We start from the raw sequence: 57671 nt of genomic DNA, 5'->3' as shown, positions 1-57671 counted from the left end.
CAATGCTCGGGATAGTACTAGCCCAGACGATTACGCGACCAATAGCTGATATGCGAAGACAGGCGATGGCAATGGCGAAAGGTAATTTCTCCAGGAAAGTAAAAGTATATGGAAATGATGAAATTGGTCAATTAGCATATAGCTTTAATCACATGACTAAAAAGCTTCAAGAAGCTCAAGCAACAACGGAAGGGGAACGGCGTAAATTAGACTCAATCCTTGCACATATGACAGATGGTGTCATTGCTACGGATCGAAAAGGGAAAATCATTCTGATTAATAATCCCGCTGCTGAAATGCTAGATGTTTCACGTGAAACAGTCCTCTCTCAAGAGCTAGTATCATTATTGAATATTGAGGATTTACACCAATTTGAAGATTTATTAAAAGAACAAGATTCGATTATCTTAGACTTTAGTACAAAAGAAGAACCGTATATTTTAAGAGCAAGTTTTTCAATTATACAAAGTGAAACAGGTTTTGTTAGTGGATTAATTACGGTGCTTCATGATGTTACCGAGCAGGAAAAAATCGATATGGAAAGAAGAGAATTCGTATCAAATGTTTCACATGAATTAAGAACTCCACTGACTACAATGCGAAGTTATTTAGAGGCATTAGCTGAGGGAGCAATAGATGATAAGGAAATTGCACCGAGGTTCCTAACCGTCACACAAAATGAAACGGAACGTATGATACGTCTTGTGAATGATTTGCTGAAGCTTTCAAAAATGGATAGTCGGGATTACCAATTGAACAAAGAATGGGTCAACATTATCGAATATTTCCATCATGTGATTGATCGCTTCGAAATGGCAAAAGATCAAAATGTTACGTTTAAACGTAAATTACCAAATGCGGGTGTATTTGTAGAGGTTGACTTAGATAAATTAACTCAAGTTCTCGATAATATTATTTCAAATGCATTAAAATATTCTCCTGAGGGAGGACAAATTACTTTTCGGGCGCGAGAACTAGAGGAAATGGTTGAACTTAGTATTTCCGATCAAGGAATGGGAATACCTAAGGATAATCTTAAGAAAATTTTTGAGCGTTTTTATCGGGTTGATAAAGCACGAACAAGAAAAATGGGCGGTTCTGGTTTAGGACTTGCTATTGCAAAAGAAATGGTAGAAGCACATGGTGGTGAAATATGGGCCAGAAGTGAGGAAGGAAAGGGCACAACGATTTATTTAACCCTCCCATATGATCGCACGCAAGAGGATGATTGGTCATGAAATATGAAACAATGAAAACAGTTATTCTTGTATTTCTCGTAGGAGTAAGTATTTATTTGACGTGGACATTATGGACTTTCCAAGTTAATTATGAGGAAATTAGCAATTCTGAGCCGGTAAAGGAAGTAGTTGAACCGAAGGAAGTAAAGGAAATTGTACAGCCTAATAAGTTGGTTTTTCACGAAAATGACTATTACGTTGGAACTACGAATGAAACCGAAATTAATCGTGTGATGGATGAGATAGCTGCTTGGAAATTCTATGATATAGGCGAAGCAAAAGCATATAGGAACAATGATATAAATAAAGTGCTGTATGGTCCGAATAAGCTAATCATAGAATTCCCAGATCTTGTTCCGTTTGAGCTTTATAAAGGTGTTCTACGTGTTAGTGATCGTGAAATACCTAATGAAGAATTTGATAAATTGGTAATTGATTTATCAAATCCATCACAAAAGGTGGCTACTGCCTATTTTATCAATACTAAAGATAATGCTAATAAAGTATTTAGTGGATCAGCGAGTTATACTAGTTTACAAGCATTTGTGAATAAAATTAAAAACAAAAATGAATCTTATGTTCCGTATGATTCCTACAAAGTAACAAATGGCAAATCCTTATTATTACCTAAAGATAGTGTGAAACTTAACCGAAATAGATATTACTGGGATAAATTAGATGGAGATATTATTGAAAGATATAAAAATGCCTTATTTCCAGATCCGAAAGTCGTAGAGAAAAGTCTCGATGGAAATAATATCGGATATAATGACGGGACTAGCTTTTTGAATGCAAAAACAGATCTAGGTACAATATCTTTTATTAATCCGGGCGAGAAAACAGGGAATTATCATAATGGAAAAGACTTAATCAAACGTAGTATTGATTTTGTTAATCAAAATGGAGGGTGGAATGATGACTTTCGTTACTTTAGTAAAAATCAAGAAAAAAGCCAAGTCATTTTTCGCTTATTCATGAATGGAATTCCTGTTTTTAATAATAATCATCTTGCAGAGATTGTGCAAAGCTGGGGAGAATCACAGATATATGAATATGAGCGCCCATATATAGATGAGATGGGGAGCCTCCTAATGACTGATTATCAAGAGGTTCAATTACCTAGTGCTTCTAGTGTCTTAGAGTCATTGTTAAAAGATGATAAAATTGATCATAAAAAAATTGAAAATATCTTAGTTGGTTATCAGCTTGATTATGATTCAATCAATAAAATCCTTCTCTTTGAACCGACATGGTACTATCAGTATGACGGTAAGTGGCAGCCATGGGATATTAAGGGGGAGAAATATGGATTGGAATAAAACAAAGTCGATGTTTATATTTGTATTTCTGATTCTTGATATATTCTTATTGGTCCAGTTTTCCCGCCAATTTGAGGAGAGCAAAATAGAGAGATTAAAGGATCCATCATTAGAGGAAAAACTAGAAAACAATAATATCAAATATTCAGGATTACCAACTGAAACATTGAGAAGCCAATATGTTAGTGCTAAAGTAAAGAAGTTTACAGAAAAGGATATAAAGGAATTAACTGAACAAGATATAACGATCGGACCCAATAAAACAACGCTCAAATCAAAATTTAAAAAGCCAATAAAAATAAAAAGTGGAAATGACCATGTTCTAATGGAGAACATTCTTAAAGAACGTATTCTGTTTGGGGACCAGTATAAATATTGGAAATATGATAAGGACAAAAAGGAAATTGTTTTTTATCAGGTATATGAGAATAAGGTTTTCTTTAAAAATAAAAATGGACATGTTATCCTACACTTAAACGATAAAAATGAAATTGAATCCTATGAACAAACATTTTTAGAAAATGCGGAGAAAAGACGTGAAGAAAATGTTTTACCCGCAATAACGGCGATAGGCAATCTTTTGGATAAAAATTTAATCATGCAGGACAGTGATATTAAGGTAGATTTAGGCTATTATACATTAATTCAACAAACTGAATCACAGGTTCTCGTTCCAACATGGCACTTAATTGTGGAGCATGATAAGAAAAAAGAAGATTTATATGTCAATGCCATCGAAGGCCGAGTGATACCGAAGGATGATAAAGAGAATGAATCATTGGAGTGAAAATAATGTCATTGCATTTTAGTGTACTTGCTAGTGGAAGTACAGGAAATGCGATATATGTTGAAACAGATAAACATTCCTTTTTAGTTGATGCGGGACTAAGTGGAAAGCAAATGGAAGCCTTGTTTCAAAAAATTGATCGCAAACCGGATAATTTAGACGGAATTCTTGTTACACATGAGCATAGTGACCATATAAAAGGTGTTGGGATACTAGCACGTAAATATAAATTACCCATTTATGCTAATGAAAAAACGTGGAAAGCAATGGATGGATTAATCGGAACGGTTCCAACCGAGCAAAAATTCCTATTTGAGATGGAAACAATAAAAACATTTGGATCATTAGATATTGAATCCTTTGGTGTTTCACATGATGCAGTAGAACCAATGTTTTATGTGTTTAATCAAGGGCAAAAAAAGCTCGTAGTCATTACGGATACAGGTTATGTTAGTGATCGAATGAAAGGAACCATTTCAAATGCTGATGTTTTTATTTTTGAAAGCAATCACGACGTTCAAATGCTTAGAATGGGGAAATACCCTTGGAATATTAAAAGAAGAATATTAAGTGATGTAGGACATGTTTCAAATGAAGATGCTGCCATTGCAATGAGTGAGGTAATCGGCGACGCAACTAAGCGAATTTACCTTGCCCATTTAAGTCTTGATAATAATATGAAAGATCTTGCTAGAATGAGTGTAGCGCAAACACTCGAAGCACAAGGATCAGGGGTTGGTCATCAATATGATTTGTTCGATACCGATCCAAAAATTCCAACTCCACTTACAGCGGTGTAATATTGGTGAAAGAGTAGAAAATCTTTATATCCAGGTTTTTTACTCTTTTTTTTGTGGTAAATAATCTATAAAATTGGCTGTTTTTCGATGATAATACAGACCTTCTATATCATCCCATGACCCCTTTAAATCCCAATTTAATTTACAATCATATGAATTCTTAATGCGGTTTAATGATATTTTAATAATTGCTGATTATAATAAGGATATACACAAGGTAAACTATAGGATATAGATATCGAAAGGACTGGTGTAGCGTGGGTTATTATGATGATCATGAAGAGAATCGCTATAAACAACCAAATAGAAAAAAAGGCGGTTCTTTTTTATCTGGATTAATTGGAGCAATTATTGGAGCACTTATTGTCGTACTAGCATTTCCTGTTATAAATGGTGTGACAAATAATACCTCAGATAACGAAACAACATCTACAGTAGAGAATAACCAAAACAGCCACAATAATGTAACAGGAAAAACGGTCTCACTTGATGTGACCACCGATGTTACCAAAGCAGTGGCAAAAGCCGAAAAAGCAGTAGTTGGGATTGCTAATATTCAATCTCAAAGCTTCTGGAGTCAGCAGGGGCAAGGAGATCAATCCCAGGAAACAGGCTCTGGCTCAGGTGTCATTTATAAAAAAGAAAATGGGAAAGCCTTTATTGTGACGAACAATCACGTGGTTGAAGGGGCAGATCAATTAGAGGTAACTCTATCTGATGGTAAGAAATTACCTGCAAAATTACTAGGCAGTGATGTATGGACTGACCTTGCAGTTGTTGAGGTTGACGGTAAAGAAGTGAGCACAGTTGCAGAGTTTGGCGACTCAGATAAATTAAAACTTGGTGAACCTGTCATCGCCATTGGGAATCCACTTGGACAGCAATTTTCGGGTTCTGTCACACAAGGAATTGTATCGGGTGTGAATCGTACAGTACCAATGGATTTAAATAATGATGGATTAGAGGATTGGGAAGCAGAAGTATTACAAACAGATGCAGCAATCAATCCTGGTAACAGTGGTGGTGCATTAGTAAACGTATCTGGTCAAGTTGTTGGTATTAATTCAATGAAAATTGCACAAGAAGCAGTAGAAGGGATCGGCTTCTCGATTCCAATTAATTATGCTGAGCCAGTTATCAATGATTTAGAGAAATACGGAAAAATTAGAAGACCAGCTATGGGTGTGACTTTACAAAATGTAAGTGATATTCCAGCCTATCATCAACAAGAGACATTACGATTACCAAAAGATATGAATCAAGGTGTGATGGTTGAAAGTGTATCACCGGGATCTCCAGCTGGCAAAGCAGGAATGCAAGAAATGGATGTTATTTATGAATTGGATGGCCAAAAGGTAAATAACATTCTTGAGTTAAGAAAGTACTTATATAATAATAAAAAACCTGGCGATACTATGAAGGTGAAATTTTATCGCCAAGGAAAATCAAAAGAAACAACATTAACATTATCGAATGAATCCAACCTATAATTCACATGTGAATAATAAAAGGAAGGCCTAGTGCCTTCTTTTTTTGTTTGGTTCTTATCTCAAATATCCTCTGTTTATATTAGTATGTGGATAAGTGCTTGTACGGTTTAAATAGTAGAATCTAGATGCTAGGCTTTCCCCATGTGGATAAATCATGTAAAATATCTGGTGGATGATTGAGAAGACTAAATAGAAAGAGTACTTTTAAGATAAAGGGGTGAAATCGATGATATATGCATGTGCGGAACATGTTGAATATGCGCTGGAAATCGCTACAGAACAGAGGATGGAAGCACCAAATTTAAAAAAAATTGATGAGAAAAACAACTTATCCACAAGCTGTGAATATTGCAAAAACCCAGCAATATATCTTGTGGGGAACTAATATTCCCCTACAAAATGTGGATAGTTTTTGTGGATATGTGGATAAGTGTTGTGGATATAATGTTTGCAAAGTGGGGGTAATCTGTGAATATCTCAATAATTACAGTAGGAAAACTAAAAGAAAAATATTTAAAACAAGGAATCGATGAATACTTAAAACGCCTCACCGCCTATGCGAAGGTCGAAATCATAGAAGTCCCCGATGAAAAAGCACCAGAAATTTTAAGCGAAACAGAAATGGAACAAGTCAAAGATAAAGAAGGCGAACGAATCCTCGCAAAAATTCACCCCGATACCCATGTAATTGCGCTAGCTATCCAAGGGAAAATGAAAACCTCAGAGGAACTAGCTGATACAATCGATAAGCTAGGTACATACGGAAAAAGTAAAATTGCCTTTGTCATTGGTGGATCATTAGGATTAAGTAAAGCCGTCATGGACCGTTCAAATGAAAGTCTATCTTTTTCCAAGATGACGTTCCCGCATCAGCTGATGAGATTGGTATTAGTCGAGCAGGTGTATCGGGCGTTTCGGATAAATCGGGGGGAACCGTACCATAAGTAGATGAGGTTTTTAGTATCATGGTTAGTATTAGATTATATGAATTATTAAATGCTCATACTTTATGTATTAATTCTATATGGAGAGAGGAAAATGAGTATATATCAATGTAAGGCTATTTATGATACGGTTTAAATATCATGTGACAACAAATAGTGAAATTCAGATCTGTTCCTTTTGATGAAAATCTAGGAGGAACTTTTTTTATTATGGGAGGACGCATAATAATTGGTACAATTTAAGATTAGGGAAAAATCATTTAGGATTTAGCAATATAATGTTGAAATATTTAAAGTAAAATATAGTTTAATAAATTCAACGTTTCGGAGTTTTGAACATTTGGTCTGATTCAGCTATCATATTTTTATCGACTTATACATACATAAATCGAAGGAGTAATTACATGAAAATAGAAGTAGAGTCAAATAGAATTTCCCTATCACCAAATATTAACAATGATGCAATGATATCTAACGAGGTACTAGACGATGTTATTGACCAGTTAAAGCAACAATTACTGTTTGGAGACAACACTAGTTTCTTAGTTTCGGGGTACAGGGGGGCTGGAAAGACGACACTGGTGAGTAGATTAAAAAATTCGTTAACAAAGGAAAAAATTATCTTTGTTAATTTAAATTTTTCAAAATATGAAAAACATACACTAGTTTTAAGAAAACTTATTAGGGAACTTTACCTTTCTCTAGAAGACAGTGGTAAGTTAAAGAATATTCAGAACAGGGAGCTAGTAGACCAAATTCAGTTACTATACGATCATACCTTTTTTGAAATTTCTTCATACTCAAGCTTATCAAATTCAAAAGCGTATAGCTTACAAATAGATAATACTATTAAGTTAAAAAAACTCTTGAACAAAATATTTCCAATAATTGCGTTGGTTCTTTCAAGTGTAAATTTAGGTATTGGTATTCTACCATTTATAATAAATCATGTAAATATAATTATGTTATTGGGAAGCTTTGTTTGGTTTCTTGTTGATACTGTTGAAATAAATAATAAGTTTCAAAGAACGAAAACCGTATCAGAGGAGAGTACAAGAAAATCTTTATATGATGATGAGATTGCTGATTATCACTTGAAAGATATCTTAGAAAGACTAAGTGAAGAAGGTATTAAGACAGTATTTGTATTTGATGAACTAGACAAAATTGATAATGAGCAAGAAATGGAAAGTTTAATATCTGATTTGAAACCAATGTTACTATCAAACTTAGCAACTTTTATAGTCATATCCGGACAAAAACTCTACTATAAATTATTAACTTCAAATATTCTGGATGATTCTCTGATGACAAGTATCTTTTCTAGGAATATTCATGTCCCCCTGGCTAGTGAATATGAATTAGAAAAAGTATTTGATTCTTTTATCAAAGAAAAAAGTGATAAAAAGAATGAAATCATCAAAATCTATAGAAATTCATTGATTCTTAACTCAAATAGAACCCTTAGACGGTTCATAAATCTTGCCTTACAAGATTTAAGATGGGAGGGAAGTAAATCTTATCTTGAAATTGATGAAGAAAATGAGGTTATATATAAAACAGATACAAAAATACTTGAAATATTGAGTAAAATAATTGAAGAGAAAATTGACACATTGGAATACGAGGAGGGTGTAAGGGATTTTTTGACATATCAACTTTATATATGGATAAAAAAGATGAAACTGAAAGGGAGTACATATTTTACGCTAGATGAAATATTTAACTTTGAGGAAGATTTTTCTGATATTTATCCACTCTGGTATAAAGTTGAGTTAAATGATTTATGTAATTCTATGGCAGTCGAATTAACTCTAGGGAAATTACTTGAAAAAAAGGAAGATAACAAAACTGAGGAGTCCTTTTATCGTTGGACGAATCAAGCAGAGATAAAAACAACTGGTATTCAGAATGATATTTCAAATAGTAAAATTAAATTTCTTGAAGAAATGATTACTATTGAAAAATACGCTAGGGAAATATTAGATGATTTAAACCTTTTGGAAGAGAATAAAAAGATAAACTTGGTAAACTTGATTACTTTACTTATACAAAAAGAAATTATTTCTGAACGGTGGCTTAACGAAAACTATTCAAACTTATTTAAGTTAAGCAATAAAATTAGGCATGGTGATAATTTAAGCATGGAAGAAGTGGATACAATAGTTAGTAACAGAAACCGAATAGTTATGATGATTAATGAATTGATCGAGGGTTATTGTTATTACATACTAAATAACTATTTATCTAACTATGATTATACGGTTACAAGTAACGGAAAATTATTGATTAATAATTCTACTTATGAGATAGATATTATTGCAAAAAGTGAAAGTAAGCATGATATTCTTTTTGAGATATTTTACAAAAATGCAACTTCGAGTCAAGATATTAGTAGGATCTCGAGACTCATTGATTTATTGAGTAGCTATAATAACAATTCACACAAGTTTAACAAGCTAGTTATCTTTTGGTTCGCCAAAGATGGCGGACGAAAGGCTTTTGACCATTTTAAGGATAGAGTATATAAGATTACTGATAAGTATGAGAGTGGGATTAAAGACAACATTTATATGTTCTATGCTTCTGAATATAGAACCAATTTTAATACTGAAAGAATGAAAGCATATTTGGATAAAGTTCTTTAAATTTTTAAAGTAAAAAATGAAACTTATTCTCTATTAATACTATTAAATCAAAAACTAAAGAAGACAATTGATTTTGCAAAGAAGAAAAAAAGTAAATTCTTGGGTCTATTTACAGATGGAGTACTAAGTAAAAGTAAACTGGTCAAAGACTGAAATTCTAATCGAAATATTAATGCAGCTTTATTATTATTCAAAATATATGTTTACGCACCTACACAAAAATGCGAGGAAAATAATACTACAAATACAATTAAGTCGTTAAAATCTCATTTAGATAAACCAAGGAGAGCCTTATCATATGTAAATGAGGCTTATTGCAATGACTATATTAACTATATTAAAAGCATTCTAAATAAAATCGACAGTCAAGGTTTATGACTGTCGTTTATTTCTCAACAAATTTAAACGTAAGCGAAAGATTGAGGAGCAGCGTTTATCCCGTATTCCTTTAATTCTTTAGGCTCTGGATAGACTGTAACATTCTTTAATTGGTAAGCTATGGCTTCTTGTTTATTTCTGTAGTAATCTTGATAAAAGGTTTCGTCTATACCGGAATAATCAGATGTTTTGCTCCAAAGATTTTCAGGTGTATCAATTAGTATGTTTTCTACTTCTGCTTCACCAATCACTTGGGATACTGGTGATGTGGAATAAATTATTATTTTCTCTGGAGGCAATTTAGCTTTTACCTTTCTAAACTCATAGCGCTTTTCACCGCTGATTATCTTTTCAACAAATCGTGGATGAATAGATAATATAATATTACTCATAATTCAATTCCCCCACTATTAAAATTAGATAAATATAAGATCTTTCTTAAATTTTGCTTCATTTAAAATTAGATTAAAATCATGTTCAGAAATATTTTTAGTTGGATAATCTTTATCGCCAAGAATATCATTTTCCAATAAGAAATGTCTAATAGGTCTTTTCTTAAAAGAATAAATATCATAGAACTTCAAAATATTAACACCGTATCTATGCCTTGCAAGTTTTTGTTTAATTTCTTTTTCTGTTAGAACGGTTCTTTTAGATACAATTTTTTCTACATTTCCAAAAGACTTTATATTTTTATGGGATTCAGAAACAATTCCAAAACCGGTTAATGTAGTAGCAAATCTTGCGGCTCTTTTATCACCTTCTGGCTTCATTCTATAGTATATAATAATATCACCAGGTTGTGGGTTGATTCGGTAGTTTCCAATATAGATTTTTTGAATTGCATTTGCAGCAGTAATATCACTAGTAAAATCACTTGGATTTTCTTCCCTAATTATTGAGTCAGGTATTAATTTTGTGTGATAAACGGAATCAATACTTAGCAAATAATAGTTTCTACCCTTATTTTTATCAATATAAGGGTAGTTGTTTAAACTAGGTTCAGTATTTAATATAGTGTTCATTCTTCGGACATACACTTGTTCATCTGTTTCTTTGTTATTTGTATATAAGTTAAACCCAAAATCCTCCATAAAACTAATAAGTTTCTTTTGTTCATCACGTTTTGGGAAAATTGTAACATATATTTCTTCAACTTTATTAATAATTGCGTGCTCTAAAATAATACGAAAAAACCTTTCTCCTAAATAATATCCATTTTGTGATATTTTAAATGTACCAACTTTTAATCTTTTTGCAGGTTCAAGTTTTTTTAAAAAATGAGAATAATCTTCGTTTTGGTCTTCTATTTTCATATATAAAAAGGCTTGAATACCATTTTCATTTTTCACAACAAAAGCTTTTTCTCGGCCTTTTCTTAAAAACCAATCGCTAAACTCTGGGTAATCTGATTTTAGTGAATCGAAAAAAGCATCTTCTAAATCTAATTCGGAGAACGAATATTGTTTTACGCTTAGGACATCGTAAGATTTTAATTCCATTATAGTAATCCTCCTTTAATTATTTTATTAACTAAACTCTCTATCTTTTCCTTATTAGTGTCAATATTTATAATGGGTATCCCAAGTTCATTTGAAATCTTATTAGCATGTTTTATTTCTGCTTCTTGGAAGTCATTTAGAGTACTAACATCAATAAATAAATTTCCATCTCTTTCCTTTAATCTATCTACAATATTTTCCAAAGAAGTTGTACATATAATAATGCAAGAAAGATTTAAGTTTTGGAACGTTTCGTGGGGGAGATAAGTGATTCTTTTCTCTTTATTTAATAATGTGCAATGTCCATCCAATATAATAGTTTTAACTTGAGAGTATAATTTTTCTAATCCATCTAATAAAATATTTTGATTCTTAACAATATCTTTAACGCGTTTCTCATTGTCCCAATTTTGTTCTGTCATTTTTTTAATAATGTTACTTGCACTGTCAAATGGCAATTGTAACTCTCTAGATAATTTTTGACCTAAAGTAGTTTTGCCACTCCCATGAATACCGCTAATAAATATAATTTTTGGCAATTTGTATACAACTCCTTGAACTAAATTATATAGACTTCCAAGGTTCTAACTAAAATGAACAAAACACTTCTTATGTTACTATTTTAATAAAGATAGGATATTTATACTATGAATTCGACAAAAGGAGACAAAACATTACATATTTATATACTATTTAGTAATTATTCTAATAAACTAATAATTAGAGAAGTGAATTAGTTATTAAGATGGCCTTATTGTTGAAGATTGAATTTAAAGATAATAAAGGGATTTTTTTGTAAAGTGTAGTATTATTACATATACATTATCAACTTATCACATTCTTTTGAAGTGGATTATAAGTTAATTAATACGATTTAATTTTTTTCTTATAAAGTAAGCACTAATGCCATATGTATAGTAGGTATGAATAAACATAGTTGAAGATAGTGCAGTTGGATAAATATATACATGTCCTTGTATCGCTCTACACAATTGTGTGAAATACAAATATTAGTCAAATCACTAAATGGGAAATAAATAAAATTTTAGTAGAAACCTCATTTACCTACTACACTACGGTGAACCGTATCATAAGTAGATGAGGTATTATAAGAATTAATAGTACCTCCTAAATTGATGGATGGAGCTGCTGTTTTGTATGTTAATGCTTCAGTATCGAGCCTCATTAGCAAGTAACCAACTATTCTTTCTGCTATGGGCGAAGACTGTAAGTCTATTGCAGACCATCGTTAGAATTTGGAATAGAATCCCTCCTCTCTCTTTTTAATGTTACTTAACAACCGGTATTCACATTCACCCAATACCATGACCTGAATCAACTGCAGGAGTCGGTATGCCTTCTAGTTTAGGTAATGGCGCCGGTTGAGATTAATTACTGAAATCTCCTTCAGTTTGAATAGGGCTCCGGCTATGCAAGCACGGCTGGCGGAAGCGGAGAGTAAGAGAACGGCACTGGTATTCACCAACTGGATTAGTAAGTAACTCATTATGCATATATAGGAGTGTTTGGGATGATTGTTTTGAAAGATATCGGGAAGTTTGAGGAACTGCCGGAAATCGCCATGCATATTTACCAAGGAAATATTCCAGCTTTGCACACTGCAATTACAGCGGGTTGGGATATTGAGGAAGGCATTGTACTTAGTAAGCATACTACATTAAGCCCTTTGGATTTGGCGCTTGTATTGCAGAGAAAGGAAGTTGTAAAGCTGCTAGTAGAGCACGGGGTCAATCTGAATGTCCATCATAATCCGGCATTTTTGCGAGCTGTCCGCTATTGCAAGGAAGACATCGTTAGGTACATTGCAGCACAAGGTGCCAAGTTGGATAAGCTCAATCAAACAGGTTCAGGCGCATATTCACAGGCCTACTATGGCAACAAAAATAATATCCCGCTTATTCATGAGTTGGGATTAGATATCAAGCTGCATGGCGGCGCTGTATTGCGTCAAGCCGTATCGGACCATGACCTTAAGACACTCAAGTATTTGCTCGATCATGGAGTGGATATCAATTATAATAAGCCGGATATGGTCTATCCTTATCAAGCGACTCCGTTAACCGTTGCCGTACGTATGGGGAATTTGGCTATGGTCAAAGTTTTGATTGAACACGGGGCGGACGTTACTTTAGCAGAAAAGGACGGCGAGAGGCCTTATACGATTGCCGTCAGTAATAAGCATACAGTTTTGGCCGACTATTTAAAATCGCTAGAGCCGGCTGAAATACATAATCTAGAAAACAAGAAGTATGAACTGAAAAAATATAAATTACCCGATGAATTGGTAACTTTTCTTACCGGAGATGAGCTCCGTCTTGAGCTGGCACAAAATGAATTTGAAATTAGGCATATCAACTTTTTTACATTGACCGATACGATTGAAATGAAACTCGGCAGGCAAAAGATGCTGCGCTTATCAGCTGATATAGATAATTACTCTGATCTGCAGCTAGTTTGGAATCCGAAGAAAAAAGGTCAGATAGGCTGCTATGACGTGGAGCATCAGACTTATGCGGATTTATGCAGCTTTCCAAAGTTCCGTGCGCAGCCTGAAATGTACCTCATTAAGTTTCTTGAGGGAGAGTTGTAAATGAAGAACTGCACGAATATTTTAGTTGAGAGAACAGACTGTATTCTTTATTATGCGAGTCCAGTCCTGTCAAACGAACATGGTATAGGCTGGATAGGTGGGAATGCACCTGACTTCTTTGATGATCAAGCAGACTTTATCCACGAAGGTAACCAAAAATATTATTTTTACTTGAGTCTCGTCCATCCCTTTAAAACTGAGAGCATGATTACAATCTTCATCCCAGAGGACTATGAGGAATATTTGGACAACAATGTTTATCCGAATTGCTCAATAAAGGTGATTGAGCATCGAATATCAACGGAAAGCGTCAAAGATATGTTTACTAACCCAGGTCTTATAAAACATGTAATTTCAGACGGAGAAATAAGCAATGACGAAAAATCCATGAATCAGTCTTTCCTGATCAAACTAGGTGGAAATCCGAGACTTATTCAAAATGAAGGCTATTATTTTACGAAACTAAAGGAGGAATCATTTTCTTTTTTATTTCAAGTAGATGAAGATGGTTACCCCGAAACACTGCTTCATCCTGATTACAATTATCCTTTTGGTTTTGGATCACTATATATTTTCGCCAAAATAGGGATAACTGAAATCCAACATCCAGTAGCAGGTTTTTGGCAATTTTCTTGATTTAACGCAGGGAATGTAAAGTAATTGAACTGATCCTGGAGGGATGCTGTAAACGGCATAACCGGAATGAATGCCCCATATGTCTCCTGAATATAAAGTAATAGACTAGATTCGCTGAATCCAAGCGACTTTTAAATTACGAATCTGACACACTCTGAAAAATAGTTTTGACTGATCCCTGAAGAAAGAACAGCAGCAACCAAGTATGAGAAAATAAAGTTCAAGACTGCTGCTGTTTTATTGAACGAACATACCCGTTAGCTCAAAGATGTACCTTAATTCTTAAACCATCTAAATTAGAGGGAAGGTGGTATGATATACTCAGGGATATAACTTAGGTAGTTTATTTTATATCGAAGGAGCAGTCGAGATGTTATCGGAAAAAGTGATTAATTATTGCAAAAGTAAAAACTGGTGGTTTGATGACGTTGTAGAGGAGTATGAACACGCATTAGTAAAGTTAGGCATCGATTTGAGTTCAGATTTTGCTAAGTTTTATTTGCATGCAGAGGATGGGCCGACTTTCTTTAACAGAAAACGTGAAATCTATCAGATTTGTTGGTTTATGATCAATTCTTCTGATTATATGTTAGGCATGAAGAGAACTCATGTCGTTTTAAACCTGCCTGAAGAATATATTCCGTTGGATAGTTTTGTGAACTGCACCCTGTCAAGTAGACAGTATAAAAAAATAAAATTAGGCAATGGCCTTAGTTCGATATTCTATCGGGCTAAGGCCATTAAATTTGGCTTGTAAACGGTCTTGATTATAAAACTTTATATAATCTTTGATATCCTTTTGAAGCTCCTCAAAGGATTGATAATGATGAAGATAATATCTTTCTACTTTCAAAGTCCCCCAGAATGATTCCATGCATCCATTATCAATACATTTTCCTACTCTAGACATACTGTGGATAAGATGGTTTTTTTCGATTATCCTTTTAAATCCATTTGATGTATATTGAAAGCCACGGTCACTATGAATTAAACGTTGCTCATCATGTAAAGGATTCTTCGTTAAGGCACCTTTGATGGTTTTAAAGACTAAATTATTATCATTTCGATGTCCCAATACAAAGGATACGATAGAATTGTCATACAGGTCTAAAATAGCGCTTAGATAGGCCTTTTGACCATTCCCATATTTTAATTCTGTTATATCAGTTACCCATTTTACATTTGGGTGTACTGCCGTAAATTCTCGGTTCAAGATATTCTCTTCCACGTTATTATCAGATGGGCGATGATCCCATTTCTTTTTCCGTCGTATCTTTGATTGTAGGCCAACTAATCGCATTAAACGATGAATTCGTTTTGTGTTATAATGCTTATTCATTTTCCGATTGAGATTCATGGTAATACGTCGATAACCGTATATTCCATCCACCTTTTGATAAATCGCTTTAATTTCTTTAAGTAATCCGCGATTTTCGCGTTCCTGATCCGTTTCCTTTCGATTGACCCATTTATAGTATGAAGACCGATTGGTATGACTTATTGTACAAAGGAGCTGAATAGGGTAATTCATTCTTTCATTTAATTCCCGTATTGCACAATAAGCGACTTCATTCCGAACCTTGCTTAGTACCGCCTTCTTTCGATTTCCTCCAACTTTTTTAAAAAAGCATTTTCAGCTTCCAATCGATAATTTTTTGCTTCTAATTCCTTAATCTTTATCCTTAATTTCTCTTGTTCTGACATTTCTTCTTGAGGTTTCTTTCTTCCACGGTGATCCCGTAGGGACTCTGGTCCATCTGCTTCATATTTTTTTGTCCAACTGTATATTTGCTGGTAGCTAATTTGGAATTTCTTCATGACAGCTGAATAGTCATGGCCATTCTTTATACAAAAATGAACTGCCTCCACTTTCTCCTGGAAAGACAATTTTCTAGAATGAATCATAAGGGATTCCCCCTGACTTGTTTGTCTCGTTTCCTTATGATTATTATAGTTCTTTATCCAACCCCTGAGGGCGCCACGGCTCACTTTATGCCTTCTACATATTTCCAACATGGAATAATCACCAGATATATAGTCTTGAATTGCCCTTAATCTTATTTCATCCGAGTATTGTTTCCATCTGCGTGATTCCTTTAAACCATCAATACCATATAATTCATATTTATCTTTCCAGCTATGGAGTGTGGATTTAGATATTTTATATTCTTTTATCAAACTGCTGGGGCTCATTTCCCCCTCTATGTATTTCATTAAAATTTGATATTTCTCCTCGGTAGAATATTTACTTCTTTTTGACATAAAAAATCCCCCTAGAGTAACGACAGATTTTTGTTTTTTCATCTGTCCACTTTAAGGGGAGCATATCATTGAAGGGGAGTTTGGCTTTTTTTATAATAAGAACACAGACGAAGTGTTAGGCCTAGGATTGGGTCAGCAGATGGAGGCTTTTTTTGCTGGTAAATTGAATCCTCAATGGAAAAGCTTTAACTCCTTCCTAGAGTGGTATTTTGAACTGACAGATTCGTGTGTGACTATATAGATCAGCTACCGCTGCGAAGAGGACCACAAGGACGTACCTAGTGGTCTGACACACCATTTATTATTTGAGTAATTTAATATCACTTCTAGCAACGTCCACAAGGTTCTCTGACTATTTTAAAAAGTGCTCTTCAAAATATTTCAATTGGTAATCTAAAGTTATAGAATCGTTAAACATAAAGGCATTTCCATCCACTTCAATTACATGGTTGTTCTTCACAGCTGGCATTCCTTTATATAAATCTGTCTGTTGATAGGAATTATCTTGGTCATTGTATTTACTAATAATTAAGTAGTCCCCAACATAGTCCGGTAATACCTCAGAGGAAATCATGTAGTAACCTTCTAGGGAACAAACAAGTAGATATAAAATAGGATGGAGTAAAGCTTCTCATTTCAAATCTATAATGATAAAAAGGCAGGGAGTAGAATTAGTAAAAACTCTTCTGCCTTTTTATTATTCTATTTTAAGTCCTTCAAGAATCGGGAAATGGTATAATTATTAATAGAATATTATAAATATTTATTCGTTTGAATATTAGAGCGGGGAGATAAGGTATTGAAGTAGTTAAGCATAAAAAAACGGGACAAAAAGCAAATGATATTAAAAAGTTTTTGTAAAGAATGTGGTAAAGATGCTTGATTTAGAAAAAAGTCAGTTGATAGTAAAGAAACATGACAATGACTGTAAATGAAAGAAGTCAAAAGCTTCTGGAGAAAAAATAGATAATAGAGCATAGCTCATGAAATTCAAGCATTCAATTTTGATATCATATATCCCATTCAATAAGGAGAGGTAAGCATGAAAAAATCGTTTATTGAACAAGTTCATTACATAAGAATTCCGGTTAGAGATTTAGACCAATCAGCTAAATGGTACGAAGAGGTGTTAGGATTACAACTGTTAACCATCACAGATGACCCTTATGCAATTATTAAAGTAAATGATGGACCATTTTTAGTTATTTTAGTACCCACTGATGATGAAACTTATGCTCATTTTACCGTTAATGGTGAACCGGCTTTCAACATTGGCTTTACTAGTCCTGAATTAATTAAATTTCACCAGCATCTAATCGATACTGGAGTCAAAGTTGAGGATATAAAAGAAGATAATGGGCATGCATATTTCCATTTTTTTGATCCAAGTGGTAATAAACTTCAAGTACACTGGTAGAAATCATTATATAATTATCTTTCAATGTTATATAACAATTAGTAGAGCAAATCCCTGGATAAGGGGAATTTACGGAAATAAAGTAAGCAGATAATCCATGATGTAGAAGCTAACAAACTTATATGATAGGTTGTTAGCTTCTTTTTCAATTTCAAATAAGTATGTATCTCCAGTTGATTACGATGCTAAAAATCGCAAAGTCAATCACAATTGATTCGATTGCTTTTCTGACAAAATGTACTAGAGATAGATTCTTACTCTTTATTTTTAACGATGATTTCACCTAATGTTGTTGTGTATAGGTATGATAATCTTTTCGCCATTTCCTCGGGAGAACTTTTAAACCCTTCTTTAATCCAGTAGATAAACAAACCTAAAAAGGCATAGGTTTCATAATAGTTGACTGCTTCTATATCGAACCATACACCATCTTTCAATTCTAAGTCGTTGCGGCTAATAGCCGAGATAGTTTCGCAAAATATATTTTGTGACCCTGGGATCACTTCTCCCATTAACATGAGAGAAAACACAAATTGGTTATTAAAAACAAATTCAAAGATTGGAATACTTTGGGTGGAGTCAGCTAAAGAGAATGTCTTTTTCCCTTTAAAACTTTCTTTATAGTACTGTGCTAGCTCATCTAAATAATCATGAAAAATATCTGCTAAAAGCTGCGTACTATTCTCATAATGGGAATAAAATGTAACCCTATTGCAGTGAGCAACTTCTGCAATTTTAGTAATAGAAATTTCCTTAAATTCCTCTTCCTTTAATAGCTCCAACATTGCTTTCTTTAAGTTTTTTCGTGTTCTTAAAATACGACGATCTTCATTTGCCACTTATTTTCCTACCACCTTGCAACGTACATTCTTTTCAAAAGTATAACACGAAATAAGAAAGAACACTTTTAGTAGATTAGCAAATCTCCTTCTTTGACTTTTATATAGAATTTTGTTATTTTACAGTTGTAGTTTAACTATAATTATTTTTCTATTGATGAGATATTCAGTTTCGTACTGAAAAGGAGGAGTTATTAATGACTCGTTTAGAAGGTAAAGTAGCAATTATTACAGGTGCTGCCCAAGGAATGGGAGCATCTCACGCAAGACGCTTTGTTGCAGAAGGTGCAAAAGTTGTTATAACAGATTTAAATGAAGAAAAAGGTACCGCTTTAGCCAGTGAATTAGGTGAAAATGTTTTATTTGTAAAACAAAATGTTACTAGTGCAGAAGATTGGGCAGCTGTTGTGGCGAAGGCTGAAGAAAAATTTGGGCCAGTCAATGTATTAGTAAATAACGCAGGTATTACAATGGCGAAATCTATACTTGAAACGACAGAGGAAGAATACCGTCGCATCGTGGATATTAACCAAGTATCTGTCTTTTTAGGAATGAAAAATGTTATTCCATCTATGCAAAAAGTGGGTGGCGGTTCAATTGTTAACATTTCTTCAATCAATGGTATTGTTGGGGGTGCTGTTGGGTACACAGATACTAAATTTGCTGTTCGTGGCATGACAAAAGCGGCTGCAATGGAATGCTCACATTATGGCATCCGTGTTAACTCAGTACATCCTGGTGTTATCGCCACACCTATGGTTGTGCAAGAGGATACAAAAGCAGCTGTAGAGGAATTTGCTAAACATATTCCTTTAAAACGAGTTGCACAACCAGAAGAAGTAACAAATCTTGTGCTTTATTTAGCTTCTGATGAATCAAGCTACTCAACTGGTGCTGAATTTATTGTAGATGGCGGCATCACTGCAATGTAATTAGATTTAATAGAGTAAAGCCGTAAACTATCGCGGCTTTATTCTATTAAACACTTCCTTCTCTCTTATTCCAATTTATTATATTTTTGATAGAGTAATAACCAGCATAAAAAATAAGGTTCATCGTTTATTCATAAATATTGTGAAATGTTTCACATATTATATGTTAAACTAACCATGTTAAAAAAAGCAGAAAACAAGCATTCAAGTAAACTATATTTTTTTAAATCAATTTGTGAAACACTTCACAATATGGTCGGCCATTTGTGTTTTTTAGTATATATATTTATTAGTTAATCTTTCCCTTTTCATAAATTAATTTAATCCTGGCAATTCTAGGATTAGACTATTTAGATTGATTGAAATTGGAATAATCAGCTGGCTAATCTTTAATTTTATAGAATCTGAAGGGGGATCTATTCTGTGAATAAAGAAAAAGTAAATCGTATTGTATTAGTTGGAACAGGTGCTGTAGGTTGTAGTTATGCCTATTCTCTTATTAACCAGGGCGTGGCGGAGGAGCTAGTCTTAATCGATGTTAATGAAGCAAAAGCTGAAGGTGAAGCGATGGATCTTAATCATGGAATGCCTTTCGCACCCTCACCTATACGTGTATGGAGTGGTTTTTATCAAGATTGTGCGACGGCCGACCTAGTTGTTATCACTGCTGGACTGGCGCAGAAGCCAGGGGAAACCCGTTTGGAATTAGTCGAAAAAAATACGAAAATATTTAAGCAAATTGTAAAAAGCATTATGGAAAGTGGATTTAATGGGATATTCTTAGTTGCAACAAATCCAGTGGATATTTTAACCTATGTGACTTGGAAAGAATCGGGTCTACCAAAGGAACGTGTAATTGGTTCTGGGACAGTATTAGATTCTGCGCGTCTAAGATCTGCGCTAGGAAAGTATTTCAATGTAGATACAAGAAATGTTCACGCAGCCATTATCGGTGAACATGGAGATACAGAGCTCCCAATTTGGAGCCATGCAATGATTGGAATTGAGCATCTCAATGCAGTATTGAAGCGTAAGGGAGATTTAAAAAAAGAATGTTTAGATGACATCTTTGTAAATGTCCGTGATGCGGCCTATCAGATCATTGAGAGAAAAGGGGCAACATATTATGGGATAGGAATGTCTCTCGTTCGGATTACAAAAGCAATCCTTAATAATGAAAACAGCATTTTGACAGTATCCGCTTATCTTAACGGAGAATATGGACAAAGTGATGTATATATTGGAGTTCCCGCTGTCATTAACCGTTCCGGCATTCGCGAAGTAGTTGAGATTGAGCTAAATGAAAAGGAAACAGAACAATTTAATCATTCTGTTTCTGTGTTAAAAGAAACGATGCGGCCTGTGATTGAATGAATTAAAGTATAGATTATTTTCATTAAAGAACTTTCTGCAAGAATAAATGAGTTTCTCCAATAAGATTTAATCTAAAAAATGATGAAATTAGACTTTGCAAGTGAAGCACTGTATAGCTTCACTTTTTGTTTTATTTTAGGCTCTTTTCTCAAACATTGCTATTATTTAGGGAATTTTGGTTGGTGAAAGTTGGATGAAGTTAATCAAATCCCTTATCCCACTGAGATAAATGCTTTAAACCCGCCATAGATACGGTGAATCATTTATTTAGTGTAGAAGTCGTTAGTAAGGGCTTTTATAATAGCAACGAACGACACTAAACCAGCCTTGTTTTATATCCAGACCATAAGAGCAAGAATGAGGACGAATTGGAGATCTGTTACTTGTTAAAATGAATCCAGGAACGATTAGGAGGACAATAACATGAACAAGATACAGGAATTCAATGAGTTACATTCTTCAAAGGAATTATTATTTTTAGGAAATGCCTGGGATTTACTTTCAGCCTTAACACTTGAAAAGGCAGGTTTCAAAGCCATTGGAACGACTAGTTGGGGAATTGCAAATTCAATAGGATTACGAGATGGTGAATTAATTGATTTTGAAAGGCATTTAGGGATCATTAAAACGATAGTAGATAATGTGAAAATTCCTGTATCTGCGGATATTGAGGCGGGATATAGCGAAGATACTAGCAAGATTATTCATCATGTTTTAAGGACCGCAGATGTAGGGGTAGCAGGTATCAATATTGAGGATTCATTAAAAAAGTCAAATGGCTTAAGAGAGATTTCATTGCACTGTAATCTTCTGGAGAAAATAAGAATCGCGTTAGACCATCATGGTTATAAGGATTTTTATATTAATGCTAGAACAGATACTTACTTCCAAAAGGAAAACCCTTTAATGGAAACTATAGAACGAGCACAGGCATATGTTGATAGTAGCGCAAGCGGGATCTTTGTTCCAGGCTTGAAAGACCATTCAGAAATTAAAGAAATCACTATGAATGTCAATGCTCCACTGAATGTCTTATCTTTACCAGGACTAACAAATTGTCATCAGCTTCAGGAATTAGGAGTGAGACGTTTTAGTTTTGGAAATGCACTATCTGATACAGTCATTGCTTATTTAGAAAAGAAGGTTGACGAATTGATAGAGCTTAAGGATACATCCCTCTTGTATGAGTGATAGTATGAAAAAGTAGTTAGTCAAAACGACAAAAGGGATAGTGCACCAGCGATTAAAAAAGTGATTATAGTTGTTTGTTAAAATGAGAATAAGAAATTATCATATCTTTTTATCATTTTCAGACGATGATCTCATCTATTAATACGATTAAAAGAAGAGGTGTGACCAAATTGGCGCACTCTTTTGTTGTTCAGCGATTATGCTTCTAAAACAATTAAATTTGTGTTTGTTTTTTTAAATTGATTGATGAAAAGTTTATTTATATTATGATCTGTAATAACATAATCGATTTCGCTGAGTGGTGCTATTCCAATGGTGACGTTCTTACCGAATTTTGTACTATCAGCGGCCACATAGATTTCATTGGATAGTTCGATCATTTTTTTTCTGGTGATGGCTTCTTCCACATTATAGTCAGAAATTCCTTTTTCGATTGTGATTCCACTTGCACAAATAAATGCCTTTTGTATATTTAATTGGCTAAAATTAAATAAATAGTCATATGTTACGACTGATCTTTCGTCTCTCCTTATTTTTCCACCAATAATAATCAGTTCGATGTCACTATTTAGTAGTTCAAGTATAACTGGAATCGAGTTAGTTATGACTGTTAGCTTTTTTTTGTTTTTTATATATTTTGCAATCTGAAAAGTTGTCGAACCGCTATCAATATAAATACAATCCCCATCTTGAATGTATTCACTACATTTTTGAGCAATGGTTTCCTTCTCTTTTAAGTGGCTGACCATTCGTTCATCCATGGTTGATTCTCCGAATTTTTCCTCAACAATTTTAACGCCGCCGTAAATTTTCTCAATCTTTCCTTGCTTTGTCAGCAAGCTGATGTCCCTACGCAGTGTATCAATGGAAACATTCAATTCCTTCGTTAACTCAGTTAACTTCATTACTTTTTTTATCATTAATAACTCGACAATTTTCTTTTGTCTTTCAAGAGGAAACATCTTATTCACCCATTTATAGTAAGTCTTTTTAAAAGGCTCTTTTCTAAAACATTGTTGCTATTTAAGTAAAGTTTTAACAAATAACGATCAGCAGAAGACCGCTATATCTTTTATTGGATGTAAAAGCATGCGGTAGCTTTTACAAAAGCAACAAGCTATACGAATCACAGCTTTTTAAAATTATACTTTAAGTTTACTGATTGCTTATTAAATTTTCAATATATTAGCATATGTTGTCGTTAAATTAATTATGATTTATTAATGATTTAGTAAAGAGTTATGCATAATTTACATATTATTTACATGATCCTAAACTTACATTTACAAATGGTAATTATACTTAAAGTCGTAATCAGGGAGGTGAACAGTTTGCTGAAGCTGCAAAATATAGGCAAACACTATGACAAAAAGGTCATTTTGGAAAATATCAATCTCGAAATTGATACTGGAGAAATTGTTTCACTATTAGGTCCAAGTGGCAGTGGCAAGACCACCTTATTATCTATTATTTTGGGGTTAACTAAAGCGGATCAGGGGAAAATCATGTTTAACGATGTGGATTTGAGTAATGTATCGATGAAGGAACGAGGTTTTAATATTGTCTTCCAGGATTACGCACTTTTTCCCCATATAAATGCTTATGAAAATATTGTATATGGAGTAAGAAATAAGAAAGGATTAGTGTCAGAGAAAGAGATAAAGGAGTATATCGAATTCCTAGAGCTAACCCCCCATTTAACCAAAAAAATAGGAGAATTATCAGGTGGTCAGAAACAAAGGGTTGCACTCGCAAGAACATTAGTAACAAAACCGAAAATATTATTGTTAGATGAACCTTTAAGTGCATTGGATGGGGTCATTAAGGAATCAATTAAGGAGCGGATTAAGTCAATTGCAAAGGAGTTTAAGCTTACAACCATTCTTGTCACCCATGACCCGGAGGAAGCCCTAACCTTGTCAGATAAAATTTTGATCATAAATCAGGGAAATATTTCGCAGTTTGGGACCCCATATGAAATTATTAATCAACCAAGTAATGGTTTTGTGAAAGAATTTATTCTCAAGCAATTACAAATTAAGCGACAAAATATTTATCACTTATTTGGTGAAAAATATGCCTAATGGAAAACCAGAAATGCGGATTATTTTTACCATCATAGTATGTTTATTTGCAGTCTTTCTAGTATGGCCTTTGGCCACTTTATTTGTTCGATCATTTGAAACAGGTAATGGATTCGATGTCGCGAATTATCACTCGATCCTATCTAATAAGGAACTAATGAAGTCCATAGGGAATAGTCTATTAATTTCTAGTATTACGGCTATTATCTCTACTATTTTAGCATTTATCTTAGCCTATACCATCAATTGTACGAGGATTTATCAGCCCGTAAAGGGAGTAATTATAACGGGGATGCTTATTCCAATGCTGCTTCCGACCATCACCTATGGATTTGCGATTATGTATTCTTTTGGAAATCAAGGATTAATTACAAAGCTTTTTGGACGAAAAATATTCGATATTTATGGATTTAACGGCTTATTAATAGGTTATGTCATTTATACATTACCATCAGCCTTTCTTCTTATTAATAATTCCTTTAAGTATATTGATAAGAAATTTATCATTGTTTCTAAGCTAATGGGTGATGGAACATTGAGAAGTTTTATGAACACGATTATTCGCCCTTTGTGGGGAACCTTAGCTGGTGCTTTCGTCCTTTCCTTTATCTTGAGCTTTACCGATTTTGGAATCCCTGCTTCGGTTGGGGGAACGTTTGATGTGGTAGCAACTCAGCTATATCAGGTGATGCTTGGTTCCATACCAGATTTCAATAGTGGTGCTGCAATTGCGGTAATCATGTTAATCCCTGCTGTATTTGCTGTTTTTCTTTTAAATTATCTTGAAAAATTTAATTTTCACTATGACAAATTTACAGAGATTGAAATGATTCAAAATAAACCAAGAGATATTTCCTTTAGTGTAATCTCTTCTGTCATTTTAATAGGAATGGTTGCCATTTTTGCCGTAATGTTCGTTGCACCGTTAGTAAACAGCTATCCTTATAATCTAACATTTACATTGAGCCATTTCATTGATGTGTTTCAATCAAGTGATTTAGTCAATGTTTATAAAAATTCAATAGTAATAGCATTATTAACGGGAGTAGTTGGTACGTTTGTTGCCTATAGTGCGGCGCTAGTAAATGTACGTACACCGCTTAAAGGAAAAAGATTAATGGACACAATTTCAATCATTACTAATACGGTACCAGGTATGGTATTAGGTTTATCGTATTTACTTCTTTTTAATAATAGCAGTTTAAAAGGAACGATCACCATTATTGTGCTATGTACATTGGTCCACTATTTTACGACGCCTTATTTAATGGCTAAAAATACCCTAGCTAAAATGAATCCGACTTGGGAAACAACGGGAGAATTATTGGGAGATAGCTGGCTAAAGACGGTTCGACGCGTTCTTTTGCCAAACTCAGTATCAACAATATTTGAAATGTTTAGCTACTATTTCATTAATGCGATGGTAACGATTAGTGGAATTATCTTCTTAGTTACCGCTGAAACTTCAGTAGTAGCGAGCAAAATTAAAGAATTGCAGCACTTTGCTAAATTCAATGAAATCTTTGTATTATCGATACTCATTTTTGGTACTAATTTAATCGTTAAATTACTTTGTGATTATATTCAAAAACGACCATCAATTAATGGGAATTGAAACTTTTGATAAAAGTGAGGGATAAATGATGTTTAAAACGATTAAGGGAATGTTACTGTGTCTTATTGCTTTTAGTTTAGTACTTACATTAGTTGGCTGTAATAATAATTCAAATGCAGTAAAGGCAAATAAAGCAAAGAAAGTAGTTATTTTAACGAATGGGGATGAAGAAGCAGTTGCAGCGATGGAAAAGTCATTAAAAGATGCGGGCTATGAGGGGAAATATGTCGTTCAATCTTTGGGTACATCTGAATTAGGAGGAAAGCTAACCGCTGAGGGAGATAAAATAGATGCTAATTTAGTCACAATGAGTTCTTATTTTATCCAAAGTGCTCAAGAAAAGCACAAAATGTTTACAGATTTAACATTCACAGCGAATGCATTAGAAACATATCCATCCTACTATACACCGATTCTAGCTAATACCGGTTCTATATTTGTCAATACCGAGGTCATCAAAGAAAAGGGTCTACCAATGCCGACTTCTATAAAGGACTTAACAAAGCCGGAGTTTAAAGGATTAGTATCGATCCCAAATATTATGGACTCTTCTACAGCCTGGTTATTAGTCCAAGCTATTATCAATCAATATGGAGAGAAGAAAGGAAAAGCTATTCTTCACGATCTAGTAACAAATGTTGGTCCACATCTTGAAAGTTCTGGATCAGGTCCTATTAAGAAAGTTCAGGCTGGGGAAGTGGCTGCGGGTTTTGGACTTCGTCACCAAGCAGTAATTGCAAAAGAACAAGGGGCACCAATTGATTATATTGATCCATCTGAAGGAAATTTCTCACTGACTGAATCTATTGCTGTGGTGAAAAAGGATGATAAAACAACAGATTTAGCGATGAAAATGGCAGAGGTCATTGTTAAGGAAGGCAGAAAAGAGTTAATCAACAATTATCCAGTTGCCCTTTACGAAGGAGAAACAATTAGTGATATACATAAACCTGCCCACACAAAGAAATTTGAAAAACCATTAACTGTTGAACTATTAAAGCAGCATCAAGAGTTTTTCAATTCAGCGAAGTAAAAAAATAGGGAGAGATGGACATGTACAATTATAAACTAATAACACCAGGTCCTTTAACCACTACAAGCACGGTTAAAGAGGAAATGCTATTTGACCGTTGCACGTGGGACAATGATTATAAATCCATTACGCAAAAAATTAGGGCGCAGCTTCTTGAATTGGCAGTTGCTGCTGAGGATGAATATACGGTTGTGCTTATGCAAGGGAGCGGTACGTTCGCAGTTGAATCCGTCATGCATACAGCCATTGCAAATGAAGATAAAGCTTTAATCATCACGAACGGTGCATATGGTGAACGAATGATAAAAATGGCAATGTACATCGGCCTTAACTTTAAGGAGTATCGTGTACAATACAATGAGTACCCAATTGAAATGGAAATAAAGGCTATTTTAGAGGAAGATCAAGAAATTACACATATAATCATGGTTCATTGTGAGACAACGACAGGAATCTTAAATCCAATTGAAATGGTTTCAAAACTGTCGAAGGAGTTTGGAAAAACCTTAATTATTGATGCAATGAGCAGCTTTGGCGGTCTAGAAATCAATGTACCTGTTCTAGGAATTGACTATTTAATCAGCAGCGCAAATAAATGTATTCAAGGTGTACCTGGCTTTGGCTTTGTTATTGCTAAACGTGAGAAACTACTAGCATGTAAGGGGAACTCTCAAAGTCTATCATTAGATTTATATGATCAATGGGTAGAAATGGAGAAGGATGGAAAATGGCGCTACACCTCACCAACACATGTAGTGGCTGCCTTTTCTAAAGCAATTGATGAATTAATAGAAGAAGGCGGCATTCCAGCAAGATTTGCCCGGTATCAAACTAATAATCGTATGTTAAGAGAGAGACTTGCCAAGATAGGAATTCATGCCTATATTACAGATGATAAACAATCGCCGATTATTACAACCTTTCTTTTCCCAAATGAGAAATTCAACTTTGAAGAATTCTATTCCTATACAAAGGAGAGAGGCTTTGTCCTCTATCCAGGAAAACTAACCGATATAGATACCTTCCGCATTGGGAATATTGGTGAAATTTATGAAGAAGATATCCTAGCATTGTGTGAAATTATTGAAGAATATATGGGAGTGATGGTAAAGTGAATAAAATTGAAGGAGTAATTTTGGATTGGGCAGGAACAACGGTGGATTTCGGCTGCTTTGCACCAGTAAATGTATTTATTGATATTTTTAAACATGCAGGTGTTGATGTGACAATGGAGGAAGCAAGAGCACCGATGGGATTGCTTAAGATTGACCACATTCGTGCCATGCTGTCGATGCCTAGAATCTCTCATTTATGGAAGGAGAGATTTGGCAGAGAGTTTAATGAACAAGATGTAGAGAAATTATATGCTGAATTCGAGCCTGCACTCATGTCATCCTTAGCTGAGTATACAGATCTCATTCCTGAGGTGATTGAGGCCGTTCAAACTTTAAGAAGCCAAGGATTGAAAATCGGTTCAACAACAGGTTACACACAATCCATGATGGATGTTGTTGTACCTAATGCACACAAAAAAGGGTATAGTCCAGATTTTTATATCACTCCTGATGGTACCAATTCTCTGGGAAGACCTTATCCTTATATGATTTATCGAAACATTGAAGCATTGAAATTATCAGCATCCTGGAAGGTAGTAAAAGTTGGAGATACGACCTCAGACATAAAAGAGGCGGTTAATGCTGGCGTTTGGTCAGTCGGCGTCATAATAGGTAGTTCCGAAATGGGGCTAAGTTTATCTGAATATGATGCCTTATCCGAGGTAGATCAAGAGAAGGCCATCTCTAGAACAGAACAAACTTTTTTACAAAGCGGGGCAGATTTTACAATAAAAACAATGGGAGAACTACCTGAATTAATTGAAAAAATTAACAGTCTTATCTCGGAAGGTAAGAAGCCTAGTGCAGGTTTAACGTACTTAGTGGAGGGGATTTATTGAAATCAATATCAAAAAAGAATAAGATATTTATTTTATTATTTATAATGCTTTAATGTGTTGCTTGCTTCTTTGATATTAAATATAAAGGATTATTCTTCCAACTACTACCTAATTCGATTCAATCATATTTAGCCGGTTTTTTTTAATAACCTCTTTTGTAAAATTAATTTCTTTCCTAGCTAGCCTTGATGGAGAAGCTCTGATGAGTAATAAAAGGACCGGGCATTTTTTGCCCGGTTTATCTTATGTAAGTGAAACTATTGTCCCCAGACCTCTTTTGCGATACGTACTACATGGCGTAATTTACTCCATTGTTCTTCTTCTGTTAGGATATTTCCTTCTTCAGTAGAAGCAAATCCACATTGCGGACTCAAACAAAGTTGATTAATATTCACATATTTTGTTGCTTCTTTAATCCGTCCTATAATTTCATCTTTATCTTCGAGTTCAGGAGTTTTAGATGTGATGAGTCCCAATACCACATGTTGATCTTTAATGAATCGTAATGGTGTAAAATCTCCAGATCGTTCATTATCATATTCTAAGAAGAAGGCATCTACATTAACACGTGAAAATAACTCTTTTGCAATGGGTTCATATCCACCTTGATACAGCCAGGAAGATTTGAAATTTCCACGACAAATATGCAGGGTAATTGCCATATCCTCGGGTTTGTTGGCTACAGCTTCTACAGTAATATCAGCAAATTTTTTCACAAGCTCATCCGGATCGAATCCTTGTGATTTTATTTTATCTCGGAAAGCATCACTGAACAATGCTCCCCAGCTTGTATCATCTAATTGTAAATAGCGGCAACCTGCATCATAAAATGTTTGAATGGCATCTTGATACACTTTAATAATATCGTTAGCTACCTCATCAAATGAAGGATATGAAGGATTATTTAAATATGGTTCACTTCCAACTACACCCGAGTAGAAAATCATATTAGGGCCTGGAATTGTAATTTTCGCAATATGATCACCGGCAATGCTTTTCAAATACGTGAAGTCTTCTAAAAAAGGATGATCCTTAGGGAAACTTAATTTCGAATCAACTGTATATGCTTCTGCCTTATTCATCGCTCCATTAAATGCACCAGTGATGTCTATTTCATAAACACGAATCCCCTCAATAGCTCTGATAAAATCTAAGTGCCACCATCTTCTTCTGAATTCACCATCTGTCACTGCCGTTAGTCCTACTTCTTTTTGCTTTTCAACAATTCTAGCAATCTCAATGTCTTCTAATGCACGTAATGCTTCCTTCGTTATTTGGCCATTCTTATATTGAGCCCTGGCATCTTTAAGTGCTTGTGGACGCAAGAAGCTCCCAACATGGTCTGCTCTAAATGGTGCTTTCTTAATTGTATTAATCAAATTGGACAACCCCTCTAAAGTTAAATTAGTTTTTTTCTTAGCTTTTTCAGGGTACAAAAAAACCCTTCTTAAAAAAGAAGAGATTAAAATCATGGATAATTACTCTTCTTATCTTCAAGCAAAACGCTACTGGAATTAGCACAGTACAAAAATGTCTGTTGCTGAGATATCTCAGGGCCAGTCCCTCCATCTCTCTAAATAAGAAAGTGACAAATTTAATTATTAATTATCAATTTACCTGTATATTCAGAGAATGTCAATTTTCCGGTGCGAATAAGTATGATGGAACTCATATTCATCATATGGGAAGGGGCTTTTATTGAGGGAAACGTTATCTCGGTATACAAATAATCAGTTTATTCAAGAAGAAAAGGAAAGAACTATTAGTGGACTCCTGCAAAATTATCATATTCATAATCAAAGAGAGGTCATATAGTAAAGAACATTTTAGTTGTGATGAGTGGTTTTGTTTATTTATATTAATATAATTTTTTGGAGTCGACGATCGATTATGACTAGAACCATTCCGATAAATGGAGCCAAAAACAGGTTAAATGATGTGGATTGTTTCTCCATTTTTTACGTAATTTTAGATATCTTATCACTCTCATACAATAGTGATATTTAAATCTATAAATAATAGTGATATACTATAATTAGGAATGAATTGATACAGAAAAGGTGTGTGTGATCAGGTCGCGCCTTGGCTTGCTTGTTACGCCGAAGAAGGAGCGTCTACATCCTTTTTTGCAAATCTAACGGTATAAGGGACGATAAAAATGAGTAACAGACAAACTAAAACAGACGTTATCTTAATTGGTGCCGGAGTCATGAGCGCGACTTTGGGATCATTACTGAAAGAATTAGCACCGCAATGGGAAATTAAAGTATTTGAGAAACTAGCAAATCCAGGGGAAGAAAGCTCTAACGAATGGAATAATGCGGGTACAGGGCATTCTGCACTGTGTGAGCTTAATTATACAACTGAAAAAGCTGATGGATCTATCGATATTACGAAAGCGATTAAAATCAATGAGCAGTTTCAGCTTTCAAGACAGTTTTGGTCTTATCTTGTAAACCGTGAACTGATTCATAATCCACAAGACTTTATCATGCCAATTCCTCATATGAGTCTAGTCCAAGGGGAAAAAAATGTAACGTTTTTGAAAAAGCGTTTTGAAGCGCTTTCAAATAATCCGTTGTTTCAAGGAATGGAATTCTCTGATGATCCGGATAAACTAAAGGAATGGATTCCACTTATTATGGAAGGTCGTACCGATAATGAACCAATAGCAGCAACCAAAATTGACTCTGGAACAGATGTTAACTTTGGTGCTTTAACACGCATGTTATTTGACCATTTAAAGAGTCTAGACGTTGAGATTAACTATAAGCACACGGTAAAAGATATTAAACGTACAAACGAAGGCTTATGGGAAGTGAAAGTACACAATATTGAAAGCGGTAGTACTGAATACCATACAGCTAAATTTGTCTTTATCGGCGGTGGAGGCGGAAGTCTACCATTATTACAAAAAACCGGAATTCCCGAATCTAAGCATATCGGAGGCTTCCCGGTCAGTGGCTTATTTATGGTTTGTAATAATCCTGAAATTGTTGAACAGCATCATGCAAAGGTATATGGTAAAGCGAAGGTTGGCGCACCTCCAATGTCTGTTCCACATCTTGACACACGATATATCGACAATAAGAAATCATTGTTATTTGGACCATTTGCCGGCTTTTCACCGAAGTTTTTGAAAACGGGTTCAAACTTAGATTTAATCCTTTCTGTAAAACCTAATAATGTATTGACGATGTTGGCGGCAGGCTTCAAAGAGATGGCATTAACAAAGTATCTAATCCAGCAAGTATTGTTATCGAATGAAAAGCGTTTGGAAGAGCTAAAAGAGTTTATCCCGAATGCTAAACTTGAGGATTGGGATATCGTCGTTGCTGGACAACGTGTGCAAGTAATTAAAGATACGGAGACAGGCGGTAAAGGTACACTACAATTTGGTACCGAAGTTGTTACTGCATCGGATGGTTCGGTAGCTGCATTGCTTGGTGCTTCACCGGGTGCTTCTACTGCTGTTCATGTTATGCTTGAAGTATTAGAAAAATGCTTCCCGCAATACATGATGGAATGGGAGCCGAAACTAAAAGAAATGATCCCTTCTTATGGTATGTCTTTAATGGAAAATCCAGAGCTTTTACAAGAAATTCATACCTCAACAGCACAAGCACTTGGGCTAAGTCAACAAGAATTAGCTTATAGTTAAGAACGAATAAAGAATCTTTGATCTATCATTAGATTAAGGATTCTTTTTTTGTGTTTAGAGAGGTAAAAATTTATGATGAAGAACATTTGTGTGAGTTTAATAGTTGGTTTTGTCGTGCTAGAGGATCATTGTCTTTCATAACCGAAATAAAGTAAGTTATTTTAGAAGTTTTTGTTAACCTTTTAGGGATTGAAACGTTTTAATGGTGGGAGGTCCGAAATGAATGATTCCATGATGGGAAAAAAACTTAACGAAGTACTAAAATTTGTTTACTCTTATCTATTAAAAATGGGTGCTTCAAAGGAAGATGCAGAAGATATTATTCAAGATACTGCATATAAATTCTTACAATATATTGATTCTGTCGGAATTTCTAATGTACAAAGCTGGCTGTTTAGAGTAGCAATTAATCAATATTATGATATGACCCGAAAGAATTCTAGACGGAGAGAAATTTTATTGTTCAACTTACAAGAATTATTTGAGGAAGAGACGCCAGAAAAATTACTTTTACAAAGTGAATTAGAGAAAGACATCCATGAACTGTTAAACAAATTAAAACCGAAGCATCGTCAATTACTTCTTCTTAAATATAGTACCGGATTGAAAATAAATGAAATAGCAGATCTATTAGGTATGAAAGTAGGATCGGTTAAGACAATTCTACACAGAGCCAGGTGCGAATTTATTGAACAATATAGGAGGTATGGTAATGAATAAAGAAAATGAATTTTTACCAAAAGATTTAGAGTTTGAGAAATTAGTAAAAAAGGCAAAGAGACGTTCAATGACAAAAATGGTGTTGATTTCATTAATTATAAGCTTAATCGTATTTACTGGTTTATATCTTATGGGTGATAAGATTATGAATATGAAAATAGAAAATGAATTTATAATGGATTCAACTTGGAATGAGATTTTAGGAGCAAATGTTGAAGAAGTAAAGGGAACAACTTATAACTATTCTCCAATATCAGCAACAGCAAAAACAAAATTAGTTAAGAAAGTTGGAGGGGTTCCAATACCGTGGGGGGAAAAAGAAAGAGTCTTTACTATTTTGGGAACGTCGAGATTGATTACGGATGTTCCACCGAGATCAGGTAGTATAAGGGATGAACGTATCCCTTTATATTACCAAGGAGAAAGAGTCATTGAATTCTATCACCCAGACGTTATATATAAGGAGATTTTTGATGATAGAGATTTGTTGAATCAAATTGATGATAACAAAGTTGTTGAAATGGCATTTTCATTTAATAAGGGATATTCAATCGAAGAAGTTGAGAAAATTTTTAAAGATCAATTAGCATGGTATTGGGTAGATACCTATAGTAAAAAGGATACAAAGGAGTATAGCAAGTTAAATGAAGAGAATTCAAGTGGATACACCATAAATGGATTTGAAGCATATGGATTTAAATATAATAATCGTTCAGCATCTACTTTTATATCTAATCTTCAATTGATTAGATCAAAAAGTGGAGAGTATCAAGAGGAAGCAACTGAAATTTATAATAACATTACGAATAACGGTAGGGATAAATTGACACCCAAGAACCTTAAAATTATTGGTGTCGTAGTTACAGGAAAACCAAGTGATTTAAAAAAGTATAATGACACATCTATCATTCGAGGTGCTATGTTAGGGGCAACAACCGATCAGTATTAAAATGATAGAAAAAGGGTTTTCCCTTTACAGAGAGGAAAGCAAATGTATCCATTTTACAATGGATTAGTATAGGAATTTTTGGTGGAGCAGAATTCCAAACAAATTCATATGAGGGTGTTATAATAAGTATTTGGAAAGTATAAAGCAATGCTATCCAAATACAAAAATTTATTTTAACTATTATATTTTTTATTTCAATATAATAATAGGAGGCTCTTTTATGAATGTTTTAGTTGTTAAAGCAAATAACCGCCCAGCAGCAGAGGGTGTTTCCAGCAGAATGTATGAAACTTTTATGGACGCATTAAAAGGTGCGAAAAATTTGAATGTGACTACATATGATGTATTCGCTGAGGATACACCTTATTTTGGTCAAGATATATTTAATGCTTTTGGAAAAGTGAATAACGGTGGAGAATTAACTGATGTGGAACAACGTCTCTTAAACGCGAAACAAAAAGCAATGGATGCGTTATCTGCTGCAGATGTAGTTGTATTTGCATTCCCATTATGGAATTTAACTATTCCAGCTAAATTACAAACTTTTATCGATTATGTATACGCTGCTGGATTTGCATTTAAATATGATGCTGATGGTAACATGATTCAATTAATGACGGATAAAAAAGCCATTTTCTTAAATGCACGTGGCGGAATTTATTCTACTCCAGAAATGGCACAGATGGACATGTCTGTTAATTATATGCGTAACGTATTTGGTGGTATATTTGGTATGGAAATTATCGATGAAGTCATTATTGAAGGTCATAATGCTATGCCTAATAAAGCAGAAGAAATCATTCAAGAAGGATTACGTAAGGTTACAGAGGCTGCTAATAAACTAGCAAATCAAGTGGCTTTAGTGTAAATTTTTCTGTATGCAAGTAAAAATACTGATCGTACTTTGAGATCAAAGTTATTCGATAAGAAGTAAACGTCAATATGAGATGATTAACCAGCAAAGCTCATTTGACTCCCAAAAATAGAATTTAATCATAATAGAAAAGGCTTGAGTTTGACTCAGGTCTTTTTTTTATTTTAGAACTACTTGAACAAATTAGAAAATTTAGATAATATCAAAGATAGGCACATAAATTATTAATATACGGACGAATCGGGGGGAGAAAGGTATTTATGAGAAAAAAACGATTAGTTTTTATGGCAATCTCCTTAACAATTATACTGCTATTAGCAGGATGTGGTACTAGCGAAAAGGAAACGGTGGGGACAAAAACAACAGATAAAGAAACATTTAAAGTAGGTCTTGAAGCTGGGTATGCTCCATTCAACTGGACACAGAAAGATGATTCTAATGGCGGAGTAAAAATTGATGGTAGTGCAGAATATGCAGGTGGTTATGATGTGGAGATTGCTAAAAAAATAGCTGAAGGTTTGGGAAAAAAACTTGTAATCGTTAAAACCGAATGGGATGGCCTTGTTCCAGCATTAACTTCTGGAAAAATCGATGCCATCATAGCAGGAATGTCACCAACAGCAGAGCGCAAAAAGACAATCGATTTCTCGGATATCTACTATAAATCAAATTTAGTGATGGTCGTTAAAAAAGGTGGGAAATATGAGACAGCAACTTCTATTCAGGATTTCAGTGGCGCTAAAATAACAGCTCAATTAAATACATTCCACTATTCAGTCATTGATCAAATTAAAGGTGTAAATAAGCAGCCAGCAATGGATAATTTTCCGGCAATGAGGGTAGCGCTGGAATCAGGAGTCATTGATGGATATGTATCCGAACGTCCAGAAGGAGTCAGTGCTGAATCTGCTAACAAAAACTACAAAATGGTTGAATTTACTGATGGATTTAAAACATCAGATGATGATACGGCTATCGCTGTCGGTGTTAAAAAAGGCAGCAGTTTAACAGATGAAATTAATAAAATTTTATCAGGGATCTCAGAAGAGGAACGTTCGAGCATTATGGATACTGCTATTAAAAATCAACCAGCAGCAAATTAATAAGGAGTGAAGCCGGGTACATATATGCACCCGGTTTTGTTGGTTCCGTTAGATTGTAAATATCTTATATACGATTTTTATCATATTTTTAAGCCGTTTCTACTTGTTGTCTTTTGGGTCTATTGGAATACAAGTGGTCAGGGCTTGTTTTCGCCATATTTTACGAAAAAATTTATAACATTGAAATAAGAAGTGTAAGAGGTTTTGGTAGGGAAAAGGGGGATAAATATGACTTTTGATTGGTTAATGAAGATTGTTACAGAAAATTGGCCAATGTTCATCCGCGGTGCAGGGATTACAATGTTGATTTCTATTGTGGGTACCATTCTTGGATTTATCATCGGTCTAATAATAGGAGGGATACGGACAATTCCTCTGCCTGAGAGAGGAGCAAAGAGAGTTTTTCTTAAAGTGATACGTGCGATATTCTCTACCTATATTGAAATATTTCGTGGAACACCGATGATCGTACAAGCAATGGTTATTTTTTATGGATCAGCTTTAGCATTTGGTGCAGACATGGACCGTCTATATGCTGCCTTCCTCATTGTATCGATTAACACTGGGGCGTATATGGCAGAAATCGTCCGAGGCGGGATTCTCTCGATTGATAAAGGTCAGTATGAAGCAGCGCAGGCAATTGGAATGAACCATTTTAGAACGATGTTCCATATTGTCCTACCTCAAGCCATTCGTAATGTTATACCCTCAATTGGAAATCAGTTTGTTATTAATATTAAGGATACCTCTGTTCTAAATGTCATTTCTGTATCAGAATTATTTTTCCAAACAAAATCAATCGCCGGAAATAACTTTAGATATTTTGAATCATTTTTTGTTGCCTGTGTGCTTTACCTAATTATGACCATAACCGTATCACGAATATTAGCGTATATCGAAAAGAGATTAGATGGACCGGAAAATTATTCTCAAATTATAGTAGAGGCACCTGAAGATATGTACAGGAAAAATGCCAGCCAATAGTCGAGGAGGAGATGATATGGAAAAAATCATAGAATTTCAGCATTTAAGTAAAACCTTTGGAAGCAATGAAGTGTTAAAGGACATCAATTTTTCAGTTAATAAAGGGGAAGTAGTCTGTATTATTGGTTCGTCTGGGTCCGGAAAGTCTACACTTCTTCGTTGTGCGAATCTATTAGAAAAACCGAGTGGCGGTCAAATTCTTTATAAGGGTGAAAACATATTAAGTAAAGATCGCGATATTCCTGAATATCGTACGAAATTAGGAATGGTGTTTCAGCAATTTAATTTATTTAATAATTTTAATGTACTTGGAAATTGTGTAGTAGGGCAAATGAGGGTGTTAAAACGTTCTCGAGGAGAGGCAGAAAAGCTAGCACTGAAATATTTAAAAGTTGTTGGAATGGATCAATATATTCATGCCAAACCAAAACAATTATCAGGAGGTCAAAAACAGCGTGTAGCTATAGCAAGAGCACTTTCTATGGAACCAGATGTAATGTTATTTGATGAGCCTACTTCAGCTCTTGATCCTGAATTGGTAGGAGAGGTTCTAAAAGTTATGAAAGAGCTTGCCGGCAGTGGTCTCACAATGTTAATAGTTACCCATGAAATGGGATTTGCAAAAGAAGTTTCAAACCGTGTAGTGTTTATGGACAAAGGAGTAATTGCAGAGGAAGGAAGTCCAGAACAAATCTTTAATCATCCCACACAAGAACGGACAAGAGAGTTTTTGAAACGTACACTAGCACAAAATGTGTAAGAAAGGGGGTCAGTCCCCCACTGCTTTAAAGCGGTGGGGGACTGACCCCACCTTTTTATCTTGAATGGACTTTTTTACCTTGAACCCAGACTTCTCGAATGTTTTCTGGTCGAGTATTATACATGATTTTTTGGAAGATATCATATAGATCTTCATTTGGATCGAATATTGGGAGCTTTGCAGAAGGTACGTTTGTGTCGATAATTTGTACATCCCATGTATAGTTTTCGTGTATTCGTCCAATTGGTAGGCTTAAACTTTCTCCACCGCCTGCTGTTGCGAAGTAAAAGGCTTCATTAATGGTAATGCGAGAATTAGGCACGCCACGTTCTTCTGCAGGAAGGGCATTATTGACTCCATCTTCTAGCATTCTTGAAGAGACAACAGATTGTTTTGCGTTATCGTAAAGACTAGGAGTGGCCCCAGCTGAAATATCCGTTCCTAAGCCAATATCAATCCCTTTGTCCCGAAAGCGGGCAATGGGAATGACACTATTGGCAAAATAAGCATTCGATAAGGGGCAATGACCAATGGCTGTTCCCGTTTTAGCAAATAATTCTGCATCATCATCATCTAAAAAATTGCAATGTGCCATGACCGACTTATCACCTAATAGTCCAAAATCATGTAATGCAAAGGCATCATGTTTATGAAACCGATTTTTGACATATTCGTGCTCCCAATCACTTTCACTACAATGGGATTGGATATGTGTATCATACTTTGCTGCTAATTCTCCTAATCCTTTAAGAGCCTCAGTTGTGCAGCTAGGAATAAAGCGTGGAGTAACAACAGGGTATACCCCTTGTTTTACCTGCTTCGCTAACTCTTGAACAGCTAAAATGAATTCTTCAGTATCTGCTAATGCTGTTTCTGTATTTATATCTCGGTAATAGTCAGGATTTTGTTCTGGATCATCCATCACCACTTTTCCCACCAAGCCTCGCTGTCCTTTCTTTGCGCATATTTCTGCAAGTAAGAGACTTGCCTCCTTATGTACCGTTGCAAAGTAAAGTGCAGTTGTTGTTCCATTCGCGAGCAAGGTTTGAACTAAATCTTCATAGACAGTTGCCGCGAAGTCTAAATCCGCATATTTAGCTTCTAATGGAAATGTGTATGTATTTAACCAATCATGTAGTGGAAGGTCCAGTGCTGTTCCAGATTGTGCCCATTGTGGGGCGTGAACATGTAAATCGACAAAACCAGGCAGGATATACTGGCCATCGGCAAGGCGATGGAAATTATCTTTCCCTTGATATTTATCTAGAAATAACTGGTATTCTTCGTTCTCTGGGACAACTATTTTTTCAATAATGCCATTCTCATTTATACAGAATAGGCAATCTTTCAAAATAGTAATCTCTTTTGAGGTATGACTAGTGAAAGCTGTTCCTTGGAAAATTTCATAACATTTATCCATGATTACCACCTTAATGTTCGTCTTTTTCTATAATAGTCAGTATAATTGTTTGGAATTTTGATGTCTACTAAATTATTTCCGTTTTTTTTATAGAATTTGCCTTGCATTTGATAAAGTTCATGCTATACTGATAACATTCAAAAAAATTAAATATCGTTTTTCATATAATCGTAGGGATATGGCCTACAAGTTTCTACCAGTTTACCGTAAATAAACCGACTATGAAAAGCAGAGTGAAGATAGTCTCCGGTTTATAGGAGGTTTGTCTTTTCTTTCGTATTTCATTGTGAAAGCTCGAAGTACATTGCTTTTCTACGTTGTGGAGAGGCAAGTGCTTTGAGCTTTTTTATTTAGGCTTTGATTATATGGATGTACTGAAAATGTATAGGAGGCTAGATGATGGAAAGTATTGCTAGAGAACGAGAAACAGAGAAAATAGGGACAGATGTTGGTGACCATACGGAGAATATTTCTATACTACAATCGATTTTTTTAGGCATCCAACAAGTATTAGCAATGGACCTTTTTATTCCACCTATGGTTTTAGCCGGATTATTATCATTTTCAGTTACTGAAAATGCTTTGCTCATTCAAATGACATTTATTGCTTGTGGGATAGCAACGATTATTCAAGCAGGAATAGCAATGAAGCTTCCTGTTATGCAGGGTCCATCCTTTGTCCCGCTAAGTGCTCTTGCAGCTATTGGAACAACATCTGGTGTTGGTGCGATGATAGGAAGCTTAATACCTGGGGCCTTGTTAATAGCTATATTGGGTTATCCAATGAAAGTGTTTAGTAAAGTAGTAAGGAAATTTATCCCGCCAATTGTTGCAGGGACAGTTATTGTTGTGGTTGGAATTTCTCTTATGCCTAGTGCCATAAATTCTATTTATACTGCACAAGGTAGTTTTGGAACAAATATGTTTATTGCCCTTATAACAGCAGCTGTTCTGATTTTCTGTATGTATGTTGGCGAAAAGTCTAAAACGAAATTTAGATATATTAAAGTTGCGTCTGTCATTTTAGCATTAGGTATTGGTACGATTGTTGCCTCATTTTTCGGTTTAGTTAATTTTTCATCAGTTGGGAAGTCTGCTTGGTTTCAGATGCCAAGTATCTTTGCATTTGGAAAACCGACTTTTAACCTAGATGCCATTCTCATTATGTTAGCAATTTACTTTATTATTATGATTGAAACGACCGGTACATGGTTTACTGTTAGTAAAGTGACTGACGAACATCTTGATGATAAACGATTAAATGGGGGAGCGTTTGGAGAAGGTTTAGGATGTTTTCTAGGTTCTTTCTTTGGTGGGACACCTGTAACAGGCTATTCCTCTAATGCAGGGATTATTGCAATTACAGGTATTAAAAGCCGTAAGCCAATTATTGCTGGTGGAGTGATTTTAATTTTATTAGGTATGATGCCGAAACTTATGAATGTGATTGCCAGCATTCCTTCAGTTGTCATTAATAGTGTTTTTGCCATTCTTTGTGTAGTGATTATGATGAATGGATTTAAAGTGATCAAAGAAGTTCCTTTTACAGAAAGAAATATGTTAGTAATCGGTGTTTCTATCATGCTTGCGTTGTTTGCAGTACTTATGCCAGCTAATATCTTAAGTGGATTACCAAACTTAGTGACGTATTTTGTCTCATCTGGAACGGCAATTGGTGCTATTACTGCATTGGTACTTAATTTGATACTTCCTCAAAAGCTGGAAGATAGAGGGGTTGCAACGAAGATGACAGAAGTAAGTGCAAAAGTAAATTAGAAGAGGGGAAATCTATTATGCAACAAGATCGATTATGGAATGAATGGCATCCAGTATATAAGGCAGAAGAGTTATTAGATGAACCAAAACAGGTATTTGTTCTAGGTGAGCGTGTGGTAATTTTCCGTAATGAAAAAGGGGTACATGCATTTAAGGATTTATGTATTCACCGTGGAGCTGCACTTTCACTCGGAAAAGTAAAGGATGGGAATTTGGTTTGTCCGTATCATGCATGGGAGTATAATTCTGAAGGAACATGTGTAAAAATTCCTGCATTACCGTGTAAAAGACCGATTCCTAAGAAGGCTAGAGCAACGGTTTATCATTGCCAGGAACAATATGGCTTAATTTGGGTTAATTTAGGCGATGACCCTTCAACTATGATTTCTTATCCTGAATATCATACAGAGGGGTATCGTACAGCTATTTGTGGACCTTATGAAGTAAAGGCAAATGCACCGAGAATTATCGAAAATTTCCTAGACGTTTCACATCTTATGTTTGTTCATGAGGGGATGCTTGGAGTCGAAGATCATGCTGAAGTTATAGATTATGATGTGGAGTTTATTGATAATCGTTTTATTACGAGTAAAATTCCCGTATACCAACCGAATCCTGATGGAAGGTCAAAAGGTGGATACGCAGATTATATTTATGAAATATTAAATCCAACAACTGCCCGATTTACTAAAACAACAGAAGGGTCAGATGAGGAATTTACGATTTTGCTCGTTGTAAATCAGGAAGATAAAGAACAAGCAAAGGCATTTATGCTATTAACTCGAAATTATGATTTAGATAAATCAGATGATGCGTTTATTGAATTTCAGGATATTATTTTCAATCAAGATTTAGACATTGTCGAAAGTCAAAAACCTGAACTTCTCCCACTAGATTTACAGGCAGAAATGCACCTTAAATCTGATGCACTAACTATCGCTTATCGTAGATGGCTGAATGAGCTAGGAGTAGAAAACGGTGTAATCGCTCTTAGTGATGAAAAGCGAAGTAAGCGTAAAGCATCTTTAGTAAAATAAAAAACTATTAGTAAAATCATTATCAATGAACCGGCATAGGAGGCTTCCATCGCCGGTTTTTTTTACTTTTATAATGTGTTTAGGAGAAGGGATAGACAAAATTTTAACTGCTTAATAATGTCAATAATATAAACGATGGTAGGTGCTAAAAACTATAGTAGAATAAATGTAATCTTACTTTGTCGATTGATTCGTCATTGAAATAAAGTTAAACTTTGCATATATCGCCATTTAAGAGCAGGTGCAACTAGATGAATAATAGACAGAAGGAATTGTTGAGAAGATTGCTCATTCATGAAGAAGGGGCATTGCATATTAAAGATTTGGCGTCAGAGCTTGATTGTGCGGAAAAGACGATCCGGAATGATTTGGACCGGTTGGAGGAATTTTTACTTGAATTCCCTAATACCGGTTTAATTCGTAAGCCTGGTTTAGGTATTTCTATTGCTATTGATGATGATAAACGTAAAGATATTTTACACCGTCTTCTTTCAAATGAGCCAAAAACTATGGAAGAGCGGTTATTTGAAATGGCCTTTCAACTGTTGACGAATAATAAGCCTACAACATTACAGTATTGGGCAGATCGTTATTATGTTCCAAAAGCAGCAGTTAAGAAAGACATTGATATCATTAGTAATTGGATACAGCGCTTTGACCTTGAGCTCATTACAAAGCAACGGTTTGGGAATACGATACAGGGGTCGGAGTTAAAAAAACGAAATGCATTAGCCCATTTATCCGAGCTCATTCCATCTACTTCAAGTGATAAAAATTTGGTATTAGATTTATTTTTGCCATATGAAATTACGATCGTGAGAAATGCATTGCATGATTTAAAGAATCGATTTTCTCTTACTTTTACAGATGGTGCTTTGGAAAGTTTGCTTGTACATACGCTGATTATGATTAAACGCACACGACAAAGGGCGCAAGTATTTATCCAAGGGTTTGAAAAAGAGAGTGCAGAGAATAGTCAAGAATACAACTATACAAATTGGTTTTTCGAACAACTTGAATCGGTTTTTCGGTTAGTCTTTCCTGATGAGGAGCGGGTTTATTTTACCTGGCATCTCATGAGTAGCAAACGAATGGAAGAGGAGTTAGAACGGATATTAATAAAGGATGAAGAAACGACCAGAATTATGAATACACTGATATACAAAATGGAAAATCTAACCCAATTACCATTTGTGGCAGATCCCATTTTAGCAAGTGGACTAGCTGTTCATATGCATTCTGTTATCAATCGCATCAAGTTTGGCTTTCCAATTACTAACCCATTGTTTGAAAATATCAAACGAATGTATCCGTATATGTTCAGTATGGTCATATTGGTTCTCGAGGAACTAAACACCACTTTTTCGATCGACATCCCAGAAGATGAGGCAGCATACATTGTACTTCATTTTCAAGCCTCTCTTGAACGTATAGAAGGAGGAAGAGAAGAGAAAAAAAGAGCCTTGATTGTTTGTCATATGGGTATTGGCATGTCACATTTGTTGGAGGCGAAGATTAAACAACAGTATCAGGGCATTGAAATTCAAGCCTGTATTAGTAAAATTAAGGTGAAAAATTATGTAGAGATTTTCCAACCTGATTTTATCATTTCAACCGTACCACTTGAAAATGTGAATAGTGAGTATATCGTTATTTCCCCGCTCTTTGGACAGGATGACAAGCAGAAATTGCGTCAATTTGTTGAGGGGTTAGTCAACAAACGTAAGTCTATTACTACAAATAATGTATTGTCGCAATACTTAGTGGATGATCTTATGTTCTTTCATGTAGAAAAAGAGCATCGTTATGAGGTTGTGGAAATGTTGGCCAGGGCTCTTTTTGAAAAAGGATATGTTAAAGAAGAATTTATACGTAATGCTATCAAACGGGAGCATTCATCGGCAACGGCCATTGGTGGAAGTATCGCCATACCGCACGGGGATCCGTCATTAATTCAAACATCCGCTGTTGCGACAGCAATTTTAAAAAAACCTATGGAATGGGGCAGTGAGCAAGTATCACTAGTATTTATGTTGGCAATTTCAAAGGGAGATCAAGGAGATATTCGTGAAGTGATTGGGGAAATTGCCTCCTTAAGTCAGTCACCATTGGTGGGACTCGCATTAACTGGGGCAAATGATTATAAGGACTTTTTAGGAATATTGGAGAAGAAACAATAATCGATTTACTCATTGGCCACAATGTATTGTGGCCATTTTGCTTTTTCTAGAGGTCATCTAGTAATTTTTGATTCATTATATGTCGATTAAGGCCATTCATTTGGAGTGATATTTGAATGTTTCTATAGTCATTATTAGAGAGTATTTAAAAGCATAGGGACGGTTCTCTTGCTTCCTTCTGTATCTGAAGTATAAGCATAAGAACCGTCCCTTCGCTTCAAATGGAGGTTAATATTAATGTATAAAAATGAGCCAATCTTTTTACAGCCTGTATTTCAAGAGAGGATTTGGGGAGGGAAGAAGCTGAGAGAAGAATTTAATTATGATATTCCGTATGAGAGGACAGGGGAGGCGTGGGTGATTTCAGCACATCCGCATGGTCCAAGCCATATTATTAATGGCCCTTTTGCAGGGAGAACATTGGCAGATGCATGGAATGAGCATAAGGAGTTATTTAATAAACCTAATGACTATCAAGGAGAATATCCCTTACTTATAAAGATTCTGGATGCAGCTGATGATTTATCCGTACAAGTCCATCCCAATGATCGATTTGCCCGTGAAGTGGAAGGGGTTCCGTATGGTAAGACCGAATGTTGGTATGTGTTGAGTGCTGAAGAAGGAGCGGAACTTGTGTTAGGGCATCATGCTAAAACAGCAGAGGAATTGGCGCAATGGATTGATCAAAGTGAATGGGACAAGCTCTTAAGACATGTGAAAGTAAAAAGTGGAGATTTTGTCTATGTTCCAAGTGGTACGATTCATGCGATTGGAAAAGGTATTGTTATCCTTGAAACACAGCAAAGTTCTGACATAACCTATCGAGTTTATGATTATGATCGAACAGATGCCTCTGGTGAAAAGAGAGAATTGCATCTAGGTCGCTCAAAACAAGTAACCACTGTTCCACACAAAGATGTTGTTGTCCAACCAACGGAGAAGATAAATGGTGATTTAATCGACAAGAAATTAGTTGAGGAACAATATTTTACTGTGCATCATTGGCAATTAAATGGACGTGCTGTCTGTGATATGGATAAAAACTTTTTACAGGTAAGTGTGATAGAAGGACAGGCAGTCCTTACCATTAATGAAAAGTCATTTACTATTGAAAAAGGGAACCATTTTATCTTACCGAATGGTATTCAACAATATTCATTGGCAGGGCAAGCAGAATTTATTGTTTCTCATGAATCCATAATACCGAAGGATGAATGATCTAAATCCCTATAAAATTATATATTTCCACATTTCATTGGTTTCATTGCCATAATGATTGGTAATAAAATCATTCAAATAAATGAGGGAACAAAAAAAGTCACTGTGCTACCAAAAACTTGATAGCGCAGTGACTTTGTTCTATTAATTTCTGATTAAATAATCGAATGCACCTAAAGCTGCATTTGCACCTGAACCCATGGAAATAATAATTTGTTTATATGGGCTATTCGTGCAGTCTCCTGCAGCAAATACTCCAGGTATGCTCGTTGCTCCACGGTTATCTACTACAATCTCGCCCATTCTAGTACGTTCAACCGTATCACCTAACCAATCAGTATTTGGAACAAGACCAATTTGAACGAAGACTCCTTGTAATTCTACATGGTGCTCTTCTTCTGTCTCACGGTCTATATAGGTAATGCCGTTTACTTTATCAGTACCGGTAATTTCCTTCGTTTGTGCGTTCTTAATAACTGTAACGTTTGGAAGGCTGTAAAGGCGATCTTGTAATACAGAATCAGCTTTTAGTTCTGCTGCATATTCAATAACTGTTACGTGCTTGACGATACCTGCAAGGTCAATAGCTGCTTCAATACCTGAATTACCACCGCCGATTACGGCAACGTCTTTTCCTTCAAATAATGGACCATCACAGTGAGGGCAATATGCGACACCTTTGTTTTTGAACTCGGCTTCTCCAGGAACTCCGACATTGCGCCAGCGAGCACCTGTTGAAAGAATGACTGTTTTACTCTTTAGAACAGCACCATTTTCAAGCTCGATTTCAACAAAGTCTTTTTTCTCTAAGCGCTTAGCACGTTGAGAATTCATGATATCGATATCGTATTCTTTCACGTGTTCTTCAAGGCTTGCAGCGAGCTTAGGGCCTTCAGTGTATTTCACGCTAATGAAGTTTTCAATGCCCAGTGTATCCATGATCTGACCGCCAAAACGGTCAGCCACAATACCTGTACGAATGCCTTTACGTGCTGCATAGATCGCTGCACTCGCACCAGATGGGCCTCCACCAACAACAAGCACATCAAAGGGGTCCTTATCTGAAAACTCAGAGGCATCAGCAGTATTCCCCATTTTAGTAAGAATTTCTTCGAGTGTCATTCTACCACTACCAAAAGATTCGCCATTTAGGAAAACCGAAGGTACAGCCATAATGCCTTTGCTTTCAACTTCTTCTTTGAAAGCCGCACCGTCAATCATCGTATGGGTAATGCCAGGATTGAGAACACTCATAATGTTCAAAGCTTGTACAACATCTGGGCAGTTATGACAGCTTAGGCTAACATATGTTTCAAAATGATATTCGCCTTCGATGCCTTTTACTCGGTCGATTAAGCTTTGGTCAATCTTTGGAGCTCTTCCACTTACTTGTAAAAGAGCTAGCACGAATGAAGTAAATTCGTGACCAAGAGGAATACCAGCAAAAGCGATCCCAGTATCTTCGCCAATGCGATTGACACTAAAGCTTGGTGTTTTCGCTAATGTTGTTTTCTCTATTTTTATTTTTGGTGACATGGTTGCTAACTCATCAACTAGAGATAGAATGTCATTTGATAACTTATCGGATCCTGCACTAACTTTAAGTAGTACATCATTTTCCAATAGTTGTAGATATTGATTTAATTGTGCCTTAATATCTGCATCCAGAATCATTTATAGCACCCCTTAGATTTTCCCTACAAGATCAAGGCTTGGTTTAAGTGTTTCTTCGCCTTCCTTCCATTTAGCTGGGCAAACCTCACCAGGATTGTTACGAACATATTGTGCTGCTTTAATTTTGTTAATAAGTGTGCTAGCATCACGGCCAATGCCATCAGCGTTAATTTCAATCGCTTGGATAACCCCATCAGGGTCAATGATGAATGTACCACGGTCAGCTTGTCCTAATTCTTCGATGAATACATCAAAGTTGCGAGAAAGAACATGCGCAGGGTCACCAATCATTGTATAAGTAATTTTACCGATTGCTTCAGATGTATCGTGCCATGCTTTATGTGTGAAGTGAGAATCTCTTGATACAGAGAATACTTCTACTCCTAATTCTTGAAGAGCTGGATATTGATCTTGAAGGTCCTCAAGTTCTGTTGGGCAAACGAAGGTAAAATCAGCTGGGTAGAAGCAAACAACACTCCAGTGACCTTTAAAATTTTCTTCAGTAACTTCCATGAAATCGCCGTTTCTGTATGCTTGTGCTTTGAATGGTAATACTTCTTTTCCGATTAAAGACATAAGTAAATTCCTCCTAGTTGAGTTTTAATTTATAAAATAGGTAGTTAGGACATAAAGTCATAACTATTAAAAACTAAATATAATTCTGCTTTTGATTATAATTAGTTTTTTATAATAATTATAATTCAAAAACCATTATCATATAGATCTTATTGATTTGTCAAGGAAATAAACTTTTATTCTTAATATTGGCTGTTTCCATATCGTTTGCTTGTTCTTGTAATAGTCAACTGCCGACTGTTACACCCAATAAAGGATTCACGCGGTTCTTATGCGGGTGGCAAGACTTTTCTCAGTAAATTTTAAAGGTGTGGCGATCTTCAGCCGATCATTTTTCGTTTAAAATTTACTTAAATAGCAACAATGTTTGAGAAAAGAGTCTTAATATTAATTGGTTATCCATATAAGATTATTAAATTCTTATTAGCATTCTATATTGTAAGTGGAAATAGGAGTTGACGTTATAGTGAGGATGTAAGGCAATTTTCAATTGATATTATTATTTCTCAATTAACAAATATTATACATACCGGCTCGGATAGAAGAAAAAGACCACTGCTGAGTGGTCTCTTGTTTTGGATTTTTTTCAAATCACGTTGCTATTTATAAATATAGGTTGTCATTAAAAGGAAATTAATAAGCGGTCCAACCACCATCAACAGCAATAACTTGTCCATTGACAAAGCTTGATTCATCTGACCCTAAAAAGATAGCCATTTGTGCAATTTCCTCAGGTTGGCCGGCACGAGGATTAATAGCTAAACCTAATGATTGACGACCTGCACCAAATTCACTCACATTTGTCATCGTTGAAGCAATATTTGTTATAACTGCTCCTGGAGCAATACCGTTGCAACGGATGTTTTTATCTGCATACATGAAAGCTGTGTTTTTTGTAAGGCCTACGACAGCATGTTTTGAAGCAGTATAAGCAGCACCAGCACGTGCACCATATAAACCCCCGGCAGAGATATTATTTACTATAGTTCCATGTCCTTGTTCTAAAAAGAGATTGATTGCGATACGCATAGATTTCATAACTGCTAATGTATTTACAGCGAATACTTTTTCCCAGCGTTCATCCGTAACTTCTCCTACGGGCTCCATGCCATCCATGATGCCAGCATTATTAACAAGGATATCTAATGTTCCAAAGGCTTGTTTCGTTTCTGTGAATAAACGTTGTAGATCATCTTCAGAAGCTACGTTTGTTTGGACGGCGATTGCTTCTCCACCTGATGCCTTAATTCCTTCAACAACTAATTTTGCACCATCTAAGTTTATATCTGATACAACAACCTTTGCACCTTCTTTTGCATAACCTTCTGCAATTGCCTTACCCATACCTGATGCAGCACCAGTGATAATAGCTACTTTTCCATCTAATCTCATTCGAAATGCCCCCTTTAATTTTATTGTACAGTTGTTCAATAAAAATTATAATAAAGTTGGACAGACGCCTACAATTACAAAATAACGATATTTGTTCAATAATTAACACAAATTAAAAAATATGTTCAATAAAAGGTGATAAAATGAGTACCGATTTGCGTATCCAGAAAACGAAAGAGGCATTGCATCGTGCATTATTAGAATTATTGAAGGGAAAAACTCTAGAAATTATCACAGTCTCGGAAATTTGCAGGAAAGCAAAGGTCAGTCGAGGTACATTTTATTTACATTATTCCAATATCGAGGAATTATTTGAGGAGTATTTTATGGAGATAACCGCGGATTTAATCAATTCTTATCAAGAGCCGTACCGCCACGTATCCGTGTTAAAAACGAGCGAATTAGATCCTTCTACTATTCGGATATTTCATCATATCGAAAAATATCAACCTTTCTACAAAATTATCTTTTCAAAAAAAGTTCCATTGACGTACTATTATTTATTATTTGAAACAATTAATCATTTATTGCTTCAAGATACAGAAGCAATCATTAAAAGTGGAATCAATCGACAGCTTTATTGTGCTTATCAAGCTAATGCTATGATTGGTATGATTATACATTGGTATCAGAATGATTTTTCATATAGTGTGAACGATTTAAATAGTCAACTCGTTCAAATATTAAATATGAAAATAACTACTTAATCATGTAGACAGTAAATGGGACAATAACAATCATTAAAAAAATATTTTTGGATTATATTAGAGGCTGGGACATAACTAGCTTCAAATAGTGAAAAAGTTGAATTTGAGCGAACTGAAATTCAACTTTTTCTATTTTTGTGTGTTGATCCTTCTATTACCGTAGTTGTTTGGCCGTGAATTTTCTTAAATTCACGGCCATTAATGCGAGTCCCATTTCATTTTCTACCTTCGATTTTCCTCGTACAGAAAATCGAGTGAAACGCAAATTAGCCTTCAAGAATCCAAAAACTGGTTCCACATCGATTTTGCGTTTTCGATAGATGGTGCTCGTTTTCTCTTCTGAAAGCTTCGCTCTCACATATTCTTTTTGTTGTTCCCATTGTTCATTCACCATTAGTTTTCGATTGTTGCCTTCTTTAGCTTTTGTACATGATGAACGGAATGGACATCCCGAACAGTCCTCACACTCGTAGATCTTGAACCTTCGTTGAAATCCTGTACGATCAGTACGGACAGAATGATAGTGAAATTCAAGACGTTTCTGGTTAGGGCATATATATGTATCTGTATCTTCACAATACTGCCAGTTATCGGGATTCAATGGGTTTTGTTTGTACTTTTTCTTTTGCTCCTTCAAATATAGATTATACGTAATCAGTGCTTCTCGTTTTCTGTTCGAAAGGATATCATTATAGTTTTGTTCACTACCATAACCTGCATCTGCGACAATATGTTTCGGTAACACGAAATAATGGTTCTCGATTTCATCAAGAAATGGAATTAACGTACGTGTATCTGTTGGGTTTGAAAATAAACTATAGGCAAGCGTGTATTGCCCTTCCGTTGCGATTTGTACATTGTAGCCAGCTTTCAATTGTCCGTTTTGCATATAATCATCTTTCATTCGCATAAATGTCGCGTCCAGATCTGTTTTAGAATAGCTATTACGTGTGCCAAAGATTTCAAAGTCTCGTTGGTATTTTTGTTTTCGTAAGACAAAATCAATCAACTGTTTACGCACTTGTTTCGGGTATTTGCGTTCACTTCTTAAAGCTTTTCGTTCTGGAACGTCTGATGATTCCTTAATTTGTTTATCATACTCAGCTACGACATTGTCCACTTTTCCTACCAATTGAGCGAGCTCTTTCAATGATAATTGTTCATCACCTTCCCGTTCAATTTCAGGTATAATTTCGTTCTCAAGTAGCTCGTTATATAGCTGGTTTGACCTTTCAATTAAACTGTGATGATATTTCTCAATCGATTTCTTCCAGACAAACGTAAATTTATTCGCATTTGCTTCAATCTTTGTACCATCAATAAAAATTGCTTCTTGATCGATTAGTTTTTCTTCGATTAATTGGCAACGAAATTGGACGAAACATTGGCGAATTAATTCTTTCACATCTGAATGAACACGGAATCGATTGATTGTACGGTAGCTTGGTTCATACCCTTGTGATAGCCACATCATCCGGATACTGTCTTTTAATAGGGCTTCAATTTTTCGCCCTGAAAAGACAGATTGGGTGTAGGCACATAAAATAATTTTAAGCATCATGCGTGGATGATAAGCAGGATAGCCCTCATTTCGCAGAAATGGTTCGAAAACTTCATGAGGAATACTTTCAACTAGATGATGGATATGAAAGGCAATATCATTTTTTTGTAATTTTACTTCTAAATCTAAAGGCAAAACTAATTGATTCATGGTATAATTTTTAAACATAAGGATCCTTCTTTCTGTATAATTTTGTTGTGGTGACTTAATTTTATCAGAAGTGGTCCTTATTTTTGTTAAAAAAATAATCAAAGCCGGTGAAATTTTACTTGTCGTAAAATTTCACCGGCTTTTTCATCTCAGAGGTGGGTTTTGTCCCAGCCTCATTTTTTATTGTTAAGGTTAATGTAAGGTTCAGATTAAAAGGGTGTAAGGTTTGTTTATTAAACTAATTATATTCACATTATTTTAGTAGAGGAGTTTATTGTATGAAACCTTCCATTCCTCAGAAAGAACGTATCTTGTCTCTAGACATTATCCGTGGTATAGCATTATTTGGCATACTACTAATTAATGTCGGGGCATATAAAATCATTATGGGTGAAGAAAGTCTTCCTGTTTACAGTGGTTTTAATAGGATTGTCGACACACTCATTGACATGTTTATTGAGAAAAAATTCTTTTCAATCTTTTCATTTTTATTTGGTGTAGGGTTTTATATTTTTGCCTCACGTGCTGAAAGCCGTGGAGATAAGCCGCGTTGGAGGTTTGCTAGGCGTTTAATCGCCCTTTTCCTCATTGGGATCATCCATTTTTTTGTTTTTTGGGGATCGATTTTATCTATATATGCAATCATAGGTCTATTCCTTCTACCTTTTTATCGAGCAAGGGTGTCTACAATTAGTAAGTGGTTAGGAATGATAATTGTTTTTTATATGTTTTCAATTGTAATGAATCTATTTGCTCCGGATATGGGGGTATTTTCTAAAGTTTTTGCCTTTATAGGAAATGATGCAATTGCTATTTTCATTATGTTTTTATCAGGATTTCTAGCTGCTAAAGCAGATTGGATTCGTCATGTTCGTGATTTATCCAGACAAATAAGGCTGATACAAATGGTGACATTCCCATTATTCATTGGTTTCTCAGCCTGGATTTGGTTTGCCTCTCAAGCAGATGATCAAAATATCCAATCAATTATTGGGCTTGGATTAATACCGACCACCTATTTTTACCTTGTAAGCTTATTTTCTATCTTAGAACATAAGCAGATCACAAAATTTCTTCAGCCAATTGCACATGTTGGTCAAATGGCATTTACAAATTATTGGGCGCAAAGCTTTATTGGGTTGGGAATCATTTCATTAATGGGGCTTGAAGTAGTGTCACCAAGTAACATTGTGATCATTTCAATCGTCATTTATGTGATCCAAATGTGTTATAGTGTCATCTGGTTTAAGTTCTTCAAGATGGGGCCATTAGAGAAGGTATGGCGTTTTATGACATATGGGAGGAAAATTCCTGCCAAAGTGAAATAAACATGACGCCGTTGTCATGAATTGTTTTTTAATAGAAATGAAAATTGAGTTAGACAAAGTCCTCTAAGTTGTAGGACTGTCTAACTTACATTCTATAGATTACACTTAGACTGAAGCTTTCTATATATCCTTCCAATAGAAGGTGTATTCATTATATTTGTTATCTTAGACTTTTTACTAATCTTCCATCGATGACTAAAGTTATAGAAAATATAGATCTATAAGTATCTAGTCAACCATCGTTGCTCTTCTACCAACAACTCGAAATACATCCTCTTTTAACATCTAATCCAGTTTATTATTTTGAAGCATTTTTGATTATATCAGTAGTAGCTTAGTAATTTGGTTCCAACGCTCTACCTATCTTGGGCTTTATCTAGGTGAAAATAATGATCTCTAAGGCAGAAACCCTGTGAAAATTAGGTTTCTGCTTTTTTAAGGTTTTTGTAAGGTTCAAATTAAAATGATGTAAGGTACAGTCAGTATAATTATTTTTGTTGATAGAGCTGCTTACTTATTGAGCTTTAAACTCAAACAATTCAAGCAGAATTGAACCTATTGTTCTTCGTCAATTGCAATGAATGATAAGATCGGCATATTTTCGGGGGCATTTTTTTTAAAAGGTTATTCTTTCTTAATAATATGGCAGAGTATAAGGGCATTGTTTACAAAATCAACTTAGTTTAAGGAAAGATCTTTAATAAACAGGAGGATTTCTTAATGAAAACAATTTTATCCGCAAAAAATGTTCAAAAAATATATGGCTCAAAAGGAAATCAATACAAAGCATTGGAAGATATTAATTTAGAAATAAAGGAAGGCGAATTTATTGGAATTATGGGGCCTTCAGGAGCAGGTAAATCAACATTATTAAATATTTTATCGACGATTGATACGCCCTCAGCTGGGGATATAATCATCGCTAATCAAAATATCGTCAAAATGAAGGAAGAAGAACTTTCCGATTTCCGCCGGAATCAACTCGGATTTATTTTCCAGGACTACAATTTACTAGATACGCTAACGGTAAAGGAAAATATTTTGCTTCCCTTGGCGTTATCGAAGGTCCCAGCACAACAAATAAACAAACGCGTCGAGGAGATTGCTGATACCTTTGGGATTCGAGAAATACTTCATAAATATCCGTACCATATATCTGGAGGTCAAAAACAGAGAACAGCTGCATCCCGTGCAATAGTAACTAATCCAAGCCTAATCTTGGCGGACGAGCCTACAGGTGCCTTGGATTCAAAATCTGCAACAAGCTTATTAGAAAGCTTAACCTCCCTTAATGAAAATAATCAATCAACCATTCTTATGGTTACACATGATGCGTTTGCTGCAAGCTTTTGTAAAAGAATTCTATTTATTAAGGATGGACGAATCTTCGCAGAAATTCATAAAGTGCAGCAGTCTCGTCAGGAATTCTTTCAAAAAATAGTTGATGTCCTTGTTTCACTTGGAGGTGGACATTAGAATGACTCTATTTAGCATTGCTAGAAAAAATATTAGGAAAAATTTCACCAATTATTTTTTATATATTGCATCAATGATCTTTAGTATTGTCATTTACTTTACTTTTGTTTCTTTAAAGTATGATGATGCTATCCAAGCTTCAACAGACTCTTCTACAAAAATTAGTTCAGCCTTTAATGGTGCTGCCGTTGTTTTAATGATTTTTGTTGCCGTCTTTATCTGGTATTCGAATTCATTTTTTACGAAGAAACGGAAAAAAGAAGTCGGACTTTACTCTTTATTAGGTGTTAGAAAGAAACAAATTGGTCAAATGTTATTTTACGAAAACTTTATTATGGGCATCATCGCTCTTATTATTGGGATCGTCCTTGGTACACTATTGTCTAAGTTCTTTGTAACACTTTTAATGAAAATCATGGGCTATGAAGCAATGGGGAATTTTGTTATCTCGCCCGCAGCTATCATAAACACAATTGTTGTATTCATTATTATTACAGCCATTACTTCCATTCATGGTTACCGGTTAATTTATCGTTTTAAATTAATTGAGCTATTTAAGGCAGAGCAAGAAGGGGAGAAGGAACCAAAAGCATCCTTCTTAATTGCCGTTTTCTCCATTATATTACTGGGTATTGGCTATTGGTTAGCTCTACAAAATTTATTAGAGTCAAATGCGTGGAGAACACTGGGCTTTGCGGTAACTCCAATCGTTATTTTGGTTACAGTAATTCTCGGTACTTATTTATTATTTAGTACATTAACCGTATATCTATTGAAGGTATTAAGTAAAAATAAAAAGCATTTTTGGCATGGGATTAATCTGATTAGTATATCCCAACTACTTTATCGAATGAAGGGAAATGCCCGTACATTAACGATTATCGCAGTATTAAGTGCTACTACACTATCTGCAGTCGGAGCTGCTTATAGTTTTTATTATAACAATAGAAGTAATGCAGAAATAGCCAATCCAAATAGCATGATGTTTATAACGAAGGATTCACATATCGCTGACCAGGTCAAAGAGCGTGTATCACAGGATAAAAGCCATAAGATTGTCTATCATGAGACCATTCCAACACTAAATATAGATGTTGATATTACAAATCTAAATAGTAAAATGTCTGCGGATCAAGTGGAATATAGCGTTATTGACAATAAAACCTATAATAAATTAATAAAGTTACAAAAAAGAAATGACTCCCTTTCACTGAAAGGAAATGAAGCAGCTGTCCTAGATGCAGGTTATTTTGAAGGTTTATCACCTAAATATGTAGGATCAACAGTTTCATTAAAGGTAAATGATAGCAGTAAAAATATAACCTTTAAAACTTTGAAGAAATTTAATGTTCTCAATCTCTATACAGCTAATACAACACTTGTAGTTAGTAATGAATTATTTTCGAAATTAGCAAATGAAACAAATCTAGTAAACATAGAAGCATACAAAATAACGAATGAAGATGATGCGAAGATCTTAACGAAAGATATTCAATCTTTATTACCAGAGGAAGCATACTTTTCAAACTTCTATAGTAATTATGCTCAAGGAATGGAGTCATCAGGTTTAATTATATTCATGGGTGGTTTCCTTGGATTAGTATTTCTTGCAGCAACAGGTAGTATCATTTACTTTAAACAACTTACGGAAGCAAATATAGATAAAGAGCGCTATGAAATTTTACACAAAATTGGTGTAAATAAAAAAGAAGTAAAAAAATCTATTGCTAGACAAATATTATTTATTTTTGCCCTTCCACTTATTGCAGGAATTGCTCATAGTATCGTTGCTTTAACAGCTTTATCAAGGCTAATGCAAACAAACTTAGTTATTCCAGTGTTCATTTGTATAGGTATTTACGTATGTATTTATATTGCCTATTACTTCTTAACAGTGAATACCTACTACAAAATTGTAACGAAATCAGATAAACAATAAAGGATTGGAGTAAAACAATGAAAAAAATCATATTATCATGCCTCATCATAGTAGTGATACTAATTGGTGGAGGGTTAGTTCTTCAGAAGGTTAACTTTAATAGATTAGGAGCAGATCAATTGTATACCCAGATTAAGGGTCAAGGAAAAATGATCGAAGATAAAATCGATAATGGTGAGAAAATAATCAGGTACGAGTACAAATTGCCATCCTTTAACAAGAATGGTCAACAACAAACCTTGTCATTTACTTCACCAAAACAACTTAAGGAAAATGCTTATTTAATGTTATATACTAAAAAAGGTAAAGGTGTGACTTCTTATCAGGAAGTAGCAAAAAAAGATTTACCAAAGAAGGTTAGTGAAAAATTAAAGTAGTAGTATGTAGAAAAATGAAAGAATCCTTGTTAAAAAGGGTTCTTTTTTGATAATAATAAAAGAGGCAATCATTACTGGAGGTATATATTTGGATGTCCTTAAATAATAAAAAGGTATTAATTATAGATGATGAGGAAGATATTTTAAGATTAATAAAAACAGTGTTAGAAAAGGAAGGAATAAAAAACGTTATTACTTCGACTACTGCTAATGGTGGGTTCAGTCAATTCAAAGAAACTAATCCTGATCTTGTTTTATTAGATATTATGCTGCCAGATGGAGAAGGCTATGATGTATGCAGACAAATAAGGAATATCTCACGAGTACCTATATTATTTTTATCAGCAAAAACAGAGGAAATTGATAAAATATTAGGCTTTGCCATTGGTGGAGATGATTATATTACCAAACCATTTAGTCCTAAAGAGGTAGCCTATCGAGTAAAGGCACAATTACGAAGAGCAGATTATATGCAGATAACTATTGAGAAGGATTCGGTTATAAAGGTCGGCCCATTTGAGTTAAATGAGGAAAAAGTACAATTGATAAAAAATGGAAAAATGATTGAATTAAAACCGAAAGAATTCGGATTGATGAAGTATTTTCTAGAAAATAAAAATAGGGTGATCAGTAAGGAACAACTTTATGATGCAGTATGGGGTGAGGAATTCTTCGGGATGGATAATACGGTTATGGTTCATATACGAAGATTACGGGAGAAAATTGAAGAGCAGCCTTCCCATCCTAAGTACTTG

51 protein-coding genes and 2 riboswitches (2 of these 53 only partly in view) are annotated in these 57671 nt (G+C 34.8%); of the genes, 37 read left to right on the top strand and 14 right to left on the bottom strand.

Annotation, left to right across the window (positions count from 1 at the left end):
• From walK to MHI39_RS26140, 8 genes are all read left to right on the top strand, one after another.
• On the top strand, positions 1-1238 hold the 3' portion of the coding sequence (gene walK, locus MHI39_RS26175; RefSeq protein WP_071975504.1) for a cell wall metabolism sensor histidine kinase WalK. Its footprint begins 580 nt before the window's first position; 1238 of the gene's 1818 nt are visible here — the last part of the coding sequence; its start codon lies beyond the left edge, outside the window; its stop codon occupies positions 1236-1238.
• The gene (yycH, locus tag MHI39_RS26170; RefSeq protein ID WP_259548532.1) at positions 1235-2557 is read left to right on the top strand and encodes a two-component system activity regulator YycH; all 1323 of its coding nucleotides are present in this window, start codon (positions 1235-1237) and stop codon (positions 2555-2557) included. Before walK ends, yycH begins: the two co-directional genes overlap by 4 nt.
• Positions 2544-3344: a two-component system regulatory protein YycI gene (yycI, locus tag MHI39_RS26165; RefSeq protein WP_058005120.1), complete on the top strand. Its 801-nt coding sequence runs from the start codon at positions 2544-2546 to the stop codon at positions 3342-3344. Before yycH ends, yycI begins: the two co-directional genes overlap by 14 nt.
• Before the next feature lie 5 nt (positions 3345-3349).
• Positions 3350-4144 carry an MBL fold metallo-hydrolase gene (locus tag MHI39_RS26160; protein ID WP_259548530.1) on the top strand — a complete coding sequence of 265 codons (795 nt, stop codon included), beginning with the start codon at positions 3350-3352 and terminating at the stop codon, positions 4142-4144.
• A 257-nt stretch (positions 4145-4401) separates the two neighbouring features.
• A complete protein-coding gene (locus MHI39_RS26155) occupies positions 4402-5634 on the top strand; it encodes a trypsin-like peptidase domain-containing protein (protein WP_342540477.1) in 1233 nt (410 codons plus the stop codon).
• 226 nt (positions 5635-5860) lie between these two features.
• Complete coding sequence (locus MHI39_RS26150; RefSeq protein WP_342540476.1) at positions 5861-6019, top strand: CxxH/CxxC protein; 159 nt, start codon at positions 5861-5863, stop codon at positions 6017-6019.
• An 83-nt stretch (positions 6020-6102) separates the two neighbouring features.
• Positions 6103-6582: a 23S rRNA (pseudouridine(1915)-N(3))-methyltransferase RlmH gene (gene rlmH / locus MHI39_RS26145; protein ID WP_058005117.1), complete on the top strand. Its 480-nt coding sequence runs from the start codon at positions 6103-6105 to the stop codon at positions 6580-6582.
• 400 nt (positions 6583-6982) lie between these two features.
• Positions 6983-9226, top strand: a complete 2244-nt coding sequence (locus tag MHI39_RS26140; RefSeq protein WP_342540475.1) for an ATP-binding protein — start codon at positions 6983-6985, stop codon at positions 9224-9226.
• A 401-nt stretch (positions 9227-9627) separates the two neighbouring features.
• Here the strand turns inward: MHI39_RS26140 and MHI39_RS26135 are convergent, their stop codons facing one another.
• The 3 genes from MHI39_RS26135 to MHI39_RS26125 are packed head-to-tail and all read right to left on the bottom strand — an operon-like array spanning position 9628 to position 11645.
• Positions 9628-9996 (bottom strand): ASCH domain-containing protein, encoded by a 369-nt coding sequence (locus MHI39_RS26135; RefSeq protein ID WP_342540474.1) that lies wholly within the window; start codon positions 9994-9996, stop codon positions 9628-9630.
• A 24-nt stretch (positions 9997-10020) separates the two neighbouring features.
• Positions 10021-11106, bottom strand: coding sequence for a hypothetical protein (locus tag MHI39_RS26130; RefSeq protein ID WP_342540473.1), 1086 nt, complete (start codon positions 11104-11106; stop codon positions 10021-10023).
• Positions 11106-11645 carry an ATP-binding protein gene (locus MHI39_RS26125; protein ID WP_342540472.1) on the bottom strand — a complete coding sequence of 180 codons (540 nt, stop codon included), beginning with the start codon at positions 11643-11645 and terminating at the stop codon, positions 11106-11108. Before MHI39_RS26125 ends, MHI39_RS26130 begins: the two co-directional genes overlap by 1 nt.
• A gap of 992 nt (positions 11646-12637) precedes the next feature.
• Here MHI39_RS26125 and MHI39_RS26120 point away from each other — a divergent pair.
• The 3 genes from MHI39_RS26120 to MHI39_RS26110 all read left to right on the top strand — a co-directional run bounded on the left by MHI39_RS26120 (position 12638) and on the right by MHI39_RS26110 (position 15110).
• Entirely contained in the window at positions 12638-13717 is a 1080-nt protein-coding gene (locus MHI39_RS26120) for an ankyrin repeat domain-containing protein (protein ID WP_259548524.1), read from the top strand.
• Positions 13718-14353, top strand: a complete 636-nt coding sequence (locus MHI39_RS26115) for a hypothetical protein (RefSeq protein ID WP_251339476.1) — start codon at positions 13718-13720, stop codon at positions 14351-14353.
• A 370-nt stretch (positions 14354-14723) separates the two neighbouring features.
• Complete coding sequence (locus MHI39_RS26110) at positions 14724-15110, top strand: hypothetical protein (RefSeq protein ID WP_342540471.1); 387 nt, start codon at positions 14724-14726, stop codon at positions 15108-15110.
• On the opposite strand, the gene MHI39_RS26105 is transcribed toward MHI39_RS26110, so the two are convergent.
• The 3 genes from MHI39_RS26105 to MHI39_RS26095 all read right to left on the bottom strand — a co-directional run bounded on the left by MHI39_RS26105 (position 15051) and on the right by MHI39_RS26095 (position 17189).
• Entirely contained in the window at positions 15051-15905 is an 855-nt protein-coding gene (locus MHI39_RS26105) for an IS3 family transposase (protein WP_139254916.1), read from the bottom strand. The genes MHI39_RS26110 and MHI39_RS26105 overlap by 60 nt on opposite strands.
• A gap of 32 nt (positions 15906-15937) precedes the next feature.
• Entirely contained in the window at positions 15938-16615 is a 678-nt protein-coding gene (locus MHI39_RS26100; protein WP_058006963.1) for a helix-turn-helix domain-containing protein, read from the bottom strand.
• Positions 16616-16967: 352 nt separating this feature from the next.
• Positions 16968-17189, bottom strand: coding sequence for a hypothetical protein (locus tag MHI39_RS26095; RefSeq protein WP_259548520.1), 222 nt, complete (start codon positions 17187-17189; stop codon positions 16968-16970).
• Positions 17190-17657: 468 nt separating this feature from the next.
• Here MHI39_RS26095 and MHI39_RS26090 point away from each other — a divergent pair, with 468 nt between their 5' ends.
• Positions 17658-18032: a VOC family protein gene (locus MHI39_RS26090; RefSeq protein WP_259548519.1), complete on the top strand. Its 375-nt coding sequence runs from the start codon at positions 17658-17660 to the stop codon at positions 18030-18032.
• Between the two features lie 254 nt (positions 18033-18286).
• Here MHI39_RS26090 and MHI39_RS26085 read toward each other — a convergent pair whose 3' ends face one another.
• Positions 18287-18871, bottom strand: coding sequence for a TetR/AcrR family transcriptional regulator (locus MHI39_RS26085; RefSeq protein ID WP_259548518.1), 585 nt, complete (start codon positions 18869-18871; stop codon positions 18287-18289).
• 197 nt (positions 18872-19068) lie between these two features.
• Here MHI39_RS26085 and MHI39_RS26080 point away from each other — a divergent pair, with 197 nt between their 5' ends.
• From MHI39_RS26080 to MHI39_RS26070, 3 genes are all read left to right on the top strand, one after another.
• Positions 19069-19803 (top strand): glucose 1-dehydrogenase, encoded by a 735-nt coding sequence (locus MHI39_RS26080; protein ID WP_071976291.1) that lies wholly within the window; start codon positions 19069-19071, stop codon positions 19801-19803.
• Between the two features lie 423 nt (positions 19804-20226).
• A complete protein-coding gene (locus MHI39_RS26075) occupies positions 20227-21177 on the top strand; it encodes an L-lactate dehydrogenase (RefSeq protein ID WP_259548517.1) in 951 nt (316 codons plus the stop codon).
• A gap of 423 nt (positions 21178-21600) precedes the next feature.
• The gene (locus MHI39_RS26070) at positions 21601-22368 is read left to right on the top strand and encodes an isocitrate lyase/phosphoenolpyruvate mutase family protein (protein WP_259548516.1); all 768 of its coding nucleotides are present in this window, start codon (positions 21601-21603) and stop codon (positions 22366-22368) included.
• Positions 22369-22565: 197 nt separating this feature from the next.
• On the opposite strand, the gene MHI39_RS26065 is transcribed toward MHI39_RS26070, so the two are convergent.
• A complete protein-coding gene (locus tag MHI39_RS26065; RefSeq protein ID WP_342540470.1) occupies positions 22566-23330 on the bottom strand; it encodes a DeoR/GlpR family DNA-binding transcription regulator in 765 nt (254 codons plus the stop codon).
• A 369-nt stretch (positions 23331-23699) separates the two neighbouring features.
• Between MHI39_RS26065 and MHI39_RS26060 the strand changes: the two genes are divergently transcribed.
• Genes MHI39_RS26060 through phnX form a run of 5 tightly spaced genes read left to right on the top strand, consistent with a single transcriptional unit; the run spans position 23700 to position 29054 of the window.
• Entirely contained in the window at positions 23700-24452 is a 753-nt protein-coding gene (locus MHI39_RS26060) for an ABC transporter ATP-binding protein (protein ID WP_259548513.1), read from the top strand.
• Positions 24445-26067: an ABC transporter permease subunit gene (locus MHI39_RS26055; RefSeq protein ID WP_342540469.1), complete on the top strand. Its 1623-nt coding sequence runs from the start codon at positions 24445-24447 to the stop codon at positions 26065-26067. Before MHI39_RS26060 ends, MHI39_RS26055 begins: the two co-directional genes overlap by 8 nt.
• A 28-nt stretch (positions 26068-26095) precedes the next feature.
• Entirely contained in the window at positions 26096-27100 is a 1005-nt protein-coding gene (locus tag MHI39_RS26050; protein ID WP_342540468.1) for an extracellular solute-binding protein, read from the top strand.
• Between the two features lie 20 nt (positions 27101-27120).
• The gene (gene phnW, locus MHI39_RS26045) at positions 27121-28215 is read left to right on the top strand and encodes a 2-aminoethylphosphonate--pyruvate transaminase (RefSeq protein ID WP_342540467.1); all 1095 of its coding nucleotides are present in this window, start codon (positions 27121-27123) and stop codon (positions 28213-28215) included.
• The gene (gene phnX / locus MHI39_RS26040) at positions 28212-29054 is read left to right on the top strand and encodes a phosphonoacetaldehyde hydrolase (protein WP_342540466.1); all 843 of its coding nucleotides are present in this window, start codon (positions 28212-28214) and stop codon (positions 29052-29054) included. The genes phnW and phnX overlap by 4 nt, the downstream gene beginning before the upstream one ends.
• A 257-nt stretch (positions 29055-29311) precedes the next feature.
• On the opposite strand, the gene MHI39_RS26035 is transcribed toward phnX, so the two are convergent.
• A complete protein-coding gene (locus tag MHI39_RS26035; protein WP_342541492.1) occupies positions 29312-30430 on the bottom strand; it encodes a 5-methyltetrahydropteroyltriglutamate--homocysteine S-methyltransferase in 1119 nt (372 codons plus the stop codon).
• Between the two features lie 108 nt (positions 30431-30538).
• A riboswitch (SAM riboswitch) is annotated at positions 30539-30638 on the bottom strand.
• 574 nt (positions 30639-31212) lie between these two features.
• Here MHI39_RS26035 and MHI39_RS26030 point away from each other — a divergent pair.
• The 7 genes from MHI39_RS26030 (at position 31213) to MHI39_RS26000 (ending at position 38105) form a co-directional block, all read left to right on the top strand.
• Positions 31213-32715 (top strand): malate:quinone oxidoreductase, encoded by a 1503-nt coding sequence (locus MHI39_RS26030; protein ID WP_342540465.1) that lies wholly within the window; start codon positions 31213-31215, stop codon positions 32713-32715.
• A gap of 219 nt (positions 32716-32934) precedes the next feature.
• Positions 32935-33435 carry a sigma-70 family RNA polymerase sigma factor gene (locus MHI39_RS26025; RefSeq protein WP_342540464.1) on the top strand — a complete coding sequence of 167 codons (501 nt, stop codon included), beginning with the start codon at positions 32935-32937 and terminating at the stop codon, positions 33433-33435.
• Entirely contained in the window at positions 33428-34384 is a 957-nt protein-coding gene (locus tag MHI39_RS26020; RefSeq protein ID WP_342540463.1) for an anti sigma factor C-terminal domain-containing protein, read from the top strand. Before MHI39_RS26025 ends, MHI39_RS26020 begins: the two co-directional genes overlap by 8 nt.
• A gap of 220 nt (positions 34385-34604) precedes the next feature.
• Entirely contained in the window at positions 34605-35252 is a 648-nt protein-coding gene (locus tag MHI39_RS26015; RefSeq protein ID WP_259548506.1) for an FMN-dependent NADH-azoreductase, read from the top strand.
• A gap of 266 nt (positions 35253-35518) precedes the next feature.
• Positions 35519-36361, top strand: coding sequence for a transporter substrate-binding domain-containing protein (locus MHI39_RS26010; RefSeq protein ID WP_342540462.1), 843 nt, complete (start codon positions 35519-35521; stop codon positions 36359-36361).
• A gap of 228 nt (positions 36362-36589) precedes the next feature.
• Positions 36590-37345 carry an amino acid ABC transporter permease gene (locus tag MHI39_RS26005; RefSeq protein WP_251339495.1) on the top strand — a complete coding sequence of 252 codons (756 nt, stop codon included), beginning with the start codon at positions 36590-36592 and terminating at the stop codon, positions 37343-37345.
• A 16-nt stretch (positions 37346-37361) separates the two neighbouring features.
• Positions 37362-38105 carry an amino acid ABC transporter ATP-binding protein gene (locus MHI39_RS26000; protein WP_259548505.1) on the top strand — a complete coding sequence of 248 codons (744 nt, stop codon included), beginning with the start codon at positions 37362-37364 and terminating at the stop codon, positions 38103-38105.
• 55 nt (positions 38106-38160) lie between these two features.
• Here the strand turns inward: MHI39_RS26000 and guaD are convergent, their stop codons facing one another.
• On the bottom strand, positions 38161-39525 hold the full coding sequence (gene guaD / locus MHI39_RS25995) for a guanine deaminase (protein WP_259548504.1): 1365 nt from the start codon (positions 39523-39525) through the stop codon (positions 38161-38163).
• Positions 39526-39665: 140 nt separating this feature from the next.
• Positions 39666-39767: riboswitch (purine riboswitch) on the top strand.
• 157 nt (positions 39768-39924) lie between these two features.
• Between guaD and MHI39_RS25990 the strand changes: the two genes are divergently transcribed.
• The 4 genes from MHI39_RS25990 (at position 39925) to manA (ending at position 45736) form a co-directional block, all read left to right on the top strand.
• Positions 39925-41301, top strand: coding sequence for a nucleobase:cation symporter-2 family protein (locus MHI39_RS25990; RefSeq protein WP_342540461.1), 1377 nt, complete (start codon positions 39925-39927; stop codon positions 41299-41301).
• A 17-nt stretch (positions 41302-41318) separates the two neighbouring features.
• Positions 41319-42338: an aromatic ring-hydroxylating dioxygenase subunit alpha gene (locus MHI39_RS25985; RefSeq protein ID WP_342540460.1), complete on the top strand. Its 1020-nt coding sequence runs from the start codon at positions 41319-41321 to the stop codon at positions 42336-42338.
• Positions 42339-42589: 251 nt separating this feature from the next.
• Positions 42590-44518, top strand: a complete 1929-nt coding sequence (locus tag MHI39_RS25980) for a BglG family transcription antiterminator (RefSeq protein ID WP_342540459.1) — start codon at positions 42590-42592, stop codon at positions 44516-44518.
• A 237-nt stretch (positions 44519-44755) separates the two neighbouring features.
• On the top strand, positions 44756-45736 hold the full coding sequence (manA, locus tag MHI39_RS25975; RefSeq protein WP_342540458.1) for a mannose-6-phosphate isomerase, class I: 981 nt from the start codon (positions 44756-44758) through the stop codon (positions 45734-45736).
• Between the two features lie 144 nt (positions 45737-45880).
• Here manA and ahpF read toward each other — a convergent pair whose 3' ends face one another.
• The 3 genes from ahpF to MHI39_RS25960 form a co-directional block, all read right to left on the bottom strand.
• Positions 45881-47410, bottom strand: coding sequence for an alkyl hydroperoxide reductase subunit F (gene ahpF / locus MHI39_RS25970; protein WP_071976304.1), 1530 nt, complete (start codon positions 47408-47410; stop codon positions 45881-45883).
• Between the two features lie 12 nt (positions 47411-47422).
• Positions 47423-47986, bottom strand: coding sequence for an alkyl hydroperoxide reductase subunit C (gene ahpC / locus MHI39_RS25965; protein ID WP_342540457.1), 564 nt, complete (start codon positions 47984-47986; stop codon positions 47423-47425).
• A 633-nt stretch (positions 47987-48619) separates the two neighbouring features.
• Positions 48620-49378 carry an SDR family oxidoreductase gene (locus MHI39_RS25960; RefSeq protein ID WP_278892471.1) on the bottom strand — a complete coding sequence of 253 codons (759 nt, stop codon included), beginning with the start codon at positions 49376-49378 and terminating at the stop codon, positions 48620-48622.
• Positions 49379-49521: 143 nt separating this feature from the next.
• On the opposite strand from MHI39_RS25960, the gene MHI39_RS25955 reads away from it, so the two are divergent.
• The gene (locus MHI39_RS25955; RefSeq protein ID WP_342540456.1) at positions 49522-50085 is read left to right on the top strand and encodes a TetR/AcrR family transcriptional regulator; all 564 of its coding nucleotides are present in this window, start codon (positions 49522-49524) and stop codon (positions 50083-50085) included.
• 154 nt (positions 50086-50239) lie between these two features.
• On the opposite strand, the gene MHI39_RS25950 is transcribed toward MHI39_RS25955, so the two are convergent.
• Positions 50240-51814: an IS1182 family transposase gene (locus tag MHI39_RS25950; protein ID WP_342540455.1), complete on the bottom strand. Its 1575-nt coding sequence runs from the start codon at positions 51812-51814 to the stop codon at positions 50240-50242.
• Between the two features lie 260 nt (positions 51815-52074).
• Between MHI39_RS25950 and MHI39_RS25945 the strand changes: the two genes are divergently transcribed.
• The 5 genes from MHI39_RS25945 to MHI39_RS25925 form a co-directional block, all read left to right on the top strand.
• Positions 52075-53124 (top strand): DUF418 domain-containing protein, encoded by a 1050-nt coding sequence (locus MHI39_RS25945; RefSeq protein ID WP_342540454.1) that lies wholly within the window; start codon positions 52075-52077, stop codon positions 53122-53124.
• Between the two features lie 720 nt (positions 53125-53844).
• Positions 53845-54600, top strand: a complete 756-nt coding sequence (locus MHI39_RS25940; RefSeq protein ID WP_058005082.1) for an ABC transporter ATP-binding protein — start codon at positions 53845-53847, stop codon at positions 54598-54600.
• A gap of 1 nt (position 54601) precedes the next feature.
• Entirely contained in the window at positions 54602-56539 is a 1938-nt protein-coding gene (locus tag MHI39_RS25935) for an ABC transporter permease (RefSeq protein WP_071976307.1), read from the top strand.
• Between the two features lie 17 nt (positions 56540-56556).
• Positions 56557-56916, top strand: coding sequence for a YxeA family protein (locus MHI39_RS25930; RefSeq protein WP_071976308.1), 360 nt, complete (start codon positions 56557-56559; stop codon positions 56914-56916).
• A gap of 92 nt (positions 56917-57008) precedes the next feature.
• Positions 57009-57671: the 5' portion of a response regulator transcription factor gene (locus MHI39_RS25925; protein ID WP_342540453.1), read on the top strand. Its footprint extends 48 nt past the window's final position; only the first 663 of its 711 coding nucleotides appear in the window; its start codon is at positions 57009-57011; its stop codon lies off the right edge, out of view.

The sequence above is a fragment of the Heyndrickxia sp. FSL K6-6286 genome, from assembly GCF_038630395.1.
Lineage (GTDB): Bacteria > Bacillota > Bacilli > Bacillales > Bacillaceae_C > Heyndrickxia > Heyndrickxia oleronia.
Note: the sequence above shows the minus strand (reverse complement) of the source record. Positions and strands in the feature narration are given on the sequence as shown.

Bases quoted from the DNA above. Each gene is read 5' to 3' on its own strand.
- yycH (WP_259548532.1), top strand. From the start codon at position 1,235: ATGAAATATGAAACAATGAAAACAGTTATTCTTGTATTTCTCGTAGGA.
- yycI (WP_058005120.1), top strand. From the start codon at position 2,544: ATGGATTGGAATAAAACAAAGTCGATGTTTATATTTGTATTTCTGATT.
- MHI39_RS26160 (WP_259548530.1), top strand. From the start codon at position 3,350: ATGTCATTGCATTTTAGTGTACTTGCTAGTGGAAGTACAGGAAATGCG.
- MHI39_RS26150 (WP_342540476.1), top strand. From the start codon at position 5,861: ATGATATATGCATGTGCGGAACATGTTGAATATGCGCTGGAAATCGCT.
- MHI39_RS26140 (WP_342540475.1), top strand. From the start codon at position 6,983: ATGAAAATAGAAGTAGAGTCAAATAGAATTTCCCTATCACCAAATATT.
- MHI39_RS26135 (WP_342540474.1), bottom strand. From the start codon at position 9,996: ATGAGTAATATTATATTATCTATTCATCCACGATTTGTTGAAAAGATA.
- MHI39_RS26130 (WP_342540473.1), bottom strand. From the start codon at position 11,106: ATGGAATTAAAATCTTACGATGTCCTAAGCGTAAAACAATATTCGTTC.
- MHI39_RS26120 (WP_259548524.1), top strand. From the start codon at position 12,638: ATGATTGTTTTGAAAGATATCGGGAAGTTTGAGGAACTGCCGGAAATC.
- MHI39_RS26115 (WP_251339476.1), top strand. From the start codon at position 13,718: ATGAAGAACTGCACGAATATTTTAGTTGAGAGAACAGACTGTATTCTT.
- MHI39_RS26110 (WP_342540471.1), top strand. From the start codon at position 14,724: ATGTTATCGGAAAAAGTGATTAATTATTGCAAAAGTAAAAACTGGTGG.
- MHI39_RS26100 (WP_058006963.1), bottom strand. From the start codon at position 16,615: ATGTCAAAAAGAAGTAAATATTCTACCGAGGAGAAATATCAAATTTTA.
- MHI39_RS26095 (WP_259548520.1), bottom strand. From the start codon at position 17,189: ATGATTTCCTCTGAGGTATTACCGGACTATGTTGGGGACTACTTAATT.
- MHI39_RS26090 (WP_259548519.1), top strand. From the start codon at position 17,658: ATGAAAAAATCGTTTATTGAACAAGTTCATTACATAAGAATTCCGGTT.
- MHI39_RS26080 (WP_071976291.1), top strand. From the start codon at position 19,069: ATGACTCGTTTAGAAGGTAAAGTAGCAATTATTACAGGTGCTGCCCAA.
- MHI39_RS26070 (WP_259548516.1), top strand. From the start codon at position 21,601: ATGAACAAGATACAGGAATTCAATGAGTTACATTCTTCAAAGGAATTA.
- MHI39_RS26065 (WP_342540470.1), bottom strand. From the start codon at position 23,330: ATGTTTCCTCTTGAAAGACAAAAGAAAATTGTCGAGTTATTAATGATA.
- MHI39_RS26055 (WP_342540469.1), top strand. From the start codon at position 24,445: ATGCCTAATGGAAAACCAGAAATGCGGATTATTTTTACCATCATAGTA.
- MHI39_RS26050 (WP_342540468.1), top strand. From the start codon at position 26,096: ATGTTTAAAACGATTAAGGGAATGTTACTGTGTCTTATTGCTTTTAGT.
- phnW (WP_342540467.1), top strand. From the start codon at position 27,121: ATGTACAATTATAAACTAATAACACCAGGTCCTTTAACCACTACAAGC.
- MHI39_RS26030 (WP_342540465.1), top strand. From the start codon at position 31,213: ATGAGTAACAGACAAACTAAAACAGACGTTATCTTAATTGGTGCCGGA.
- MHI39_RS26025 (WP_342540464.1), top strand. From the start codon at position 32,935: ATGAATGATTCCATGATGGGAAAAAAACTTAACGAAGTACTAAAATTT.
- MHI39_RS26020 (WP_342540463.1), top strand. From the start codon at position 33,428: ATGAATAAAGAAAATGAATTTTTACCAAAAGATTTAGAGTTTGAGAAA.
- MHI39_RS26015 (WP_259548506.1), top strand. From the start codon at position 34,605: ATGAATGTTTTAGTTGTTAAAGCAAATAACCGCCCAGCAGCAGAGGGT.
- MHI39_RS26010 (WP_342540462.1), top strand. From the start codon at position 35,519: ATGAGAAAAAAACGATTAGTTTTTATGGCAATCTCCTTAACAATTATA.
- MHI39_RS26005 (WP_251339495.1), top strand. From the start codon at position 36,590: ATGACTTTTGATTGGTTAATGAAGATTGTTACAGAAAATTGGCCAATG.
- MHI39_RS26000 (WP_259548505.1), top strand. From the start codon at position 37,362: ATGGAAAAAATCATAGAATTTCAGCATTTAAGTAAAACCTTTGGAAGC.
- guaD (WP_259548504.1), bottom strand. From the start codon at position 39,525: ATGGATAAATGTTATGAAATTTTCCAAGGAACAGCTTTCACTAGTCAT.
- MHI39_RS25990 (WP_342540461.1), top strand. From the start codon at position 39,925: ATGGAAAGTATTGCTAGAGAACGAGAAACAGAGAAAATAGGGACAGAT.
- MHI39_RS25985 (WP_342540460.1), top strand. From the start codon at position 41,319: ATGCAACAAGATCGATTATGGAATGAATGGCATCCAGTATATAAGGCA.
- MHI39_RS25980 (WP_342540459.1), top strand. From the start codon at position 42,590: ATGAATAATAGACAGAAGGAATTGTTGAGAAGATTGCTCATTCATGAA.
- manA (WP_342540458.1), top strand. From the start codon at position 44,756: ATGTATAAAAATGAGCCAATCTTTTTACAGCCTGTATTTCAAGAGAGG.
- ahpF (WP_071976304.1), bottom strand. From the start codon at position 47,410: ATGATTCTGGATGCAGATATTAAGGCACAATTAAATCAATATCTACAA.
- ahpC (WP_342540457.1), bottom strand. From the start codon at position 47,986: ATGTCTTTAATCGGAAAAGAAGTATTACCATTCAAAGCACAAGCATAC.
- MHI39_RS25960 (WP_278892471.1), bottom strand. From the start codon at position 49,378: ATGAGATTAGATGGAAAAGTAGCTATTATCACTGGTGCTGCATCAGGT.
- MHI39_RS25955 (WP_342540456.1), top strand. From the start codon at position 49,522: ATGAGTACCGATTTGCGTATCCAGAAAACGAAAGAGGCATTGCATCGT.
- MHI39_RS25950 (WP_342540455.1), bottom strand. From the start codon at position 51,814: ATGTTTAAAAATTATACCATGAATCAATTAGTTTTGCCTTTAGATTTA.
- MHI39_RS25945 (WP_342540454.1), top strand. From the start codon at position 52,075: ATGAAACCTTCCATTCCTCAGAAAGAACGTATCTTGTCTCTAGACATT.
- MHI39_RS25940 (WP_058005082.1), top strand. From the start codon at position 53,845: ATGAAAACAATTTTATCCGCAAAAAATGTTCAAAAAATATATGGCTCA.
- MHI39_RS25935 (WP_071976307.1), top strand. From the start codon at position 54,602: ATGACTCTATTTAGCATTGCTAGAAAAAATATTAGGAAAAATTTCACC.
- MHI39_RS25930 (WP_071976308.1), top strand. From the start codon at position 56,557: ATGAAAAAAATCATATTATCATGCCTCATCATAGTAGTGATACTAATT.